Annotated in this window: 49 protein-coding genes and 1 pseudogene (1 of these 50 running past the window's edge); 26 read left to right on the forward strand and 24 right to left on the reverse strand. The window is 68.7% G+C overall.

Annotation, left to right across the window (positions count from 1 at the left end; all coding sequences use genetic code 11):
- Window positions 1-144: 144 nt before the first annotated feature.
- Window positions 145-2172, reverse strand: a complete 2028-nt coding sequence (locus tag ACFVYA_RS20925) for an alpha-L-fucosidase (RefSeq protein ID WP_387047101.1) — start codon at window positions 2170-2172, stop codon at window positions 145-147.
- A gap of 267 nt (window positions 2173-2439) precedes the next feature.
- Here ACFVYA_RS20925 and ACFVYA_RS20930 point away from each other — a divergent pair, with 267 nt between their 5' ends.
- From ACFVYA_RS20930 to ACFVYA_RS20945, 4 genes and pseudogenes are all read left to right on the forward strand, one after another.
- Window positions 2440-2775: a FadR/GntR family transcriptional regulator gene (locus ACFVYA_RS20930; RefSeq protein ID WP_387047103.1), complete on the forward strand. Its 336-nt coding sequence runs from the start codon at window positions 2440-2442 to the stop codon at window positions 2773-2775.
- Window positions 2691-3203 (forward strand): FadR/GntR family transcriptional regulator, encoded by a 513-nt coding sequence (locus ACFVYA_RS20935; RefSeq protein WP_387047105.1) that lies wholly within the window; start codon window positions 2691-2693, stop codon window positions 3201-3203. The genes ACFVYA_RS20930 and ACFVYA_RS20935 overlap by 85 nt, the downstream gene beginning before the upstream one ends.
- Window positions 3200-4198, forward strand: a complete 999-nt coding sequence (locus ACFVYA_RS20940) for a family 43 glycosylhydrolase (RefSeq protein ID WP_387047107.1) — start codon at window positions 3200-3202, stop codon at window positions 4196-4198. Before ACFVYA_RS20935 ends, ACFVYA_RS20940 begins: the two co-directional genes overlap by 4 nt.
- A 189-nt stretch (window positions 4199-4387) precedes the next feature.
- Window positions 4388-4791 (forward strand): annotated as a pseudogene (locus tag ACFVYA_RS20945) (winged helix-turn-helix transcriptional regulator).
- Window positions 4792-4863: 72 nt separating this feature from the next.
- Here ACFVYA_RS20945 and ACFVYA_RS20950 read toward each other — a convergent pair.
- The 3 genes from ACFVYA_RS20950 to ACFVYA_RS20960 all read right to left on the reverse strand — a co-directional run bounded on the left by ACFVYA_RS20950 (window position 4864) and on the right by ACFVYA_RS20960 (window position 9173).
- Window positions 4864-5010, reverse strand: a complete 147-nt coding sequence (locus ACFVYA_RS20950) for a hypothetical protein (protein ID WP_387047109.1) — start codon at window positions 5008-5010, stop codon at window positions 4864-4866.
- Complete coding sequence (locus tag ACFVYA_RS20955; RefSeq protein WP_387047112.1) at window positions 5007-7484, reverse strand: right-handed parallel beta-helix repeat-containing protein; 2478 nt, start codon at window positions 7482-7484, stop codon at window positions 5007-5009. The genes ACFVYA_RS20950 and ACFVYA_RS20955 overlap by 4 nt, the downstream gene beginning before the upstream one ends.
- A gap of 726 nt (window positions 7485-8210) precedes the next feature.
- The gene (locus ACFVYA_RS20960; protein WP_387047114.1) at window positions 8211-9173 is read right to left on the reverse strand and encodes a GlxA family transcriptional regulator; all 963 of its coding nucleotides are present in this window, start codon (window positions 9171-9173) and stop codon (window positions 8211-8213) included.
- A gap of 109 nt (window positions 9174-9282) precedes the next feature.
- Between ACFVYA_RS20960 and ACFVYA_RS20965 the strand changes: the two genes are divergently transcribed.
- A complete protein-coding gene (locus tag ACFVYA_RS20965) occupies window positions 9283-9918 on the forward strand; it encodes an isochorismatase family protein (protein WP_387047116.1) in 636 nt (211 codons plus the stop codon).
- A gap of 53 nt (window positions 9919-9971) precedes the next feature.
- Here the strand turns inward: ACFVYA_RS20965 and ACFVYA_RS20970 are convergent, their stop codons facing one another.
- From ACFVYA_RS20970 to ACFVYA_RS21000, 7 genes are read right to left on the reverse strand one after another with little or no spacing between them, the layout of a single operon-like run.
- Complete coding sequence (locus ACFVYA_RS20970; protein WP_387047117.1) at window positions 9972-10817, reverse strand: amidohydrolase family protein; 846 nt, start codon at window positions 10815-10817, stop codon at window positions 9972-9974.
- Window positions 10814-11758: an aldo/keto reductase gene (locus ACFVYA_RS20975; RefSeq protein ID WP_387047119.1), complete on the reverse strand. Its 945-nt coding sequence runs from the start codon at window positions 11756-11758 to the stop codon at window positions 10814-10816. Before ACFVYA_RS20975 ends, ACFVYA_RS20970 begins: the two co-directional genes overlap by 4 nt.
- Window positions 11755-12552 carry a ribonuclease activity regulator RraA gene (locus tag ACFVYA_RS20980; protein WP_387047121.1) on the reverse strand — a complete coding sequence of 266 codons (798 nt, stop codon included), beginning with the start codon at window positions 12550-12552 and terminating at the stop codon, window positions 11755-11757. The genes ACFVYA_RS20975 and ACFVYA_RS20980 overlap by 4 nt, the downstream gene beginning before the upstream one ends.
- Window positions 12549-14477: a hypothetical protein gene (locus tag ACFVYA_RS20985; protein WP_387047123.1), complete on the reverse strand. Its 1929-nt coding sequence runs from the start codon at window positions 14475-14477 to the stop codon at window positions 12549-12551. The genes ACFVYA_RS20980 and ACFVYA_RS20985 overlap by 4 nt, the downstream gene beginning before the upstream one ends.
- Window positions 14474-15295 (reverse strand): carbohydrate ABC transporter permease, encoded by an 822-nt coding sequence (locus tag ACFVYA_RS20990; RefSeq protein WP_387047126.1) that lies wholly within the window; start codon window positions 15293-15295, stop codon window positions 14474-14476. The genes ACFVYA_RS20985 and ACFVYA_RS20990 overlap by 4 nt, the downstream gene beginning before the upstream one ends.
- On the reverse strand, window positions 15292-16245 hold the full coding sequence (locus ACFVYA_RS20995) for a carbohydrate ABC transporter permease (protein WP_387047129.1): 954 nt from the start codon (window positions 16243-16245) through the stop codon (window positions 15292-15294). Before ACFVYA_RS20995 ends, ACFVYA_RS20990 begins: the two co-directional genes overlap by 4 nt.
- A gap of 20 nt (window positions 16246-16265) precedes the next feature.
- Entirely contained in the window at window positions 16266-17540 is a 1275-nt protein-coding gene (locus ACFVYA_RS21000) for an ABC transporter substrate-binding protein (protein ID WP_387047131.1), read from the reverse strand.
- Window positions 17541-17741: 201 nt separating this feature from the next.
- On the opposite strand from ACFVYA_RS21000, the gene ACFVYA_RS21005 reads away from it, so the two are divergent.
- The 5 genes from ACFVYA_RS21005 to ACFVYA_RS21025 all read left to right on the forward strand — a co-directional run bounded on the left by ACFVYA_RS21005 (window position 17742) and on the right by ACFVYA_RS21025 (window position 24179).
- Window positions 17742-18821 carry an FCD domain-containing protein gene (locus tag ACFVYA_RS21005; RefSeq protein WP_387047133.1) on the forward strand — a complete coding sequence of 360 codons (1080 nt, stop codon included), beginning with the start codon at window positions 17742-17744 and terminating at the stop codon, window positions 18819-18821.
- A gap of 165 nt (window positions 18822-18986) precedes the next feature.
- Window positions 18987-21872, forward strand: a complete 2886-nt coding sequence (locus tag ACFVYA_RS21010) for a right-handed parallel beta-helix repeat-containing protein (protein ID WP_387047134.1) — start codon at window positions 18987-18989, stop codon at window positions 21870-21872.
- Window positions 21873-21936: 64 nt separating this feature from the next.
- A complete protein-coding gene (locus tag ACFVYA_RS21015) occupies window positions 21937-22113 on the forward strand; it encodes a hypothetical protein (protein WP_387047136.1) in 177 nt (58 codons plus the stop codon).
- A gap of 143 nt (window positions 22114-22256) precedes the next feature.
- Complete coding sequence (locus tag ACFVYA_RS21020; RefSeq protein WP_387047138.1) at window positions 22257-23795, forward strand: carboxylesterase/lipase family protein; 1539 nt, start codon at window positions 22257-22259, stop codon at window positions 23793-23795.
- 171 nt (window positions 23796-23966) lie between these two features.
- On the forward strand, window positions 23967-24179 hold the full coding sequence (locus ACFVYA_RS21025; RefSeq protein ID WP_387047139.1) for a hypothetical protein: 213 nt from the start codon (window positions 23967-23969) through the stop codon (window positions 24177-24179).
- 102 nt (window positions 24180-24281) lie between these two features.
- Here ACFVYA_RS21025 and ACFVYA_RS21030 read toward each other — a convergent pair whose 3' ends face one another.
- The 4 genes from ACFVYA_RS21030 to ACFVYA_RS21045 are packed head-to-tail and all read right to left on the reverse strand — an operon-like array spanning window position 24282 to window position 28527.
- Window positions 24282-25187: a carbohydrate ABC transporter permease gene (locus ACFVYA_RS21030; protein ID WP_387047140.1), complete on the reverse strand. Its 906-nt coding sequence runs from the start codon at window positions 25185-25187 to the stop codon at window positions 24282-24284.
- A 3-nt stretch (window positions 25188-25190) separates the two neighbouring features.
- Complete coding sequence (locus tag ACFVYA_RS21035; RefSeq protein ID WP_387047142.1) at window positions 25191-26066, reverse strand: carbohydrate ABC transporter permease; 876 nt, start codon at window positions 26064-26066, stop codon at window positions 25191-25193.
- 1 nt (window position 26067) lies between these two features.
- Window positions 26068-27399: an ABC transporter substrate-binding protein gene (locus tag ACFVYA_RS21040; RefSeq protein ID WP_387047144.1), complete on the reverse strand. Its 1332-nt coding sequence runs from the start codon at window positions 27397-27399 to the stop codon at window positions 26068-26070.
- 48 nt (window positions 27400-27447) lie between these two features.
- Window positions 27448-28527 (reverse strand): enolase C-terminal domain-like protein, encoded by a 1080-nt coding sequence (locus ACFVYA_RS21045; RefSeq protein WP_387047146.1) that lies wholly within the window; start codon window positions 28525-28527, stop codon window positions 27448-27450.
- Between the two features lie 110 nt (window positions 28528-28637).
- Between ACFVYA_RS21045 and ACFVYA_RS21050 the strand changes: the two genes are divergently transcribed.
- A complete protein-coding gene (locus ACFVYA_RS21050) occupies window positions 28638-29444 on the forward strand; it encodes a FadR/GntR family transcriptional regulator (protein ID WP_387047147.1) in 807 nt (268 codons plus the stop codon).
- Between the two features lie 45 nt (window positions 29445-29489).
- Here the strand turns inward: ACFVYA_RS21050 and ACFVYA_RS21055 are convergent, their stop codons facing one another.
- Window positions 29490-32375, reverse strand: coding sequence for a right-handed parallel beta-helix repeat-containing protein (locus tag ACFVYA_RS21055; RefSeq protein WP_387047149.1), 2886 nt, complete (start codon window positions 32373-32375; stop codon window positions 29490-29492).
- Window positions 32376-32951: 576 nt separating this feature from the next.
- Here ACFVYA_RS21055 and ACFVYA_RS21060 point away from each other — a divergent pair.
- From ACFVYA_RS21060 to ACFVYA_RS21100, 9 genes are all read left to right on the forward strand, one after another.
- Window positions 32952-33719 (forward strand): FadR/GntR family transcriptional regulator, encoded by a 768-nt coding sequence (locus ACFVYA_RS21060; RefSeq protein WP_387047151.1) that lies wholly within the window; start codon window positions 32952-32954, stop codon window positions 33717-33719.
- Between the two features lie 306 nt (window positions 33720-34025).
- The gene (locus tag ACFVYA_RS21065) at window positions 34026-35114 is read left to right on the forward strand and encodes an enolase C-terminal domain-like protein (protein WP_387047153.1); all 1089 of its coding nucleotides are present in this window, start codon (window positions 34026-34028) and stop codon (window positions 35112-35114) included.
- Window positions 35115-35220: 106 nt separating this feature from the next.
- Window positions 35221-36522, forward strand: a complete 1302-nt coding sequence (locus ACFVYA_RS21070; protein WP_387047155.1) for an ABC transporter substrate-binding protein — start codon at window positions 35221-35223, stop codon at window positions 36520-36522.
- A 3-nt stretch (window positions 36523-36525) separates the two neighbouring features.
- A complete protein-coding gene (locus ACFVYA_RS21075; RefSeq protein WP_387047157.1) occupies window positions 36526-37467 on the forward strand; it encodes a carbohydrate ABC transporter permease in 942 nt (313 codons plus the stop codon).
- The gene (locus ACFVYA_RS21080; RefSeq protein WP_387047159.1) at window positions 37464-38384 is read left to right on the forward strand and encodes a carbohydrate ABC transporter permease; all 921 of its coding nucleotides are present in this window, start codon (window positions 37464-37466) and stop codon (window positions 38382-38384) included. The genes ACFVYA_RS21075 and ACFVYA_RS21080 overlap by 4 nt, the downstream gene beginning before the upstream one ends.
- A gap of 35 nt (window positions 38385-38419) precedes the next feature.
- Window positions 38420-40765, forward strand: coding sequence for a right-handed parallel beta-helix repeat-containing protein (locus ACFVYA_RS21085; protein ID WP_387047161.1), 2346 nt, complete (start codon window positions 38420-38422; stop codon window positions 40763-40765).
- Between the two features lie 416 nt (window positions 40766-41181).
- A complete protein-coding gene (locus tag ACFVYA_RS21090) occupies window positions 41182-41673 on the forward strand; it encodes a hypothetical protein (RefSeq protein ID WP_387047163.1) in 492 nt (163 codons plus the stop codon).
- Window positions 41670-41984, forward strand: coding sequence for a hypothetical protein (locus tag ACFVYA_RS21095; RefSeq protein ID WP_387047166.1), 315 nt, complete (start codon window positions 41670-41672; stop codon window positions 41982-41984). The genes ACFVYA_RS21090 and ACFVYA_RS21095 overlap by 4 nt, the downstream gene beginning before the upstream one ends.
- Before the next feature lie 92 nt (window positions 41985-42076).
- Window positions 42077-42325, forward strand: a complete 249-nt coding sequence (locus ACFVYA_RS21100; RefSeq protein ID WP_387047168.1) for a helix-turn-helix transcriptional regulator — start codon at window positions 42077-42079, stop codon at window positions 42323-42325.
- Here the strand turns inward: ACFVYA_RS21100 and ACFVYA_RS21105 are convergent.
- Entirely contained in the window at window positions 42290-42697 is a 408-nt protein-coding gene (locus ACFVYA_RS21105) for a hypothetical protein (RefSeq protein ID WP_387047169.1), read from the reverse strand. The two genes, ACFVYA_RS21100 and ACFVYA_RS21105, sit on opposite strands and share 36 nt — an antisense overlap.
- A gap of 175 nt (window positions 42698-42872) precedes the next feature.
- On the opposite strand from ACFVYA_RS21105, the gene ACFVYA_RS21110 reads away from it, so the two are divergent.
- Together ACFVYA_RS21110 and ACFVYA_RS21115 are read left to right on the forward strand one after the other, a co-directional pair.
- A complete protein-coding gene (locus ACFVYA_RS21110; RefSeq protein ID WP_387047171.1) occupies window positions 42873-43904 on the forward strand; it encodes a S1C family serine protease in 1032 nt (343 codons plus the stop codon).
- 20 nt (window positions 43905-43924) lie between these two features.
- Window positions 43925-45391, forward strand: coding sequence for an MFS transporter (locus ACFVYA_RS21115; RefSeq protein WP_387047174.1), 1467 nt, complete (start codon window positions 43925-43927; stop codon window positions 45389-45391).
- A gap of 302 nt (window positions 45392-45693) precedes the next feature.
- On the opposite strand, the gene ACFVYA_RS21120 is transcribed toward ACFVYA_RS21115, so the two are convergent.
- From ACFVYA_RS21120 to ACFVYA_RS21130, 3 genes are all read right to left on the reverse strand, one after another.
- Complete coding sequence (locus tag ACFVYA_RS21120) at window positions 45694-45957, reverse strand: DUF2180 family protein (RefSeq protein WP_387047176.1); 264 nt, start codon at window positions 45955-45957, stop codon at window positions 45694-45696.
- A 250-nt stretch (window positions 45958-46207) separates the two neighbouring features.
- Window positions 46208-47362, reverse strand: coding sequence for a YbhN family protein (locus tag ACFVYA_RS21125; RefSeq protein WP_387047179.1), 1155 nt, complete (start codon window positions 47360-47362; stop codon window positions 46208-46210).
- A gap of 717 nt (window positions 47363-48079) precedes the next feature.
- The gene (locus tag ACFVYA_RS21130; protein WP_387047181.1) at window positions 48080-49300 is read right to left on the reverse strand and encodes a permease; all 1221 of its coding nucleotides are present in this window, start codon (window positions 49298-49300) and stop codon (window positions 48080-48082) included.
- Between the two features lie 274 nt (window positions 49301-49574).
- On the opposite strand from ACFVYA_RS21130, the gene ACFVYA_RS21135 reads away from it, so the two are divergent.
- The gene (locus ACFVYA_RS21135; RefSeq protein ID WP_387047183.1) at window positions 49575-50069 is read left to right on the forward strand and encodes a hypothetical protein; all 495 of its coding nucleotides are present in this window, start codon (window positions 49575-49577) and stop codon (window positions 50067-50069) included.
- A 254-nt stretch (window positions 50070-50323) separates the two neighbouring features.
- Here the strand turns inward: ACFVYA_RS21135 and ACFVYA_RS21140 are convergent, their stop codons facing one another.
- From ACFVYA_RS21140 to ACFVYA_RS21150, 3 genes are read right to left on the reverse strand one after another with little or no spacing between them, the layout of a single operon-like run.
- On the reverse strand, window positions 50324-50575 hold the full coding sequence (locus tag ACFVYA_RS21140) for a hypothetical protein (RefSeq protein ID WP_387047186.1): 252 nt from the start codon (window positions 50573-50575) through the stop codon (window positions 50324-50326).
- Between the two features lie 47 nt (window positions 50576-50622).
- Window positions 50623-52545 carry a potassium transporter Kup gene (locus ACFVYA_RS21145; RefSeq protein ID WP_387047187.1) on the reverse strand — a complete coding sequence of 641 codons (1923 nt, stop codon included), beginning with the start codon at window positions 52543-52545 and terminating at the stop codon, window positions 50623-50625.
- Window positions 52542-52982 carry a DUF6069 family protein gene (locus ACFVYA_RS21150; protein WP_387047188.1) on the reverse strand — a complete coding sequence of 147 codons (441 nt, stop codon included), beginning with the start codon at window positions 52980-52982 and terminating at the stop codon, window positions 52542-52544. Before ACFVYA_RS21150 ends, ACFVYA_RS21145 begins: the two co-directional genes overlap by 4 nt.
- 169 nt (window positions 52983-53151) lie before the next feature.
- Between ACFVYA_RS21150 and ACFVYA_RS21155 the strand changes: the two genes are divergently transcribed.
- From ACFVYA_RS21155 to ACFVYA_RS21165, 3 genes are all read left to right on the forward strand, one after another.
- Window positions 53152-54000 carry an NAD(P)-dependent oxidoreductase gene (locus tag ACFVYA_RS21155; protein WP_387047189.1) on the forward strand — a complete coding sequence of 283 codons (849 nt, stop codon included), beginning with the start codon at window positions 53152-53154 and terminating at the stop codon, window positions 53998-54000.
- A 138-nt stretch (window positions 54001-54138) separates the two neighbouring features.
- A complete protein-coding gene (locus ACFVYA_RS21160; RefSeq protein WP_387047192.1) occupies window positions 54139-54777 on the forward strand; it encodes an MEDS domain-containing protein in 639 nt (212 codons plus the stop codon).
- Entirely contained in the window at window positions 54778-55959 is a 1182-nt protein-coding gene (locus tag ACFVYA_RS21165; protein ID WP_387047194.1) for a sensor histidine kinase, read from the forward strand.
- Between the two features lie 6 nt (window positions 55960-55965).
- Here ACFVYA_RS21165 and ACFVYA_RS21170 read toward each other — a convergent pair whose 3' ends face one another.
- Window positions 55966-57671: the 3' portion of an FdhF/YdeP family oxidoreductase gene (locus tag ACFVYA_RS21170; protein ID WP_387047196.1), read on the reverse strand. Its footprint extends 640 nt past the window's final position; 1706 of the gene's 2346 nt are visible here — the last part of the coding sequence; its start codon lies beyond the right edge, outside the window — the gene reads right to left on this strand; the stop codon is at window positions 55966-55968.

The raw sequence follows: 57671 nt of genomic DNA on the forward strand, positions 1-57671 counted from the left end.
CCAGCCCGGGTACGCCTTTCACCAAGACCTTATGTGGGTGGAGCGCACGGCGGGGAATGCCAAAATCTGGCCCCGGGGTCGGCCGAGGGAGGTGCGGCATTCGATGGATTCGCCGAGCAGGCATCGATGGGCAGTGGTCGGAGTTCAGGCTGCGGTGATGGTCCATTGGAGGTTGGTGCTGGACTGTGGCGCCCAGAGCTTGACCTGAGAGTCGGCGGTGGTGTCGCCGCCGCTGTCCAGGCAGGTGCCGGTGCCGCGGTTGATGATCTGGTAGTTTCCGTTGCCCATGCTGTTGAGCCGCCATTGCTGGTTGTTGGCGCCGTTCCAGGGTGCCTGCTTGGCGATTGCCCCGTTGGCGGTGTCGCCCCCGCTGTCGGCGACCATGCCGTTGGTGCGGTTGACCAGGCGGTAGTAGCCGCTGCCGACGTCGACCAGTTGCCACTGGAGGTTGTAGCTGCTGCCGGAGTTCCACTGTTTGAGCGGTGAGCCGGACGCGACGTTGCCGCCGCTGTCGAGGACCAGCCCGGTGGCGACGTTCGTGATCCGGGCCCACCCGGTGGGGATGGTCCCACCGGTGCCGCCGCCCAGGGTGGGGATGGCGCCGGAGAAGGTCAGCTTCACCACGTACGCGGGTGCGCTGTACGGCGCGTTCGGCGGCGTGGTGATGCGCAGGCCCGAGCCGTCGTGGGTTCGGCTGGGCAGGTTGACGTAGGTACCGGCGGTCGAGCCGAGCAGCTGGACCGAGGTGAGGGTGCCCAGGTTGATCCGGTTCGAGTTCAGGGTGGTGATGTTCAGGGTGCCGGTGGGCCAGCCGAGGACGGTGGCGTACAGGACGCGGTTGTCCTTGCTCCGCGTGAACCGGATGTCGGTGTTCGTGCCGACCTTCGGCGTGACGAACGAGCCGCCGCCCATCTTGGTCGGACCCTCGCCGTAGACCGCCCACGCCCGGGTGGAGTAGATCGACTCGCCGTTGCGGTTCAGGTAAGCCCCGAAGTCGTTCAGCACGTTGCGCTGTGCTTGCGGGATCTCCCCTTCGGCGGTTGGGGCGACGTTGAGCATCATGTTGCCGTTCTTGCTGACCCGGTCGATGAGTTGGTGGATCATCTGCTGGGAGGTGTAGTAGCTGATCCCCTTGGTGTAGCTCCAAGTGCCGGAGGAGATCGACTCGTCGGTCTGCCAGTACGGGTACACCAGATCCGCCGGGCCGCCGCGCTCGTAATCCTCGACCGCACTGGCGTTGTGGAAGCCTCGGTCGAAGTGCTTGTAAGTGGTGACGACGTCCTTGCCCCACTCCAGGCCCTTGTTGAAGTAGTAGGCCAGAAAGTTCAGGCGCTGTTGCTCGACGACCGCGCACGGGCCTGGGTCGCCATGGCAGTAGCCGGGGCTGTCGAGGGCGAAATCGTGGTAGATGACGTCCGGCTGGGCCTGGTCGATGACTTCCTTGAGCTTGTCGAACCAGAGTTGGTCCTCTTGGGCTCGGGAAAGCTGGCCGTAGAGCTTCTTCAGGCTCGGGTCGGACTGTTGGGGAACGAACCGGAAGAACCCGTTGTAGTTGAACGAGTGGTGCATGGCGACGAACAGCTTCATGTTCTGCCCGCGCACCGCGTCCGCGAAGAGCTTCAGCAGGTTCAGTCGTGGGCCGCGATCGACCGAGTTCCACTCGTTGACCTGGCTGTCCCACATCGAGTAGCCGTCGTGGTGCTCGGCGACGGGCCCACTGATCCGCGCGCCCGCGTTCTTGAACAGCTGGACCCACTCGTTCGGGTCGAACTTGCCGCCTTGCGACTTGAGCACCGGCCGGAACTGCACACGGTTGCCGGCCTTGTCGACGCCGCCGTCGATGAACTTGTCGTATCCCCACTGCGTGCGGGGATCACCGTAGGTCGCCTTGTGGTGGTTGTTGATGCCGGTACCGTCGTTGTACATCTCGCGGCCGTACCACTCGTACCCGTACTCGGGGGTGGTGAACGCCCCCCAGTGCCAGTAGATGCCGAACTTGGCGTCCTGGAACCACTCCGGGGCTGCCGGGTGTTGGTCGACCGACCCCCACGTCGGCGTGTAGCCGGACGGGCCGTCCGTGGCCCAGACGGCACCGGCGGGCAATAGACCGGCAGCCGCGGCACCGCTCACGCCGAGCAGACCCAACATCTTCCGACGGTCGAAAGTGGACATGGCGGGGAGACCTCCTTTGGTCCGAAGGTCCGCGTCCGACTCAAGGTGCTCCGCGTCCCGTCCGCATCCACGTCGGGACCGGTTCTGTGGCAGCGGTCCACCTTGACCAACCGAACACAGACATCAGATATATGTGTAGAGGAAGTCTGTTGTTAAGTCCAGAGTTCAGTCCGATGGGCCGCCTGCACGGGGCAAACGTCGGTATACATACGATGTCTTCGCGCCGAGGGTTGGCTAAGGTCCGATGTCTCGCGATACAGTCGACGTATGCCGCTGACCGCCGAGGCGATCGCGCGTATCCGGACGCTGACCCAGTCCGGGAAGCTTCCGCCCGGCTCGAAGCTGCCACCCGAGCCGCGACTCGCCGCCGAGCTGGGCATCTCCCGCAGCCCGATGCGTGAAGCGGTCAAAGCCCTGGCCGTGACCTGGGTGCTCGACGTGCGCCACGGGGACGGACCTACGTCACCAGCCTCGCCCCGGCCGAGCTGCTCGAAGGGCTCGGACTGGCCGTCGAACTCATGCAGGACAACACGCTGTTGGAGCTCACCGAGGCAAGCAGGCTGTTCGAGCCGGTCGCCACCGGCCTCGCCGCCGCCCAGATGACACCCGACCAACTCGCCGAGATCAATGGCCACCTCGACGCCATGCACACCGCCGCCGAGGATGTCGAACTACTCAACAAACACGACGCCGCGTTCCACCGCGCGGTCGTCGCGGCCACCGGCAACGAGGCACTGACCACGCTCGTCGACAACATCTCCAGCAGCACACTGCGCGCCCGGGTGTGGCGCGGCATGGTCGAGGCCAACGCCGCCGACCGCACCCTCGCCGAAGACGAGGCGATCTACAACGCCCTCGCCAACCGCGACGCCAACCACGCCCAGGCCGCAGCCCTCCTGCACGTCAGCACCACCGACCAGTGGCTGCGCCGAGTGCACGACGCGGACCGCCGTGGGCGAACAACATCGAATCAAGTCGAATCCAGAATGCGCCTTCCGCCTCGTACAGCAAGCGGTACGGTTCATTCATGAGCCGTATCGCCGCCGCATCGGCGCTCGCGGCAGCCATGATCCTCATGGCCGGAACCGCCGATGCCACAGCCACCGGGAAGATCACGTCGGGTGTGCCCTGGCAGGACACCAACGGCAACGTGGTGAATGCCCACGGCGGCGGGATGATCAAGGTCGACAACACCTATTACTGGATCGGTGAGTCCAAGGGCGTCGACGGCGCGTTCCGGGCCAACGCCTGCTATTCGTCCACCGACCTGCAGCACTGGACGTTCGTGCGTAACACGCTGGTGCGACAGGCGAGCGGTGACCTGGGGCCGCACCGCGTGGTCGAACGCCCCAAGATCCTCTACAACCGCACGACCAAGCAGTACGTGCAGACGATGCACGTGGACAACCTGACGTACAAGGACCAGGCGATCGGTGTCGCGACCAGCTCGACCGTCTGCGGAGACTACACCTACCGCGGCCGCATGAAGATGAATGGCTCGACGCTCAAGTACTGGGACAGCGGGTCCTTCCAAGACTCGGACGGCACGGGCTACGTCATCGCCCACAACGGCAACATCTTCAAGCTCGCGCCCGACTACCTGAGCGCGGTGTCGCAGCCGTTGTCGAAGATGTGCGGCAACTGCGAGTCGCCCGCACTGTTCAAGGCGAACGGTACCTACTTCTTCCTGTTCTCGGGCCGAACGGGATGGGCCACCAATGACAACCGCTACTACACGGCCACGTCGCTCGCGGGTCCGTGGACGTTGCAGGGCAACCTGGCACCTGCTGGCACGAAAACCTGGAACTCCCAGACCACCTACGTCCTGCCCGTCCAGGGCAGCAGTGCGACGACCTACATGTTCATGGGCGACCGGTGGAACGCCGGCGACCTGAGCGCGTCGACATATGTGTGGCAACCACTCGTGGTCAACGGGACGTCGCTTTCGATGCCCGTCTTTCGTCCCACGTGGACGATCAACACCGGAACCGGCCAAACAACCTGGGGCGTGTCCCCCAGGTCATGATCGGATTCGTCTGGTGTAGCGCGGAACCAGTCGATGGTCTCATCGATGTCGTTGCCGGCCCGCCAGTCGCTACCGAGCTTGATGCGGGACTGTTTCAGGATCGGTGTTTCCGGCCCGACACCAGCGTAAGACGGATTTTGTCAAGTGGGTCGGGGGCCTCGTCGCCTCCTCGGCTCTACGTAGCTGACAATGGGGTTGTTGGCCCGACAGCGTGCAATCGAGTTCGTTGAGGAGGCGACGAACACCCAGCGGGAGCTGCACCGTGTGACGAACTCCTGCCTGCCGGACTGCGGCGTCGCCCGGTTTCTCACCCTGCTCAACGGGCCGTGGGCGACCCTCGTCGTGCGCGAGCTCCTGACCGGTCCCCGCCGCTTCACCGAACTGCGCGAGGCCCTGCCGGGCATCAGCCCGCACACCCTGACCAGCCGGCTACGCCAGTTCGAGACCTACGGCATCGTCATCCGCACCGCCTACCCCGAGATCCGCCACGCGTCGAATACCGGCTCACCGCCCTCGGCGAAGGACTCCGCGACGTCCTCGACGCGATGGGTACCTCGGCCATGTCGATCCCGGAACCCGTCGCTGCCGAGTGAGGTGAGCGGTTCCACCGGCTCCATGGATGGCCCGAGTCAGCGTTGTGCACGAACCACGATGAAGACCGGCGGTCAGCCGAGACGGTCTTGACCGTCTCGGCTCGGTGCGCCGCCGCGCGGGGTGACCCGGACGGTCTCGCTCTGGTGGAGCGAGGTGCCGGACAGGGTGATCACCTGTGTACCGCCGCCGGCCGCCGTGGCCGGGACGACCGAGGTCATGCTGGACTCCTTGTCCCGCAGGGCATGCCGCGGACGAGGAAGCCGTCGAGGGTGGCGTATTGGCCGCTGCGCTTGACCACCCGGATGGTGTGCGGGGTGGCGGGGTCCAGGTCGTCGGTGGTGTACAGCGTCTGCTGGACTTGCCTGCTGGTCGCCGATGTGCTGATCACACCCTTGGACACGTCGTCGACGAAGATCTCGATGTCGCCCTGGTCGGAGTTCTTCTCTCCGATCACACCGACGCCGGCGCCGGTGAACGTCATGGTGGCCGAGTCGCCGTTGTTGTGCGCGGCGTGCACGGTCTCGTGGAAGTCGCCGAGGCCGCGGAACCCCGGGGCGATCCACGACCCGCGGTATTCTATGGACAGGTCGAAGTCGTCGAGGCGGCTCCGGTTCGCTCGCAGTTCGCGGGGCAGGCCGGCGGCCTTGATGATCTCTCGGGCCGCGGGCGGCCAGTCGCCGTTCTTGACTTCCGTGTTGTTGGTCAGGACGACGTTGGTGCCGTTGTTGTAGCTACCCGCCGGTGCGTGGAAGTTGTCGTGCATGCGGATGTCGTGGATGGTGGGGGTCCACATGCCGGTCCACGAGCCGTTGGCGAAGTGGATGACGTTGTGGTGGGTGTTCCAGTTCGAGCTGCCTTCGTCCTGGTAGATCATGTTGTTGGTGTGGGTGCCGCCGCTCAGGACGTTGCCGCGGAATTCCGAGGTCAGCGTGTCGTCGTGACCGCCCTGACCGCCGTTGGTGTAGATGTGCCCGCCGTCGTGCAGCACGCCCATGACGTCGTAGACGTAGTTCTCCACGATCTTGTTGACACCGGCGTAATCGGTGCCGCGCCGGCAGGAGCCGACCGGGAAGTTGTTCTGCTTCGCCTGGAGTTCGCAGCTCGCGGCCCAGCCCCAGCCCCAGCCCATCGAGATGCCGGAGTACGGGGTGTGCGCGATCTCGTTGTTCGCCAGGGTGGCGCCGCGCGTGTAGCCGGCCCAGATGCCCACCGCGTCCTGGTAGTCCTGACCGACGTACTCGATGACGTTTTGCGAGACGGTGTCGTTGCTGGTCATCCGGGCCGGGTCGGTGACGTAGTAGTCGTCGACCTCACCGAGGGACACACCGCCACCGGACGTGTCGTGGATCCGGCTCTTGGTGATCGTCGACTCACGGGTGCCGTCGGCCAGGTCGATGCCCGTGCCGCCGGTGTGGGCGATTTCGACGTCGGTGAAGAGGATGTCGCGCCCGCGATGCACCTGCACTGCCGCGGGGATGCGGATGGGGCGGCGCGTGGCGGCGTCCCACAGCACACCGGCCTGGTTGTCGAGGTAGCCGGCGGTGGATGGCAGGTTCCAAGTGGTGTGCGCGAAGGTGACCCCGCGGAAGGTGATGTCGTGCACCGGGGCGATCCGGTCCGGGATCACCACGAATCCGTCCACCACCAGGTAGTCGCCGCCGGCCTTGACCAGTTTGACGGTGTGCCTGCCAGGGGGCAGACCGGTCACCGACACCACGGGCTGCTGCGCCAGCCGGACCGGCCCGTTCGCCGACACCGTCTTGACCTTGGTGCCGTCGACGTACACGTCGATGGCGCCGGCGTCGGTGTTGACCTCGGTGAGCACGTCCAGGCCCGTACCGGTGAAGGTGAAAGTCATCGAGTCACCGTTGACCGTGGTGTAGTGCACGTCGTTGTCGAAGTCGCCGTACGGGCGGCCGCCGGAGGTTCGCCACGACGGCGAGTACGTCGCGCGCGGGTCCGTGTCGTTGACGGGTGCCAGGTGCCCCGGCGTTCCGCTGAGGTCGACGACCTTGTCCAGGACCGGCAGCTCGACCTGGGCGGTGGCGAGGTTCTCGCCGGGACGCGGCCTGTAGTACAGGTAGTTCGCGGTGGTGTCGAGGTAGAACTCACCAGGCTCGGTGAGCAGCTGGTACGCGTTCTCCACCCAGCTGACGCCTTCGAGCTTCGGAAGCCCGGCGCCGTTGAACGGGAAGCCCAGGTTCGGCACCGAGGTGTTGTTGTTCGCGAAACAGTCCGGTGCCACGTCGAGGCTGGAACCGCCGCCTGCGGCTTCGGTGATGCCTGCCAGCGGGCACCGCATGTGCTTCCAGTCGCGGTTGTAGACCACCTCGACCGCGGAGGCGTTGGTGAAGGATCGATACGCAGTGTCCCCGGTGATGAAACTGGAGTTCTTGAGCGTGAACCCGCCTGGGTCGAGCGGCCCACGGGCGCGCTGGGCCCGCAGTCCGTTGACGAATAGCTGGCGGCTTTTCGTGCCGGGCGGCACGGCAGCCCGGTAAATGTTGCGAGAGCCGTCGTAGAGGCGGAAGCCACTCACCTGACGTGCGCCGCTGAACACGGGCCGCTCTGTCCGGTAGGCCGAGTACACGACCTGGTGGCCGTTGGCACCCGAGTCCCCCGGGCCAAGGGTAAACGGCTCCGCCAGCCGGTAGGTGCCACCGCGCAGGCGCACGTTGATGTCGGCGGTCATCGAGCCGACCAGCCCGCGCACCTTGTTCCGGACACCGGCCAGACTGCAGGGAGCCGTTTGCGTACACGCCTGCCCGGAACCTGCTGGGGCGGCATACAGCTCCGTCGCCGGAGCCGCGGTGGCTGGCAAGGGCACCGCAAGCCCCACGGCGGCCGTCAGGGCGGCGACCATCAGACGCTTTGCGTGCGGCCATGAACGCGTGCGCATCAATGCTCCTCAAAGCGAACGGGTGTGCCTTGCGAACGCACACACGGCGGCGGCGACCGAGCACGTGCGCCGGTGTGCGTCAGAAAACGCGCCGCGGCGGCTGTCGACAACTGGGATAGTTCGACTACGGAAGTGACGGAGAGTGGTGGTCGAAGCGGGCTAGCTCCTTCGAGATCGTGCACATTAGAGAGCATCGCGACGCTCCGCGCAACCCATACATCGGCTGAATTTGCCCCGTTCGGTTGGACCACACGATGACAAGCGCTGAAGGCGCTCGCCACCGAACGCTTTCATCGGATGTCTTCGACACTTTCGATCGGGAAGTCTGCACGGATTCATCGCAGCGAGCCGAACGAACCGACTATCCGGAGTCACTGCCGGTAGCGTGGCGGACCGGGTTTTTCCCACACCACCCGGCCCCAGCATCGCCATGAAACGTCCCATCCGGACGAAGCCGGGAGGCTGCGTCGCGGACAGCCGGACCCACGTCACCTCGCTGCCGGGCGAAACGGGCAGCCTTCACGAAAGGCCATCCGGCACCAGGGCAAAACGCTGCCGATACGACGTCGGAGTCGTCGAGTACGCGCTGACGAAGTTCTGCCGGAACGTGACGACGCTGGCGAACCCGCACGCTGCGGCGATCCGGGCGATGGGCGTGTCCGTGGTCTCGAGCAAGTGCCGGGCCTCGTCGAGACGACGAGCGAGGACCCAGCGCGCGGGCGTGGAGCCGGTGACTTCGGCGAACCGGCGGGTGAAGTTGCGCCGGCTCATGCCCGCGTGGGCGGCGAGGTCGTCGACGGAGAGCCGCCGGTTCAGGCGGCCGAGCGCCCAGTCGATCGTGGGCCCCAGGTGCGCGACACCCCCTGGCTCGGGCATCGGGCGCTCGACGTACTGCGCCTGGCCACCCTCGCGGTGCGGCGCGACGACGAGGTGACGGGCAACGGAAGCGGCGGCGGCCGAGCCCAGGTGAGTGCGGACGATGTGCAGGCAGGCGTCGATCGCGGAGGCGGTACCGGCGGAAGTGAGCACGTCCCCGTGGTCGAGGTACAGGGCCGCGGCGTTGATCGTCACCTCGGGGCGCCGCTTCCCGAGCAGGGCGACCGCGGCCCAGTGGGTGACGACCTCCCGGCCGTCGAGCAGTCCGGTGTCGGCCACGGGAAAGGCACCGAGACACAGGCCGGCGACGCGGCTCCCGCGGGCGTGGGCCGCGCGGATCCGTGCTTTGAAGCTTTCTCCGGCCGGCGGGAGGTCGTCCGGCCAGGACGGAAGGACGACGAGGTCGGCTTGCTCGACCACTTCCGGCCCGGCCACGTCGTCCACGCGCAACCCCTCCGCGGTCCGGATGCCGTGCCCGTCGTCAGTCCACACCGTGGTGGTCCATGCGGGCGCCAGTTCTTGCCTGCTGACTTCGCCGAAGATCAGCAGCGGGGCGGCGAGGTGGAACATCGTCACGCCGTCGAAGGCGTGAACGGCAACCCGCATTTTCTGGCCCAATCTCATCGAGAGATGTCTTTTGCGCCACTCACGCTACCCGAACTCGCCGCGCGAAGCTGGGTGCTGACAACTTGTCACCACACTGAGGAGAGAACGGATGGCCGCGCCGCGCCGCGCACTGATCGTCGTCGATGTCCAGGGTGAGTACTTCGACGGAACGCTCCGGATCCAAGCCCCACCGCGGGAAGCGACGCTCGCCAACGTGGTGCGCGCGCTCGAGGTCGCCGAACGCGAGAACCTGCCGGTCGTCATCGTGCAGCACCAGCTCCCCGAGGGGGCGCCCGTCTTCGGCGAGGGAAGCCCGAGCTGGTCGCTGCACCCGGAGATCGAGCAGCGGGTACAGCCGGGCTGGAAGCGCGTCGTCAAGGAGAAGAGCAGCGTCTTCGCCGGCACCGACGTCGCGGCGTGGCTGGCCGGCCACGACGTCGACACCGTGACCGTCGTCGGCTACATGACGAACAACTGCGACATCGCGACGGCCGTCGGCGCCGAGGAACTGGGGCTGGCCGCCGAGGTGCTGTCCGACGCGTCGGGCGCCATCCACCTCGCCAACGAAGCCGGGAAGGTGCCGGCCGCGAAGCTCCACGAGGTCCTGATGGTGCTCCTGCAGTCGAACTTCGCCGCGGTCGCCACCACCGAGGCGTGGGCCACCGCGGTGGGAGCGGGCGAGCCGCTCCCCAAGAGCGACCTCGCCACCTCGGCAGCGCAAGGACGAGCAGCGTTCGCCGGTTAGACCGGATGGAGGGTGGCCCCTAATCGAACGGGACGTCGTTGTTGCGCCGGTCCTCAACGGGGCCGGCCCGCCGAGGACAGGTAGAAAGCGGACGCCGTACCCGCGAAGACAGCGGCGCGTTCGGCGGCGGCCAGTCCCACGGTCGCCGCCTCGTGGATGTGCCAGACGGCCTCGGCCGGGGTGGACAGCTCGCACACCGGCCAGTCGGAGCCGGCCATTACCCGCCACGGGGTGAACGCCGAGAGCAGGTGGTCGACCACTGGGAGCACCTCGTCGACCGGGCCGAGCCCGAGCAGGCCGGAGAGTTTGACGTACACATTGGGCAGTTCCGCGAGCGCCGTCAGCCACCGGGTCCACGGCCTGAGGTCGCCGGCGACCGGCGGGTTGCCCGCGTGGTCGACGACCAGGTCAACCTCGGGCAGGTCGCGGGCCAGCCGCAACGCCGCGTCCCACTGCGGCGGCTTGACGAGCAGGTCGTAGGTCAGCCCGGAGCGGCCGATCTCGGCGATGCCGCGCCGCACGTCGGTCCGGTCCAGCCAGTTCGGATCCGGTTCGGCCTGAACGGCGTGCCGCACCCCGCACAACTGCGCCCCGCCGCGTGCCCGGCGGAGGGCGGCGAGCCTGTCGGGTACGTCCGGCCCGGTGAGGTCGACCCACCCCACGACGCCGGCCACCAGGCCCGCGCTGTCCGCGGCCAGCTCGAGGAAGTCGAGGGTCTCCGCCTCGTCCGGGATCGTCTGGACCAGGATCGTCGCGTCGATGTCGCAGCGCTCGGCGACGTCACGCAATTCGGGTAGCCCGTAGGGCCCGCGGATGGCGGCGAGCCCCGGGCTGTCCAGGAACGGGCGCCGCCGGGTGGGGTTCCACAGGTGGTGGTGGGCGTCCAGGCGCACGGTCACACCACCCCGGCGTAGCGCGGCGACAGCAGGCCGCGGGCGACCAGGTCGGCCCACAATTCGTCCGGCGGGCACGGCAGCGCGAGGTTCTGCCGCACCTCCTCGGGCGAACTCATCCCGAGCACGACGCCCAGCACCGCGGGGTGTGTGCGGGGGAACCGCGCGGCCGCGGCGGGCAGGGTTGTGCCGTGCTCGCGGCAGACGTCGGCCAGTGCCCGGGCCTTGGCGAGCACCTCGGCCGGGGCCTGGACGTAGTCGTACCGGGCGTCCCGAGGCGGCTCGGCCCGCGCGAGTACACCGGAGTTGAAGACGCCGGCGGCGATGACGCCGACCTGCCGCCCGGCGGCGGTGGGCAGCAGGTCGGCCAGCGCGGGCTGCTCCAGCAGTGTGAAGCGGCCCGCACACATGACGAGATCGACATCGGTCTCGGCGACGAACCTGGCGAGCATCGCCGACTGGTTCATCCCCACCCCGACCGCGCCGATCACCCCCTGGTCGCGCAGGGCGCAGAGCGCGGGCACGGCCTCGGCGCTCGCCTGCTCCCAGTGGTCGTCGGGGTCGTGCACGTAGACGATGTCGATCCGGTCCACGCCCAGCCTGCGCAGGCTGGCTTCCAGCGACCGCGATACCCCGTCGCGGCTGTAGTCCCGCACCTGCCGCAGCGCGCCGGCATCGTCGAGTGCCAGCAGCCTTCCGACCTTGGTCGACAGCGTCCGGCCGGACCGGCCCGCCAGCGCGGCCCCCACCCGGCGTTCGGACAGGCCGAGTCCGTAGTGGGGTGCCGTGTCGTAGTAGCGGATGCCGCCGTCCCACGCCGCGTCGACGGTGGCCCGCGCCCGGTCGTCGCCGATCGGTTCGTAGAGGTCCCCGATCGGTGCAGCGCCGAAGCCGACGCCGCTGAGCACCACGCCCGGACGCCGGGGGACGCGCACCGTGGTGATCATCGAGCCTCGGTGCCCGCGCCGTTGGCCCGCCAGAGCTCGTACTCGCGCCGGGTCTCCTCGGTGAGCGGGTAGTAGTCGCGCAGCGGGGCGCCCTGGTCGATGCGCATGCGGCTGAACACCTCCCACTCCTCGTGGGCGGCGGCGTCGGCGAGCAGGCGCTCCGCGCGGCCGCGGGGCACGACGACCGCGCCGTCGTCATCGGCGACGACGTAGTCGCCGGGCAGCGTGAGCACCCCGCCCACGGCTACGGGCACGTTGTAGGCCCACGGGAACATCTCGGTCTGCGAGGCGTAGTGCGGAGTCGCCCCGGTGCACCAGACCGGCACGTCGAGCCGGCTCACCCTGGGGACGTCCCGGATGCGGCCGTCCACGATGAGCGCGGCGCCGCCGCGGTTTTTGAAGTAGCGCACGAGCATGTCGCCGAAGCAGCCGGTGGTGTTGCTGCCCTTGGCTTCCACGACGAGGACGTCGCCGGGCTGGATCTCGTCGAGGACGGCCCACAGCGCGGTGGTGCGCTCGATGTACTCCTGGGTGACCCCGTCGGCGATGTCCTCACGCTGCGGCATGAACTGCAGCGTCACGGCGCGGCCGACGGCTTTCTGGCCCCGGTTGAGCGCGACGGGGCCGTCGATCCAGGTCCGGCGCACGCCCTGGGAGTTCATCCGCGCGCACGCGGTCGCCGCGCTGACCCCGTGGAGCCGGCGGACCAGCTCCGCGTCCGCCGGCGGCGGCGCGTCCCCGCGCACCGGGATGTCCCACACCCGGTTCGGCAGGTTGTCTTGGCCGGTGCTCATGAGGCCCCCTTGGTCGTTGCCGTGCTGTGCCGCGCCCGGTTGGCGCGCACCGTGATGCGAAGGTCGAGCCGGATGCGGTGCCCAGGGGGAAGCTCGATCTCCACCTCGGTCGCGCCGACGGCGGCCGTCCCGAAGACGGGCTGCGCCACCGGCGCGGTGTAGGCCGTCGGGGCTCCCGGGTACTCGGTCTCGGCCCCGCTGTAGTGGATCTCGTCGATCCGGTCGGCGCCGAAGCCGCCGGCCCGGACGACGACCCGCCGGGTGGCGGTCCCGGCGAGGTTCACCAGCTCCAGGCAGGTACGCCCGGCCTCGACGGTGTCGACCAGGGCGGCCACGTCCGCCGGCAGTCCGGGGCGGCCGGTCTCGGCGTCGGCGTAGGACACCCGGAAGGGCAGCAGCCCGCCGTTGAACAGCACCTGCGGAGTGCCCGTGGTGAGCTGCAGCAGGGCCTCGGTGGTGACGGGGTTGTGCCGCTGCCAGTGGTGAATGTTGCGGTCCCGGACCTCCCCGGTGTCGCGGGCGATCAGGGCCAGCCTGCGCCGGACCTGCGAGAGCGCGACGCCGAGGATTCGCTCCGGGTAGTCCGGGTTGTCGCCCTGGAGGTAGGCGATCCAGGGCGCCTCGTGGCCCGCGTCCTCCTTGTTGCGGAAGTCGTGCACGGTCCGCCAGTCGTAGCCGGCGCGTTCGCGCAGGTCGGTGATCCGCTTCCAGTCGGCGTCGGACAGGCTCGCCTGCCACAGCCACACCGGCATGGTCAGCTGCGGCGGCTGGAAGTCGAACCACCCGCCGAGACCGTGCCGGTTGGGCACCAGGAAGGTCGGCGTCGCGGTCTCCTCCCCCAGTTCCGCGGCCCACCGGGCGCGCAGCGGGGTGTCCGAGTCGTCGACCGGCCGGTCGACACCGTGCCGGTACACCAGGTCAAGCAGGGACCGGGCGAGGTCGAGCCGGCCGGGATCGCCGGTGAGCAGCGCCGCGTTGAGGACGGCGACGCACACCGCCATCCCGATGCTGTAAAGCCCGTGCGGCCAAGTCCAGCCGTAGTTGCCGCCGTACCAGCGGCCACCGTGCAGTTCGCCGACCACTCCGGACGGCCCGACGTTGTCGGGCACGATCCCGCCGTTGGCCGCCGCACGGGCCGCCCAGGCGTCGAGGTACTCCAACGCCCACTCGCGGAACCGCTCGTCGTGCCCGTACAGCCAGGCGTTGGCGGCGAGGCTGGTCGCGGTGAGGTTGACCGCGACGTCACCCTGGCCGAGCCGGTCCCACATCGCCTTGCCCATGGCGTCCGCGTTGGCGGGATCGGCCAGATCTTCCCAGCTGTCCACGCCGGGGACGTCCTCCAGCGGCAGGCCGTAGGGCTGCATGTTGGTCAGCTCCGCGCCGTAGCTGCGCCAGTTCTCGCAGACGCCGTGGCGCGGTCCTCCCCCGCCGTTGTGGGGTGCCCGGATCATCCGGTCGGCCTGGTCGTAGTTCCCCGTCGGCGAGTCCGGCAGGTACAGCTCGGCGAACCGGACGGCGCGGCCGCGGAACGACTCGTCGGCCGGGTCGGCCGCGCACAGCGACAAGAACACGGTTAGCTGCTCGCCGATGTGGAACCAGTCGTAGCCGAGCTCGAATTCGCCGGCGAGGTAACCGCGCCGGTCCAGCTGCTCGGTGACCGCCTCCCAGTGCCGCTTCGTCGCCGCCAGCAGTTCGGCCGATCCGCCCAGCTGGTAGAGCACGCCCCAGCCGGTGAACGCCTCGTAGAAGTCGTCCGCGCCGTCGCGCGGCTGCATCGAGCCGGTGTAGTGCAGTGACCCGTCCGGCTCGCAGTAGCGCGCTTCGTACACCCGCCAGGCCTCGTCCAGCGCATCGAACAACACCCGCTGGAGCACCGCCCAGGTGGGTGCTGCCCCGAGGGGCTCGGTCGCCACGATCCTCGTCATCCCTTGACAGCTCCCGTCGACAGGCCGCCGATGATGTAGCGCTGCAGCAGCACGAAGGCGATCAGCGGCGGCGCCGCCGCCAGCAGCAGCGTCGGGAAGACCACGGTGTAGTCGGTGCTGTACTCGCCCACCGCGGCGTAGATGCCGGTCGTGATCGTGTACAGGCCGCTGCTCGGGCCCAGGATGATCTGCGGGTTGGCGAAGTCGTTCCACACCGAGAACGTGTTGAGGATGACCATGGTGGCCACTACGGGCCGCATCAGCGGGAAGATCACCGACCAGAACGTGCGGTGTGCGCCCGCTCCGTCGATCGTCGCGGCCTCGTCGAGGCTGCGGGGGATCGTGCTGATGTAGCCGGTGTAGAGGAACACCGAGAACGGCAGCGTCAGGGCCGTCTCGAACAGGACGAACCCGGGGATGGAGTTCATCAGCCCGAGGAACTTCAGCGTGTAGACGACCGGGATCAGCAGGACCTGGCTGGGGATGAACGTGCCGGCCACGAAGAGCAGCAGAAGCATCCGGTACGGCCGCCGGGTCCGGCGGGAGATGACGTAGGACACCGGGCCCGCGAGGAGGACCGACAGCACGTTGACCAGGACGACGAACAGGATCGTCACGGCGTAGCCCTTGACGATGTCGAAGTCCGGATTGGACAGTGCCTTGCCCAGGTACTCGGTGGTCAGCAGGTCCGGCGACAGCGAGAAGGGATCGGTGACGATGTCCTGTTGCGCCTTGAACGCGTTCACCACCAACAGGTACATCGGTACCAGCATCAGCACCGTCACCACGCCCATGAAGCCGAGCTTGAGTGCCTTCACTTCGCCACCGCCTTGTCTGCGCCCGACCGCAGGCGGGACACCGTCAGGGCCAGCAGGCCCGTCACCACCATGAGCACGACGGACTGGGCCGAGCCGAACCCGAGCGCGCTGTTGGCGAACGAGTCGGACAGGATCAGGTACGCCGCGGTCTGCGTGGAGCCCGCGGGACCGCCGCCGGTGAGCGACACGACGATGTCGTAGGTCTTGAGCAGAGTCACCAGCGAAAGCACGATGTTGACCGTCACCACCGGGGCCAGGCTGGGCAGCGTCACGTGCCAGAAGGTCTGCCACCGGGACGCGCCGTCGATTTCCGCGGCCTCCAGCAGCTCCTGGGGCACTGTCTGCAGCCCGGCGATGTAGAGCACGAGGTTCACGCCGAAGCCGAACCACACGATCACGCCGGTGAGCGTCGCCCTGGCCCACGTCGGATCGGACAGGAACGGCAGGACTTCACCGCCCGCCTCGGTGACGAAGGTGTTCACCACGCCGGTGGTGCCCAGCAGCGCGCTCCACAGGAAGCCGACGACCAGGGCACTGAGGACGTGGGGGTAGAACAGGACCGCCCGGAAGGCGGAGTTGAGCCGGGACTTCCGGTGCACCAGCATCGCGAAGCCGAGTCCGAGGGCGTTGAGCAGGACCGTGCCGGCCCCCGCGATGATCAGCGTCGTCACCGCCGCGGTGAGCACCTCGCCCACGCGGAAGAGGCGCAGGTAATTGCCCAGTCCGACGAAGCCGGGGTTCGCGCTGTAGCCGTCCCAGTCGGTCAGGCTCAGGTAGACCGACAGCCCGGCCGGGATCACGATCATGACCACGAACAGCGTGAGGGCGGGCAGGACCATGGACGCGGTGGCGAGCCGGGCCCGGGCGGCGACTGCACGCCTGCTCGGGAGCGTCCGTCCGGGCCGGCGGACCGGACCCGCGCCTGCGCCCGCAGCGGGTCCGGTCCTCACCGACAGAAGGTTCCGCGTCATCAGTGCGACGCCATCCAGCTGTCGATGCCTGCGGCCACGTCGGCGGGCGACTTGCCGGTGTACAGCCCCTGGGCCTGCTTGTTCCATTCGGTGTTGAAGCCCGCGGGCAGGCGGACCGATCCCAGGCCCTCGGCGTGCGGGAACTGCTTCGGCGCGGCGTCCAGCAGGCGCTGCACCTCGGTGCCGAGCGGGCTCAGCCCGGCCGCGAAACCCTTGCGGAGGTTGCCGTCCTGACGCAGCTGCTTCTGGATCGCGGCCTTGTCGGTCGTCAGGTACTTGACCAGCTCGACGGCCAGCTCACGCTTCTTGGTGCCCTTGGTGATCATGTACGGCATCGCGACGCTCACGCCCATCGGCGCGCTCGCGGCGTCACCGGTCGCCGGCGGCGCGGCGAAGACACCGACCGGGAACGACGGCTTGCTGCTGTCGGCCGTTGCGACGAACCAGCTCCCCAGGATGTACATCGCGGACTTGCCTTGGAAGAAGTTGGCGGGCGCGGTCTTCTCGTCGAGGCCCAGCGCGTTCTTGTCGAGGTAGCCCTTGTCGATCCAGCTCTTGTAGCGTTCGAGGATGGGCAGGTAGGTCTGGCCCGGGGTGGTCTTCTTCGCCAGCACGTCGGCGTACCAGGTGGGGTTCCGGCCGAACACGGTCGGGTCGGCGAACTCGGTGAGCTGGGTGCCGGTCACCCAGCTGCCCGCGGTGCGCAGCGGCAGGTAGCCCGCGTCCTTCAGCTTGCCCAGGGCGGCCTCGAACTCGTCGAGCGTGGCCGGCGCCTTCGCGATGCCCGCCTTGGCGAAGGCGTCCTTGTTGTAGAACACCAGGGACTGGGCCTGGACGCCCACGCCGACGGAGTAGGTCTTGCCGTCCACCTTGGCCTCGTCGACCAGCGGGGTGTCCTTGACCCACGGCTGGTCGGTCAGGTCGAGCATCTGCGGGGCCAGCGTCTTGTCGGCGCTCAGCGTCTCGACGACGTCCGGCGCGTCGCCCGCGGCCAGCAGGCGCGGCAGCGCCTCCTTGACCGACGGGGCACCCGGCTCGATCTTCACGGTCACCCCTGGGTGCGCGTCCTCGAAAGGCTTGACCACCTCGCGCCAGAAGTCCTTGGTCAGGTTCGAGGTGACGTTGACGAGCACGCGCACCTCGCCGGTCTGGCCGCCCGCCTGGGGCGAACCGGAGTCGGACGAGTCCTTGAACCCGGAGCCACAGGCCGACAGGGCGAGCAGCCCTGCCGCGGTGACGGCGGCGACGAGCCGTCTGCTGACAGAACGTGACATTAAGGGGTCCTCCGCTTACTTCCGGTCTCGGGCCCGAAACCGCTCCGTCCCGTGGCGGTAACACTCGCGTTCGGTGAAGGGAGACGATGCAGCGGGATCGCCGAAGTTGTCAACGAATAGGTGGTGATGAGGGTCGATCGAGTCATAAGTCCGTCGAGCAACTCTGGACATCCGGCTGTGCGGGCTGGACCATCGCCAACTATGCCGGTCCCCGGACGTCCCCCCGTACCGCTGGTGCTCTCCGCGACAGAGCGTCGCCAGCTCGCAGAGCTCGCCGACTCCGTCGACAGCCCCAACCTTGCCCTACGCGCGAAAATCGTCCTGTTGTGCGCCGACGGCCGGGCCAACAAGGACGTCGCCACCGCCCTCGACATCACCCCCGCGACGGTCGGCAAGTGGCGGCAGCGGTTCGTTCGCCTGGGATCCAGCGGCCTGCGCGACGGCGTGCGCGGCGGACGGCCGCGCCTGCTCGACGGGACCCGGTTGAACGGTGACGGCCGCCCTGCCAGCACCCGGGAGCTGGCCGCCCGGTTCGGGGTGTCGCAGTCGACGATTTCCCGGCGCACCCGCGACACGACCGTGCACCGCCACCCGCGGCTGCCGGATCCCGTCCCGGTGGTCGCGCGCGAAGCCACGCTGCTGTCGGACCACGCGTACGAGGCTGTGCGCGGTTGGATCATCACCGGGCAGTTGCCGCCCGGCTCCCGGATCGTGGAGTCCGATGTGGCCGGAGCGCTGGGGACCAGCCAGACCCCGGCCCGCGAGGCCATCCGCAGGCTCGCCCTCGAGGGGCTGATCACTCACCGTCCTCGGCTCGGAAATTTCGTCACCGAGATCTCCCAGGTCGAAGCCCGTGAGGCCCGGGAGGCCCGTGTGCTGCTGGAGACCGCCGCCGCCCGCCGGGCCACCGGCAGGCTGACCCCGACCGAGGTCAGCAGGCTCCGGCTCGAGGTCACACACATGAGCAATGCCGCGAGGAGCAACGACATCGTCGCGTTCCGCGAGGCCGACCTGCGTTTCCATCGGCTGGTGTGCGCGCTCGGGGGGAACTCGATGCTGCTGCGCCTGTGGACGACCATCGAGCCCGCGCTGTGGCAGCTGCAGGTGGTGTCCAGCGCGATGTTCACCGGCGACTGGAACCTGATGGCGGCTCGGCACGGCGAACTCGTCGATGCGTTGGTGGGCCACGATCCCAACGAGGCGGTACGCCTGTTCACCGCCCACGGCATGGGGCAGTCCTCGACCACTCGCCCGCGCCGCTCCGGCCCGGCGACGCCATGAGGCCGGCGGAAGCCGCCCACTGGACACGAAAACTCCGGTGCCGGCCGCGAGCACGACCGCCACCCGCGACCGCATTCCCGCTATTACCCGCTCGTCCGGCGTTTCGCGCCCGCCCGCACCCCTGTTTTCCCTTGCCAGAAAGCCGAATTACAAGGATGTGACTTGGTGACACGCGAAGTGAAACCGTTGAGAAAGATCATCACCATGTTGGCGGGTGCCGCGGTGGCGACGGCCGCGGCCATCACCTTCGCGCCCGGCGCGGCGGCGGCGGCGACCGATTTCTCCGTGGCGACGACCGGGAGCGACACCACCGGTGACGGAACGGCCGCGAACCCGTGGAAGACAGTGCAGAAGGCCCGTGACTCGATCCGCAGCATGCTGCCCGCCATGACAGCGGACATCAGGGTGAATCTCGAGCCGGGCAGTTACCACCAGACCAGCACGATCGAGTTCACCGACGCGGACTCCGGCCGCAACGGCCACGACGTGGTCTACCGGTCCAGCGGCGGCACCGGCAGCGCCCAGCTGGTCGGCGGGACACCGGCCACCGGGTGGTCGCCGTACCAGAACGGCATCTACCGGACGAACATCGGCGCGAACAAGTCGGTCAACACCCTCTACGTGGACGGCGACCGGGCGACCCTGGCGCGATTCCCGAACCGGCAGAATGACATCGACTTCCCGATGGCCCAGGCGCCGTACCTGAACTCGCCCGGTGTGGCCGGGTCCTACACCCAGCTGAGCTACAACGCGGGCGACCTCGCCGGTGTCGACTTTTCCGATCTGTCGACCATGACCGTCGGTTTGTGGCCGGGCGGCGGACTGGACTGGGCCTGGTACACCGAACGCACCCCCATCGCGAGCGTCGACACGACCGCACGAGTGATCACCCTTGCCCGCAGCGCCCGCTACACCTTGCAGAAGTCGCGGTTCTTCGTCCAAGGCGCACTGAGCCTGCTCGACGCGCCGGACGAGTACTTCTACGACAAGGTCTCCGGCTACCTGTACTACAAGCCGAAGTCCGGCACCATAGCCGGCAAGAACGTCATCGTGCCCGCCGTACAGAAGCTGGTCTCCGTGCGCGGCAGCTCGGCATCGGCACCCGCGCACAACATCACCTTCGACGGCCTGACCATCCGCGACACCGACTTCACCGCCGACTTCCGGCACGGATGGGTCCAAGCCGGCGACTCCGGAGAGGGCCACAAGTACCCTCGCTACGACCGGCAGATCAACCTGCCGCAGCACCGGACCGGCATGGTGTTCCTGGAGAACACCGACAACGTCACCGTCACCGACTCACACCTCACCAACGCCGGGTACTCCGCGATCTACCTTCTGAAAACCAACCACGACAACATCTTCAGCAACAACTGGATCGACAGGATCGGCCACTCCGGCGTCTTCCTCGAAGGCCAGTACCCCGGCGAAGGCGACACCCAGTACGGGAACACGGTGTCCAACTCGGTCATCTCGCAGGTCGGCGAGCTGGTCGGCTCCGCATCCGGCGTGGTCCTCGCCGACTCCAGCCGCAACACGGTGTCCCACCTGGACATCTTCGACACGCCACGGTACGCGACAGCGATCTACGCGGACCGCGACGTCGACCCCGACAGTGACGACTACGCCAGGAACAACCTGATCGAATACGTCAGGGTGCACGACGCCGGCCAGGACAGCGGCGACACCGCTCCGGTGTACATGTTCGGCATCTCCGACACCCAGCCCTACGCCACGAACACGGTCAACCAGGTCACGATCACCGGCGTCCGAGCACACCCGTCCATGAAAGACTACAAGCCGATGGGGGTGTACACCGACAACGACTCGTTCGGGCAGACGTTCTCGAACGTCCAGGTCTACGACACCCAGGACGACCCCTTCCACTCGAACGACTCGGGCTCGCACCTCCTGAACAACGTCAGCTGGGCGCCGGGCTTCAACGCCTCAGCGATGCAGTACGCCCGCATCGGCGTCGACTCGTCCTTCCCCTACCCCGGCGCCGCGAACTTCACCGGCGCGTTCACCAACGGGCTGGCGAACTGGTCCACCGGCAAGGGCACGCCGGGCACCAGCACCACGGTGACCCACGGCGGTGGGTCGAGCTTCGCCCAGTCCGGTGACACCAGCGTCATCCATACCGGCTTCGTCCAAGCCCAGCGCAAGCGGGTGTCGGTGTGGTTCCACGACGACACGAGCCAGACCTCGCTCGACGCGATGGCCCGGGCCGACAAGGACGGCTGGGACGGTCCCGAGTGGCGCGCGCTCGGCGTCCGGACCGCCACCTCCGCGGACAAGTACGTCTACCGGTCCGGCGCCACCACGACGGCGACCTCGGTTCCGCGCACGACAGGGTGGCACGAGTTCACCTTCGACTACACCTCCGGCACCGGCGTGGACCTCTTCATCGACGGCCGGCTCGTCGCGTCCCCGACCGGGGTCACCGAGTTCGACGGCATCGCGCTCGGCGACTGGTGGACCGACTCGGCCGCGGGCACCGCCTACTGGGACGACATCAGCGTCGCCTCCTTCGCCCAAGATTTCGAGCACGGCCTGGGCACCTTCACCGCGGCCAAGGGCACCGCCACCCTGACGGCCGTCGGCCAGAGCGGCGCCGCGTCCTACGGCACCGACGAGGACACCGACGTCATCACCACCAAGCTGCGCGGAAAGAACTACCAGCTCGCCTCGGTGTGGTTCTACGACGACGCCGCCGACACCAGCGTCCAGTCCATGGCGCGGGTGGACGAGGGTCCGTCCGACGACGCGAGCTGGCGTGGCCTGGGCGTCAACACCTCGGTGTCGGCCACCAAGTACGTCTACCGGGTCAACGGCACCAGCACGGCGAGCACCGTGACCCGGACGACCGGATGGCACCAGGCCACCTGGGACTACCGGTCCGGCGCGGGAGTCACCATGTCGATCGACGGCCAGGCGCTCACGACCGCGGCGGGCATCCGCCAGTTCGACACGATCTCCCTGGGCGACTGGTGGGGCGACGGCAACGTAGGCCCGCTCCGCTTCGACAACGTGGTGGTCTCCCACAGCTGACGAACCCGGCTCGCGGTGGGCGTTCCGGCGCCCACCGCGGGCTTTTCCCCGCCACACAACAGGAGTGCTGCATGGCGACCGTCATCTCCGCACCCGGCTCAAGCCCGGCCGGGAACTCGACTACGAAGCCGCACACCGGCTTCTGCCCGACGACATCCGCGACGACCTCGTGCACCGCTGCGTCATCGCCGGCGGGGCGGCACCTTCCTCTGCGCGTACCGGTAGTTTGTCAACGATCTGAGCCGACAGCGGTTGTCTAGACTCATTTACCTGAGTATCAGGAATCCTGTCCTTGATCGGCCAATTACCCGCCAGTAGATTGCGGGCATGCCCCCAGGTCAGCGCCATCCACGCGGACGAGCCGCAGTTGTTCTTGTCATGTCGGTGTTTCTGCTCATCGTCGTCCCGGCGTCCGCCGGCATGGCGTCGCCGGCGTTCGGAGATCAGGTGACCGTCACGCAAGGCCAGTTGCAGGGCAAGACCGATTTCGACAGTCGTCAGTTCCTCAACATTCCCTACGCGGCACCGCCGACGGGGGCGTTGCGGTTCCGACCGCCGCAGCCGCCCTCGTCGTGGCCAGGTGTTCGCGATGCCACCCGTCAAGGCAACATCTGCCCGCAAAGCCTGCCATTCGGCAATGTGAGCGAAGACTGCTTGGTGCTCAACGTGATCACGCCGCCGGCGGCGAAGTCCACGAACCTCCCGGTGATGGTGTGGCTGCACGGCGGCGCATACACCCTCGGCTCCGGCGCGGGGTACGACCCAAAACCGCTGGTCACCAAAGGTGACGTCATCGTCGTCACGGTGAACTACCGCCTCGGCTCCTTCGGCTACCTTGCCCTGCCCGGCCTGGCCACGGAGTCCGGCACCACGGGCAACTACGGTGTCCTCGACCAGCAGGCCGGCCTTCGCTGGATACGTGACAACATCGCCGCCTTCGGCGGTAACCCGCGCAACGTCACGATCTTCGGAGAGTCGGCGGGCGGGCACAGCGTCTGTATGCAGCTGATCTCCCCGACCGCGGCGGACCTGTTCCACAAGGCCATTTCCGAAAGCGGTGGCTGCGTCGGCACAGCCCTCGGCCCGGCACCGTTGAACACCGCGTACTCCGTCGGTGATTCCTTCGCGAAGAAAGTCGGTTGCCCGGACGCCGCCGCACAGGTCGCTTGCCTACGCGGCAAGCCGATGAACGAGCTGATCAAGGCGCAGGGCGAGGCACTTCCGCTGCAGGCCGAGCTGAGCTGGACGCCAACGATCGACGGAAAAGTCATCAAAGAGCCCACACGGGACGCGGTGGCCGCCGGCCGATACAACAGGGTCCCCATGATCAGCGGAACCAACAAGAACGAGGGAAACCTGTTCGTCGCGCTCGGCTGGCACCTCGGCAAGCTACGGCGGCCCACCGCGACCGAACTGGAGACGGAGATCCGCGCCAGAGCGGGTTCGGTCACTCCCGAATTGCTGGCGGCCTACCGGCCTGAGGCGCCGGACAACGCGGACGCGGCCATGTCCGGCGTGATCACCGATGGCGCCTTCGCCTGCCCGAACGAATCGCTGGTGCGGACCATGACCTCACAACCCGGACAAGCCGTCTACCAATACGAGTTCGCCGACCCACACCCGCCCTACTCGTTCCTGGACCCGCTCATGCCCCTGGAAGATTTCCATTCCGCCGAACTGTTCTACCTGTTCGGCACCGTGCAAGGACTCCCGTCCCTGCTGGACCTCCGGCAGAACCGGCTGTCACAGCAAATGATCGGATACTGGACAGAGTTCGCCACCACCGGCAACCCGAACGGTCCCGGACACCCCGCCTGGCCGGCAGCCACCACGGCCACACCGTCCCCTGTCCAGCACCTGACCTCGGAAGGCACCAGTCCCCGCACGACGTTCCCCGCCGACCACCACTGCAATCTCTGGTAAAGGTCAACTGCAGGCTTCCGCAGAGGAAACACGAGCAACATCAGGCCGAGCCAAACGTGGAGAGCACTGCCCCCGGCCTCTGTGGGCAATATACCCAGGTTCGGCGGTCGAGACCGGTCAGCTCAACCCGCGACGGCTTCGACGAGCCCGGGCGTCCTGCATCCGCTGGACGTGCGGACCCTGCTCGAGGTCCTGGGGCGCCTGACCGGCAACGGCGCCACCGTCGTCGTCATCGAACACGACCTCGACATGATCGCGAACGCCGACCACGTCATCGACATGGGACCCGGCGGCGGCGAATTCGTCGCGACGGCCACGCCCGCCGAGATCGCCGACACCGCCGGCCGTTGCCTCCGGGAACATCTCACCCGGGCCGCACGCTGAAGGTTCACCACGGCGGCGGTCCGCTGCTGCCGCCGTCGACGGCGAGTGCCGTCCCAGCGGTCACCGCCCTCGACCCGGCCACGCTCAGCCGAGTTCCGGACATCATTCCTTGGTCCCGCCCGCGAGCATGCCGGACACGAGAGCCCGCTGGGAGAACAGGAACACCAGCAGCACCGGCAAGATCGTCACCAACGCGGCCAGCGCCAGCTCCGGGCGGAGAATCTGGTTCGCCGTTCCGGCCGAGGTGTTGAACACCGCCGAGGCACTCAGCAGCGTGCTGAGTCCCACCTGCGCCGGGTACTGCTGGCTGTCGGGCAGCATGACGAACGGCAGGAAGAAGTTGTTCCAGTTGCCGACGAAGCTGAAGAAGCTGACGAGAGCGATCACCGGACGCGCCAGAGGCAGCGCGATCCGGGTGAACACCTGCAGTTCGGTGCAGCCGTCCATCCGGGCGGCCGCGAGCAAGTCGGCGGGCACGGTCGACGAATAGTAGATGTAGGTGAGGTAGACCCCGAACGGGAAGAACGACATCGGGAGGATCACCGACCAGATGGTGCCGGTCAGGCCGACGGCGTCGACCTCCAGGTACAGCGGCAGCACGATCGCCGCGTCGGGCATGATCATCACGACCAGCGTGAGGGTCAGCAGCAGCCGGCGGCCGGCGAACTTCGTCAGCGCCAGTGCGTACCCCGCCGGGACCGCGGTGAGCAGGGTCAGTGCCAGCGCCACGAAGGCGTAGACCGCGGAGTTCTTCATCCACAGCAGGATCGCTCCGTCCTGGAAGTTCACCAGGTTGTGCCAGGCCTGCGTGAGGCCGGTCCAGGTGCCGATCGAGAACGGGTGCGCCCGGATGATCTGCGCGTCGCTCTTGGTGGTCGCGAGGACCAGCCAGAGCACGGGCAAGGCGAAGAACAGCAGGAAGGCGCCGGTGACCAGGAGCCAGCCGAGCCGACCGAACCACTGCCCCGCCGGGCGATGGGCCGGGGCGCCCTTGACGAGCGTGATCACGGTTCACTCCCTTTCGAACAGCCCGCTGCGGAAGACCACCAGCGCGGCGCAGACGAGGCCCAGCGCGAGCAGGTCCACGGCCAGCGCCGCGGCGCCGTTGAAGTCACCGGCCTGGAAGGCGTACAGGTAGGACAGCTGGTTCGGCGACCACCCCTCGGGGATCACCCCGAAACTGGCCGTGGACACCAGCTGCGGCTCGACGAAGAGCTGGCTTCCCGTCGCGAAGGCCAGGATCAGCATGTAGGCGATCCACTTGCGCAGCATCGGCAACTGGATGCTGACGGCGGTCCGGAAGACACCCGCCCCGTCGATCCGCGCCGCCTCCAGCAGCTCGCCCGGAATGTTGTTGAGGGCGCCGTACATCACGATGATCCAGCCACCCGCGCCTGTCCAGAACGCGATCACGGTGAACAGCACGGGCAGGTGGCCGGGCTGGACGACCGTCGCCAGCGACGTCCAGCCGAACGTCCGCAACAGGAACCCGACCGGGCTGGCGGCCGGGTCCAGCAGGATGAGCCACAGCACCACGCTCGCGGCACCCGCCAGCGCCCCGGGCAGGTAGTAGGCGAACCGCAGGACCGCGCCGGTCCGCCGCATCCGGCCGTGCAGGAGCAGGGCCAGGCCGACGACGAGGATCATCAACGAGGCCAGCCAGATCACGACGTACACCAGGATGTTCGCGAACGCCGCGGCGAACCGGTAGTCGGCGAAGGTGCGCGTGAAGTTGCCGAACCCGACCAGCTGCGAACGCGAGTTGGAGAACGACAACCAGAGCGCGTACAACGTCGGCAGGACCCCGAACGCGAGCAGCAAAACCACATAGCCGGCGACGAAGACGTACCCTGCCTTGCCCGAGCGCCGGTCCCGCACGACGGTCACCTCAATTCACCTTGTAGCCCAGTGAAGCCGCCTTGTTCTCGATCGCCGTCTGCCATTCTCCGACGACCGAGGCGATCGTGCGCCCGCTGTTGATCGCGGGCACCACCGTGGCGGCGTAAATCGCTTCCTGGCTGTATTGGGTCGCCGACCAGCCCGGCCAGATCCGGCCGGCGGCCTGGGCGAGCGGGCCTGATACGTCGTCGGCGAAGTACCCGGTGGCCTGCTGCTTGGCCAGCCATGCGGTGGCCGCCGTGCGGTACGCCGGGTAGGTGGACGCTCCGCTCTGCGCTTCGTCCGAACTGGTCACCCAGGTCACCAGATCGCCTGCGGTCTTGAGGTTCTTGCTGTGCGAGGAGACGTACCACACGCCGCCGCCGACGTTGCCGGTGTAGGTCTCGCTGTCGCTCGCGTACTTCAGCGGTGCCGCCGCGGCGATCTGCCCGGCCGGGATCTTGAAGGTGGAGTTGAACAACACCTGTCCGTACCAGGACGGCCCGGGAGTCATCAGCAGCTTGGTGGACTGGTCCTTGATGAATCCGGCGTCGAAGACACTCGCCTTGGCCAGTGAACCGGCCCCGATCAACGTGTCCAGGATGGACACCGCGCGGCCGCACTTGGGACTCTTCAGGTCTACCGTGACGTTCTTGCCCCCGCTGATCGTCGAAGCCGGGCACTGGCCGGCCCACAGGTAGATCTCCGGGGTCCACGGGTCACCCGCCGTGCCGACCAGGTAGCCCGGGTGTTCCTTCGCCACCCGCTGCCCGAGCTGCTGGTAGTCCTCCCAGGTTTGCGGAACCTGGTAACCGAACTCGTCGAGGAGTCTTTTGTTGTACCACAGCACGACCTGGGCGATGTCGTTGCGGACGCAGTAGACGTGGTCGCCGACCTTGCAGGGGTCGAGCGCACCGGGCGAAAACCCGTCGAGCACCTTCCGGTCGACGATCCCCTGGTTGACCGGCGCGGCGTAAGGGGTCTTGCCGTAGGCGGCCCAAGCGGTGTCGCTGAGCGTCGCGCTGAAGGCCACGTCCGGCCAGCCGTTGCCGGTGCGGTCGAACAACTGGACCTTGGTCTGCAGGTCGGTGGCGCCGTTGGCGTTCCCGCTGTAGGTGACGATCTTGAGCTTGGCCTGCGGGTGGGTCCGCTGGTAGGCCTCGACGACCGGTACCCGGGTGGCGTCCACCCAGACCGTGAGCTCGCTGCCTTCTTCCTGGGTGGCCGGGGCGAACCCGCCCGAGGACGACGTGGCCGGTTGCGGATCGGCGCTCCCGCAGGCGGTGAGCAGGAGCGCGGCAGCGGAGACCGCGACGGCGCCCACCCAGTTTCTGGTATTCATCGTCGAATTCCTTCCTCGGGTTCCGATGGCCGGGTCGCCGGCCTGAGCTCACACGTGGGCAGCCAGTGCGGCGGGATAGTCCAAATGGGACGGCAGGCCGACACCGGGTGCCTGGGGCGCGCGCACCAGCCCGTCGGCGCCGACGCAGTCTTCCCGGCGGACCTGGGTGGCCGTGATCAACGATTCGTAGTAGGTGTTGTTCGGTACGGCCATGCACAGGTGCTGGTGCGGGATGATGGGCCCGTGCACCTCGGCGCGCAGCCGGTAGGCGTCCGCGAGATGGGCGATCCGCATCGCCCCCGTGAACCCGCCGCGCAGCTCCGTACTCGTGCGCACGCCCGCGGTGGCGGCGCCACTGGCCACGAAGTCCGCCGTGTTCATGTGCGCGCCGTCGGAGGTTTCCCCGACCAGCAACGGAACCGCGACCTTCTCGCCGAGCCACTTGTAGGCCGTCACGCTGAACTCGCGCATCGGCTCCTCGTACCAGAGGTAGCCGGCGTCGGAGAGGACGTGGCCCAGGCGGATCGCGTCGGCGAGGTCGAATCCGGCGGAACCGTCGTAGGCCAGCGGAAAGTCGTCGCCGACGTGCTCCCGCAGCGCCGCGCACAGCTTCGCGTCGCGCCGCCAGTCGCCCCAGGCATGCAGCTTGATGGACGTGAACCCGAGTTCCCGCACCTGATCCGCGACGTCCAGGTACTCCTCGACCGTCCCGAAGGTGACGGTCGAGGCCTGCGCCGGGATCTCCGTCCGGTAGCCACCCAGCAGCTGCCACACCGGCTGGGCCACGACCTTGGCCGCCAGGTCCCACAGCGCCACGTCCGCCAAGCCCAGTACGTACAGCGGCATTTCCTCGACTCGGTCCAGCTCCCACATCCGGTGCCAGAGCCATTCACGCTGGTACGGGTCGGCCCCGATCAGTTCGGTCCGGAGCAGCCGGTCGACGATGTCCTGCACGATCACTCCCTTGCGAGGAGCGAAGGCCACACCTTCGGCACCTTCGTCGGTGCAGATCCGCAGGACCGCGCCCATCCCGTCGGGCCACGACCCCGGGAGCCCCTGCCGCCAGGCGAAGGGCGGATTCGGCCCCGGAACCCGCACGAGGTGACACTCGACGTGGGTGATGCGCACAACGGGCTCCTTCGGGCGCCGATGCCGATGCCGATCCGGCATCGGGAGGTGCTCAGCGGGGGCTACTTCATCATATGAATTACGTATGTGCAAGAGGGTATGCTCCGCCCATGGGAGATCTCGCGAGAGGCACGATCCACGGACGGCCGGCAACGGCTCCGCCCACCGGCGAAACCCTCGGCCCGGTCAAACCGAAGCGTGCCGGGCGGCTGGGCGACACCGTGGTGACCCACCTGGTGGACCGCATCGTCTCGGGGACCTATCCCGTGACGTCGGCCCTGCCCGTCGAGTCGGACCTGTGCGAAGAATTCGGCGTATCCCGCACCGTGATCCGGGAATCCGTCAAGCTGCTCGAAGAGAAGGGCCTGGTGAAGGCAACGCCGGGCCGCGGCACGCGGGTCCTGCCCGCCCCCGGCTGGAACCTCCTCGACCCCGTCGTGCTGGAAGCACAGATCCGGCACGACGGCGACCTCGCGATCCTCGACGACCTGGTGAGCGTCCGCGCCGCGCTCGAGGCCGAAATGGCCGCCCGCTGCGCCCGCGTCATCACCGCGGAGGACTCCACCGCCCTCACCGCGCAGGCGGAGGTCCTGGCGCAGTCCGTGCACGACCCGGAGCGCTACGTCGCCGAGGACGTCGTGTTCCACGAGATCATCATGCGGGCTTCGGGCAACCGCCTGGGCCACGCGATCATCCACGGCATCCACGCCAAGGCCCGGCTGTCCGACCGTTACAACGGAGCACCCAGTCCCGAGGACTTCGCCCGTTCCATGGCCGAGCACCGCGCGATCGAGGCGATGATCCTCGGCGGCGACACCGAAGGCGCCGCCGCGGTGATGCGCGGCCACATCCTCGGCTCGTGGGCGCGACGCCGTCCCGCTGTGCACGGCGCACTCGGCCGCGCCGACGCCACCTGACCCGGAGGGTGGCGGGGATCCCGGTCCCCCGCCACCCGGCACGCATCACCTGGTGATGCTCACCGAACCGAACTCGGCGAGCCCCGGCTTGCCCGGATCGTGCGAGGTGTGCAAGAGCCCGGCGTCCAGTACCTGCCCGGCCCCACGCAACGCGGCCGCGGGGCCGATGCGGGTCCACGTGCTGCCGTCGGCGGACGAGAATCCCTCGACCTGGTTGCCGGTCCGGACGAGTTTCAGCCAGACCGGCGCGCGGACGCCCGGGACCTGGGACTGGGCGTCGAGCATGCCGTCACCGTCGCTGTCCACCGCGAACACGACCCCGTTCGCCGGGGTCGCCAAGACGGCCGCATACCCCTGCGCGGACTTCGCCGCAGTCAGATCGTTCCGCACCACGATGCCCGATTTCGTCCACGAATTCGTCGCGTCCTGCCGGTCCACCCTGGCCACGATCCGGCCGTCGCCGTCGATCGCGCCAGGCTGGTAGACGACGCCGTACTCGTCGTCGTGCTGTCCGCCCGCACCCCAGACGTCGGCTCCGGCGGCCGCGATCGCGAACCGCCCGCCGTCCTCGGCGAAGACCGCGGGGACCGAGCCGTACCCACGCCACGGAGCGGCGACCGGCTTCCCGGAAAGCGCGGTCCCGCTCGAGGCGAGGGTCCGCGGCTGCCCTGCCTCCCGGTACGTCGCCGTGACCGCGAAGGGAGTGCTGGAGATCAGGGCTCCGGGCGTCACGGGGGCACTGATCCGCCAGACGGCCTGCACCGTGTCCCCACCGCTGACGGAGCACCGCGCGCCCTGCACCTGCTGCATTGTGCGCCCCTCGGCGGTGGCCGAGAGAACCAAATCCGTGACGGGCCGGGTTCCGACGTTCGTGAACCGGGCCGTGAGCGTGACGGCCCCGCCGGCCGCCGGAGCGGTGACGACGCTCAGATGGCCCGCGGTCGGCCGCGCGCCATTACGCAGTCGGCCGGCCTCGTAGATGACCCGGTAAGCGTCCACCGGCCAGTCGGAGCCCGAGACGAGTACGTTGTCCTTGACCACGTTGCCGCGATCACCGTCGCGGGCATTGCTGTCCGTGGAGTTGGTCCAGTTACCGGTGATCGTGAGGTTGCCGGTCAGGTGCCCGGGGAAGTTCCCGTTGAACCATCGCGAGTTGCCCGGCATGTCGAAGACGTTGGCCCGCCAGGTGCCGTAGCGGGAGCCCTCGTCGGCGTAGACGGCGAAGAACTGGTTGCCGTAGCTGTGGTTGCGCTCCCACACGGTGCCGGGATTGGCCGAGAGGTTGTAGAACGCGGCACCGTCGGTGTGCATCTTCATGACGTCGTGGACCAGGTTCCCGGCGATCCGGTTGTTCTTCGACGTGGTCGGGGTTGCGTACTTCGGCTGGTACTTGTAGAGGCCGCGCCGCTCGTACTCCGGGCTTCCCCCGGCGTCGTTGGCGCCCCACCCGAAACCGGTGTTGATCCCCGAGTACGGGAGGTTCCCGACCTCGTTGTGGACGATCGCGGCGTTTTCGGTGTAGGTGGTCAGGATCGCCACGCCCGACGTGTACACCTTCGCCACATCGGTGACGAGGTTGTCGCTGATGTCGATGTCCTTGACGATCATCCGCGGATCGGACGGGTGGTGTGCGTCCGCCTGGACCCCGCCGACCGTGATGCCGTTCCCGGCGATCTGGGTCAGGACGGAGTCCTGGACCGCGACGCGCTGGGCCCCCAGCCCGACACCGGACGCGTGCGCGTTCGCGTCGTTCCCGATCCCGATCCCGACCGCGCCGAGGTCGGTGTAGGTGTTCCCGATGAGTTCGATGTCGTGTGCCGCCGAAACCTGGACCGCGGCCGGCATCTGGTGCCAGTGCGGGCGGCTCGCTTCGAACTCCGGGTAGCGGACGTCGTCGCCGATGAACGTGCCGGTCTGCTGATCGGCCAGACCGAGGGAGGAGCTCGGCAGCCGCCAGGTGGTGTCGGAGAACTTCAGGCCGCTCACGGAGATGTTCTGGGCAGGCCGGTCGTAGCTGCCGCCGATCTGCAGGAGGGACTCCAGTTTCGGCAGTTCGACGTCGGCCGCCTTGACGTCCTGGCCGGCGAGTGGCTTGTAGTACAGCCGGGCGGCGTTCTCGTCCAGGAACCACTCGCCGGGCTCGTCCAGCAGGGAAAGCGCGTTTTCGACGAAGAAGCCTCCCTCGTGGAAGGGCGCGCCCAGGTGGTCCCAGCCCCAGGTGTTATTCCGCCAGGAGGGCTGCTCCATGCGGATCAACCCGCCGGCGACGCGCTCGACGGGAGCGTAGCGATCGGTGAAGGAGTCGATACCGCGGAATTCGGCCCGGTCGATCCCGGGCAGGCTCAGCAACCAGCGGGCGCGGTCGTCGGCGATCGTGTATCCGTCGGGGGTGATCGTCAGGTCGCTGCGGGACACCGCGGTCCGGGCTCGCTGGGCGGTCACGCCGTCGACGTAGAGCTGGCGCGTCGACGAGCCCGGCCGCACCGGCGCGGACCAGATGCCCTTGGCCGGATCGGAGAGCCGCCAGCCGGTGACGCGCTCGCCTCCGGACACCACCGGGTGGGCCCCCTTCGCGGCCTGCCAGAGCACCCGATGACCGTTCGACCCGGAATCCTCGGCGGTCAGCACGAGCGGCTCGGTCAGCCGGTAAACCCCGTCGCCGACGTTGACGACGACGTCACGCCGCAAGTCGTGGTTCAACCGGCGGACGAGGTCGCGGGCTTTCTGCAAACTGGCCACCGGTTTGCCGGCCGTCCCGTCGTTGGCGTCGTTCCCGCGGGACGACAACCAGATCGAAGTCACCGGCGCGGCCGACGCACCGGGTGGCGAGGCGATCGACAGGGCGGCGACCGCGGCGACGACCGCGGAGAGCGCTCGCCGCCTCCGCCAGGGATGCTTCGCGCCGGGACGGGGGTCATCGAACGGTCTCATAGCAGTCCTTCCGTCGAGCACGGCTCCGTTACCGGCACTCGGTCCCACCACGGCGACTCTGCCGCCAAGTTTGTGTAACGTAATTCGTAGTATCTTTCTGGTCAACCTTCTTCCGGCGGTGCCCGCGACGCCGCCGCTGGCCGCTTCCGCCGGCGGCTGTTCTTGGTCCGCAGTGACCCGCCGGCCCGAGCAGCTACTTCGGCGGGTTCCCGAAGGACCGGCTCAGTCCGCTCTCCTGCCCGGACAATGTCACCTTCGACGCCTACGACAACTTCTGAATCGCCACCGACGGCAACGCCCTCAAGTCCAACATTGAAGCCGGCGCCGTCCTCCTGCCGGGAAGCCCGGATCGGCGCACACGCCCTGGTCGCCGCCGGCTCGGTCGCATGCCGGTACCGACAACCGGCTCCGCTCTACCTCGATCACGGTTTCCAGCCGACGGCATCCTGATCACGACGACGGCGAGCTACTCGGGCGCGCTGTCCCGGACGAACGGCTTCCAACTGGCGTAGTGCGGCATGGCGCCCACGATGTGGCTCGATGAGGGCGGACCGTGTGATGAGCCATACTCAACTCGTGGGTGAGACGGGTCATGGCAAGGTCGAGACGTTCGTACCGGAGGCGGATGGGGATGCCACCTACCGGCCGGGTTATTCGCGAGCGGCAGAGCGGATCCTGCAGTTCATCACCGAGCAGGGCTTCGTGCCGGGTGACCGGCTACCCACCGAGGCGCGGTTCGCCGAGATCCTCGGCTTCAGCCGCACGATCACCCGGGACGCGCTGAAGACCCTCGCGGCCACCGGCCGGATCAGCACGCAGCGCGGGCGGGGCATCTTCGTCGCCGATCCGGCGGACGCGCCGGTGTCGCCGGTGGCCGGGTTCGTGCCGACTGACATTGCCCATATCATGGATATGTTCGAGTTCCGAGGGGTGCAGGAACAGGCTGCAGCCCGCCTGGCCGCGAAGCGGGCTACGCCGGGCGAGCTGGTTGCCATCGACGACGCCCTCGAGGCGTATGCCCGGTCACTGGAGGCTGCGGATCCGAGGGCGATGGCGGCCGCCGACGAGTCCTTCCACCGTGCCGTCGCCAGGGCTGCCCACAGTGGGTTCTTGCTCGACTCGATCACGAAGATTCAGGGTCTGCAACGGCGCGTGGTGGCAGCGGCGTTCGACGGATTCAGCGGTGGTCCGGTGGCCACCGCTTTGGCGGAGCACCGTCAGATTCTCGAGGCCGTCCGACGCGGAGACGCCGAACAGGCGGGCCTTGCGGCCCTGGCGCACGTCGAACGCACCCGCCTGAGTTACCAGGCGGAGATCGGCCGGCGAGTCTTCCGGTCGTCCTGACCGCAAGCACGGGGCACGACCGACAGGCGATATCTGCCGTTCTCGACTCTCGCCGAGACTTGCTCCATCTGCGCTAAATGAAGCAGGTTAATTAACTCAGGGTCCCACGTCGGCCAAGGGCCGCCGCTTCGCATGGGCGCAAAACGGGATGATAGACGCCTTCCTGGTGCACTTGCTGCCGTGATCGTGTCCAAAATGAGTCCTCCTCATTACGATCAATGACTGGTATGTTGTGCGCGTCACACAGGATGTACCAGCTTCATTGGCCGCGGATGCCGCGTCGCCATGCTCAGGACCGGAGTCGCCGTGCGCATCACCCACGTGGAAACCTTCTCTGCCGACGTCGCCGCTCCGGAGCCGCCCTTCCGATGGCGTGACGGGTTGCGCGGCTCGTCCGGCGGACAGGTCGGCATCATCCGCATCGGCACCGACACGGGCGCGACCGGTGTGGCGACCGCGCACAAGCCGGGCTCCGCCGTCGTTCTGCGGGAGCTCGTCGACCGCGTGCTGCGCCCGGAACTGGTCGGGGCCGACCCGTTGCAGCGCGAGTGGCTGTGGGAGCGCCTCTGGAACATCGACCGCACCGAGTATCTGCCTATTCACCTGCTCGGAGTCATCGACACAGCGCTGTGGGACCTGGCCGGGCGGGTGCACGGCGCCCCGTGCTGGCAACTGCTCGGCGGCTACCGCACGCGCATCCCTGCGTACGCGTCAACTGTGACCTTCGATTCGATCGAGGAGTACCTCGACGTCGCGGACCAGTGTTTGGCGCTCGGCTATCCGGCCATCAAGCTGCACGCCTGGGGCGATCGCGACCGCGACACCAGGCTGATCCAGGCGCTGCGCGCGCACGTCGGTCCGGACGTCCCGCTGATGTACGACGGCTCCGCGGCGTTCGACCTCGCCGACGCTGTGCAGGTCGGTCACGCCCTGACCGAGTGTGGCTACTTCTGGTACGAGGAACCGATCCGGGAGTACAGCATCACGGCTTATCGGTGGCTCGCCGAACGGGTCGGCGTGCCACTCAACGTGGCCGAGACGATCCCCGGCGGCCACCTGAGCACGGCCGACTTCCTCGCTGCCGGTTGCGCGACCTACGTACGGACGAGTGCGGCCCTGCGCGGCGGAATGACCGGTGCGATGCGGATCGCCCACCTGGCGGACGCCTACCGGCTGCGCGCCGAGGTGCACGGCAACACGCAGTCGGCCCGGCACCTGTGTATGGCGATCCCCAACACCACTTACTACGAGGTCCTCGTGACCGCCAACCCCGTACGCAAGGAATCGGGCGTCGAACCGGACGGCTCGGTCCTTGCGCCCCGCGACGACGGGATCGGCCTCGCACCCGGGCCGGCCTATCCCGCCGCGCTCGCGGAGTACGTGTGCGCCCCATGACCGGCTGCCGCATCACCACGACGACATGACCATTCCTGGGAGGAAATACATGCTTACCCCGTCGACCAGGCCCGGCCCGCGTCGAGCCCGTGCGCTGGCGGCCGTGATGACGGCCGCATTGCTGATCACCGCCTGCGCGAACGCCGACCCCAACCGGGACGGCACCCCGCGGGCCGCCGCCGGCTCGTTCAGCCCGGCGCCGCAGGATCCGTCGAGCGAGATCACCGTGTGGGTGGACGCGACCCGGACCGCCGCGGTCGACGCCTACCGCAAGGCTCACCCGGAGGTGAAGATCAAGGCGGTCACCTACAGCGGCGGCGCGAACGGAAGCACCGAGCTGAGGACCAAGATCGAGCTGTTCGACCGTACCGGTCAAGGGTGGCCCGACGTCGTCTGGCCGAACGTCCAGGACCTCGCCTGGGCGACCACAGGGGCGACCCCGTTCGCCGCTCCACTCGACACGCTGGTCGACAGGTCCGTGCTCGACGGGTACGTCAAGGGCGCGCTCGACCAATGCACAGCGGGCGGCAAGGTCTACTGCCTGCGCAACGATCTGGCTCAGAACGTGCTCTGGTACAACAAGAAGCTCATGGACCAGTTCGGCTACCAGGTCCCCACGACCTGGGAGCAGTGGCAGCAACTGGGCCTGCGGGTGGCCAAAGAGCACCCGGGATACCTGGTCGGTGAGGTGGGTAGCCCGACTTCGCCGCACGTCTACTTCTGGGGCAGCCAGTGCCCGATCAGCGTGCTCACCGGGGACAAGACGGTGACCGTCGACCTCCGGGACCCGACGTGCACGAGAATGGCGCAGCTCCTCGATCCGTTGCTGAGTGCCGGTGCGCTGGGCACCCGTAACAAGTGGGACACCGGCTTCATCAAGGAGCAGGCCGCCAAGATCCTCATGATGCCGGGGCCCGCCTGGTACGGCCAGGCGCTGTTCAACGCCGGCTACCACACCCCCCGGGGAGAGATCGCGGCCGCTGCCCCGCTGAAGTTCGCGGCGGAGGCCGAGACCTGGACCGGCGCCGTCGGTGGGGGGATGTGGTTCATCTCCTCGCACAGTCGCAACCTCAAGGCCGCCGCCGACTTCGCCACCTGGGTCACCACCGACCCCGGATACACGACGACCGCCGCGACCTACCCCGCCTACGGCCCTGCGGCGACCGGCTGGCTGGCGGCCCAGCAGGCGTCCGGCTACTACGCCAACGACATCGGCCCGGTCCTGCAACAGGCCGCGCCGCGGATCTGGACCAAGTGGGCGGTCAGCACGCTGTACAGCCAGGAGGCGATCTACGCCGCGACCATGGTGCCGGCGCTCTCCTCAGGCAAGTCCGTCTCGTCGCAGCTGGACTTGTGGCAGCAGGCGATCGTCAACAAGGCCACCGCACTCGGCTACAAGGTCAACTGATCGATGGTGGCGACCGAGACTCCCCAGGCCCGGGTCGGCGCGAGCCGGCCCGGCAGCCGGGTGGCGACGCCCCGCAGGCGTGTCCGCGGCGGCCGGGTCGGCTACCCCTTCGTGGCCGGCTACACGATTCTCCTGGTGCTGTTCGGCGTGGTGCCGGTGGCCTACGCCCTGTGGCTGTCGATGACCAACTCCAGCGGCCAGTTCGTGGGCCTGGGCAACTTCACCCGGGTGTTCGCCGACTACCGGTTCGGCTCGGCCTTCGCCCACATCGGGCTCTACCTGGCCCTGTGGCTCATCATGCTGATGGTGCTGGTGGTGTCGCTGGCCCTGATGCTGCACGGCCGGCTGAAGCGGACGAGCGCGGCGGTCCGGTTCGTCTGCTACCTGCCGGGCGCTTTCGCCGGAGCGTCGAGCGTGCTGATCTGGCTGATCCTGCTCGACCCGGTCGCGAGTCCGGTCGGTCCGGTGCTGCGGGCAGTCGGCTGGCACAGCGCGGCACAGGTCGTGGCGCCGGAGAACCTGCCGGTGATCTTCACGATCATCGCCTTCTGGACGGGCGCCGGCAGCTGGATCGTCATCATGCATGGCGCGCTCAACGGTATTCCGGACGAGGTCATCGAGGCAGCCCGGATCGACGGGGCCAGCGCACTGCAGATCGCACTTCGGATCCAGCTCCCGATGTTGCGCAAGTGGATCGCGTACATGTTGATCCTCGCCTTCGCCGGCGGGGCCCAGCTGTTCGTGGAACCGCAACTCGTGGGTACGGCAAGCTTCGGGCAGGTGCCCGACGACTGGTCGCCCAACCAGCTCAGCTACCAGTACGCGTTCGTCTCGGGCGACTTCAACGGCGCGGCGGCCATCGCGGTCGTCCTGCTCGTGCTGAGCCTCGCCTGCGCCGCGGCCGCCGTGTTCAAGGCCGGGCTGTTCGAGAGGGGCCGTTCGTGACCAATCCGTCGTCGATCGCGAGCCGGGTTCCCGCCGGCCGGAACCGGGCAGGCGCGACGTCCATGGCCGCCCGGGTCGCCTGGGTGATGGTAGTCGGCGTCTTTCTGTGCTTCTTCGCCCTGCCGATCGCCTGGATGCTGCTCGCCCCGACCCGGAGCGACGCGGGAATCGTGCACGGTGCTCCGTTCACCTTCGGCTCGCTGGACGACCTCGCGGCCGGCTGGCGGCACCTGTACGACTTCCAGTCGCACGCGATCGTCACCTGGATAGGCAATTCGGCGCTGTATTCGTTCTCGGCGCTCGCCATCACGCTGGTCACTGCCGTGCCCGCCGGCTACGCCCTGGCCACAACCCGCTTTCGCGGGAAGGTCGCGCTGTTGACGACCACCCTGATGGTGATGCTGATGCCCAACGCCACCCTGGTGCTGCCGCTCTACCTCGAGATGAACGCGCTCGGCCTGGACGGCGCCCGGTTGAGCGTCATCCTGCCGCTCTCGTTCTTCCCGTTCGGCGTGTACCTGACCTACATCTACTACGCCACCACCGTCTCCGGCGACCTGCTGGACGCGGCCCGGATAGACGGCGCGAGCGAGTGGATGGTCTTCCGGCGGATCGCGCTGCCCTTGGCCCGGCCGGTGGTCGCTCTGGTCGCCTTCTTCAGCTTCGTGCACAGCTGGAACAACTTCTTCCTGCCGTTCGTGATGCTGCCCGACAGCCAGCAGTATCCCGCCCAGGTAGGGCTGAACAATTTGTTGACCGCCTCGCCGATGTTCAACTCCTCGAGCGGCATCTCGCAGATCCTCCGGCCCGAGCTGGCGCTGGCTGCTCTGCTCACCAGCATCCCGGTCCTGATCGTCTTCCTCTTCTCCCAACGCGCACTGGTCGCCGGCATGACCGCCGGGGCGACGAAGGAGTAGCGCTTCCCCAACCACCGAGCAAAGAGTGGAACGCCATGACCATTCGTAAGCGAGCAGCCGTGGCGACCGTCGCCGCGGTCGTACTGGCCGCGGGCCTGGTGCCCGCCGGACCGGCGCACGCGGCAGTGCCCTGCACCTTCTACGTCTCCGCGTCGGGCAGCGACGGTAACGCCGGAACCTCACCGGATCGCCCCTGGGCGACCTTGGAACGGGCGCAGGACCACATCCGCCAGCACGGGCTCAACAAGGACATGCAGGCCGACCTCCGCGTCTGCCTGCGCGGGGGCCGGTACACCAGGACCGCCACCTTCAACCTCAGCGAGGCGGACTCGGGTTCCCACGGGTTCAAAGTCGTCTACCAGGCGTATCCGGGTGAGACACCCATCGTTGACGGCGGGAAGGCCGTCAAGGGTTGGAACCGGGTACCCGACCGGCCTTACTTCGTGGCCGACGTGCCGGAGTCGGCGGGCTACGCCGACTACTTCCGGCAGCTCTACGTCGGCGGCCGGCGGGCTCAGCAGGCGATGGGCAAGGGCATCGTGGGCAACGCCTTCTTCGATGACCCATCGATCCCCAACCCGCCAGCCAACCCGGACCGGCCGACCCGTTCCTACGACGGCGTGCAGTTCCCGGCGGCCAGCATTCCGGCCTACAGCAACGTCCGCGACATTCGGCTGCTGCACATCGCGATCGGCTTCAAGATCGACTACTTCCCCGTCGCGGACATCAGCACGAACGGCGCCGATAAACGGGTGCGCCTGGCACAGCCGCACTTCCAGGTGCGCCTGAACCGTGACGACGGCGTCTCGCTGAACTACAACGACACGTTCTACGTGCTCAACGCGTTCGAGGAGCTGGACTCCCCGGGCGAGTGGTACCTGAACCGGGCGACGAACAAGGTGTACTACTACCCGCGGGCGGGAGAGGACGTCAACCAGGCCGGGGCGTACGTGCCGGTGGTGGAGACGCTGGTGAACGTGGCCGGGTCCAGCCCGTCGGCGAAGGCGAGCGCGATCGCGTTCGACGGCATCACGTTCGAGCACGGCAACTGGCTGCTGCCTCGCGACCGGTTCATCGGCGGCTCGCAAGCGGAGGCGCAGTACGCGGACGACCCCTTCAAGGATCCGAACTACGACGGCTACGGCGGCGAGGTGCCCGGTCAGATCAAGCTGACCAACGCCCGCGGCATCACCTTCACCAACAACACCGTGCGCATGATGGGCAGCGGCGGCCTGCAGTTGCTGACCGGAGCCGAGGACGTCACCGTCACCGGCAACCTCTTCCACAACCTGACCGCCGCCGGGATCATCGCCGGCCGGTGGATGGACGTGCACGTCGACGGCGCCCGGCGCACCAGGAACGTGACGATCAGCAACAACGTCGTGACCGACATCGGCGACGACTTCTTCCAGGCGACCGGGATCAGCCTGATGAACACCTACAACGTGGCGGTCACCCACAACCTCGTCTACGACACCGCATTCATGGGCTTCCATGAGCGCAAGGCGGAGGAGTCCAGCCTCCTCGACGGGGTGGACGGGATCGGCAAGACGACGTTCAGCTACAACGAGGTGTACAACACCACGTCCAAGGTGTCCTGGGGGGTGCACGACTCGGGGGCCGTCTACTCGTTCGGGTCGTGGCCGGGCACCGTGGTCAGCCACAACTACGTGCACCACTCGACGTCGACCTCGAACTACTACAGCGACAACAAGAGTTACCAGACCCGCTGGGACTACAACGTCGGGCAGGGCGGGCGGTTCGACTTCTCCCCGCGTTACCGCCGGCCCCTGGCGGTGTACGCGTCGCACAACTACACCGACTTCGCCGACAACTGGCTCGCCGGAGCCATCTACGACGGCGACGGGCGACCGCACGTGGTGACAGATGGTGCGTGGCCGGCCGAGGCGCGGACCATCATGAACCAGGCGGGCCTGGAACCGGCGTACGCCGGGCTGCGGTGGAAGGTTCCCAAGGAGAACCTGGCCGACTACTCCACCGTGTCGCAGCGCAGTGCCTGGGACAGCGGCCTCGGCAAGCTTTGGGACGGCGTCACCGAGACCGGCGAGGCCAGCTCCACCGTGAACGAGTCCTGGGTGCAGTTCGATCTCGGCGCCGACTACGAGCGGTTCGCCTTCACCATCCAGCAGGACAACTGCTGCACCTGGATGACCACCCACTGGAAGGTGCAGCGGTGGAGCGCCGGCCAGAACGCCTGGATCGACATCATGCCCTACCAGGCGATCAACACGGTGGCGCCGGTCGTCTACCGGCCGCCGGCCGACGTCGCCACCACCAACATCCGGCTCTACGTGCGCAACAGCAACCAGAACGGAAGCGTCGGCGTACAGGAGTTCAGCGCGACCGGCGTGCGCAAGTAGCGACCTCACCATCACGCGGCGGGCATGGCGGAGCGGGCGGGTGCACCGAGTCGTGCGCCTGCCCGACCACCGCGCAGCGCTGTACGCCCAGGCGCCCACCTTCGAGCAGACCGACTGGCCGCAGCGCGAGCTGCGGTTGGAACGGCCACGGCCTGCCCCGAATCCGGATCAGCCCTCACCTCCAGCCCACGCCCGCCCGTAGCGCCATGGGGAATCTTCGGCCTCTATGGGTGCGACAGACCCTTCGGCTCGTCGCGACTGACGGGGCCTTGTTCCTCCGGCCGTGGTTCTCGGCGTAACGGATGGTGGTCTTCGAGCCGAGGCCGAAGGCGGCGGCGAGGCGAAGTGGGTCGGGTCCGTGAACGAGGACTCGTTCGATGGCTCTGCCCGGCCGCTGACTGTGAGATATTCCGTCCGTGGAGATACCGAAGCGGCTGACGCCGTTGGGCGACGTAACCCGGCGGCTCTATCTTGCTTCGGGCAACCGCTGCGCGTACCTGGGGTGTGAGCAAGCCTTGATGAGTACAGAGGAGGTACTCGTCGGCGAGATCGCCCACATCGAAGGCGCCCTACCGAACTCGGCGCGTTTCAACCTCAAGATGTCGAACGAGACACGCCGCGGCTACGACAACCTGCTGCTGCTTTGCGGGACGCACCACACCACAATCGACCGCGACGTAGAGCGATGGACGGTCGCCACTCTCGAGGAGCTCAAGCGCTACACCGGCCGCCAGGCCTGGAACCGCCGCGCCACCGGCACCAGCGGCCAGCGTCAACGCCGGCGCTGTCCGCGAACGTTGCGCATCCGGCTCTCGTCACGGAGCAGGACTTCGTCGCCGCGCAGCAGATTCGAGCGGCGCGGCCAGCCAGCGACGGCCGGACTCGTCTGTTCGCTCTGGCCGGCTTGATCCACTGCGGTGTATGCGACCGGCGCCTGGACTCGCACTGGAACCACGGGCGACCGACCTACCGCTGCCGCCACGGCCACACCAGCACCCAACGCGCCGACCACGAACGGCCGAAGACGCTCTACATCCGCGAAGACGACCTCGTCGACCAGATCAGCATCCGGCTCGGAGATGAAGGCATTGCCGGCCACGCCAAAACAGAGCTTGACCGACCACGACAGAGACGGGTGGCAGCAGTCCTGCGCGAATCAGGGAAGATCATCGTCTACGACGGCGCCGGGTGGCGCTTGAAGGAGATCGGTCCGAGCTAGGCTACGATCGGCCCAGCTTCAAGATCGCGTTTCGCGATCCGTGGGGTAATACTGTGTCCGAGACTTGAACCCCCACACGTGGGATATCTCCCGTGTTCGGGGAGATCATGCACATGACCGTAGCACAGAGTCACAGCGTCGGCGCCCTCACCCATGCCGAACGCCGAGTCGCCCTGCACGGCCACAGCAACCGGCAGATCGCCCAGACCCTGTTCATCACCACCAAAACCGTCGAGACGCACCTGGCCCGCGCCTACCGCAAACTGGCGATCACCAGCCGCCGGCAACTCGGCGACGCCCTGGCCTCACCATCCGCTCAACTGAGCACGGAGGATGCATGACAGCGGAGACGTGCACGGCTGGGACCACCGCTGCCTGCTGGCCCGCACGCCCCGCGCCACCCACCACGGTTGCGATTCTTGCTGGCCGCGCGGCGGCAATCCGAGCGTCGCCTGCTCCCAGTCTCCGACCCTGTCGGCGATGAACGCCGTCATCATCGTCTTGATGACCCGCGGGAACAAGTCGTCGACGAACCGGAAGGCGCTCACGCCCGCGCGGCGAAGCTGGTCAATCTCGTCGAGGATGCAGTGCGGCTCCTGCGTGCGGATGGTAGCCGCGGTCGACAAACGCAAGCCGTTGATGTCCGGTGCGAGGTGGTGCCCGTTCTTGGTCGCCCGGATCGCCGAGCGGCTCGACCGCGACATCATGGTCATGCTCGGCGGTCACCAGAGCACCACACCTTCTGCCTCAGCCCGACGTTCCGTCGTAGGCAGCGGGGCCACGAGATCCCGGGTAGCCGGTAGCGCGATTTCCCGCTGGCCGCGCAGACGTCGGGCGGTCCGGCCGCGACGCTGGCAACAGACGTCACCCGACTGAAAGGCCAGGGACATGACCACCTTGAGCGGACACCATCGACTCAGGACACTCGTCGTCGGAGGAATCGCCGCGACCGCGCTGGTGTTCCTCGCCGGTTGCGATTCTTCCGCCCCGGGTGCCACGGGGTCGACCGAGGGGACCACGCCTGTCGCGCAGGCGGTGCAGGGCCAGTTCGTCCGCGTCGTCAAGGACATCGGTCCGTCGGTCGTGCAGATCACCACCGGCCAGGGGCTGGGTTCGGGAATCGTCTTCGACACCCGGGGTGACGTCGTGACCAACGACCACGTGGTCGTCGGCGCCAGCACCTTGCAGGTCACCCTGGCCGACGGCAAGCAGTACGCCGCGCAGTTCGTCGGCAGCTTCAAGCCGGACGACCTGGCCGTCCTCCACATCAACGCCCCTGGCCTGCAGGCCGCCACGTTCGCCGATTCCAAGAACCTGTCCGTCGGCGACGTCGTCATGGCGGTCGGCAACCCGCTCGGGCTCAAGAGCAGTGTCACCGAGGGGATCGTCAGCGCGCTCGGCCGGACCGTGAGTGAGGACAACGGGGTCGTGCTGCCCAACGTGATCCAGACCAGCGCCGCGATCAACCCGGGCAACTCGGGTGGCGCGCTGGTGAACCTCGACGGCCAGGTGGTCGGCATCCCGACCCTCGCGGCCACGGACCCGCAGCTGGGCGGCGGGGCCGCCCCGGGCATCGGCTTCGCCATCCCGGGCAACATGGTGCACAACATCGCCACCCAGCTCGTCAACACAGGCACCGTGGCCGACACCAACCGGGCGTACCTCGGTGTTCAGGTCGGCGCGACGACCAGCGGCGGGGTGCTGGTGACCCAGGTGGACTCGGGCGGCGTGGCCGCGCGCGCGGGCATCACGACCAGGGACGTGATCACCGCGGTGGACGGAACCCCCACGCCGGACCCGACCACGCTCGCCGAGACCGTCGCCGACCTGAAGCCCGGCCAGACCGTGCCGGTGGCGGTCACCACGCCGGACGGGACGACGCGGACCGTTCAGGTCACCCTCGGCCAGTACCCCGGCTGACCGCCGGAAAGGGGATCACCATGATGGACATGGGCCTCGACCAGGTCACGCGAAGCGAGGCCCCGGATCGCCTCCGCTGGCACGCCCTCGCCGTGACTCAGCTGGCCGCGTTCATGGTGCTGCTCGACGTGAACATCGTGAACGTGGCGCTGCCCTCGATCGAACGAGCCCTTTCCGTGCCGGCGGCCACCGTGCAGTGGGTGGTGTCCGGCTACGCGCTGACGCTGGGACTGACCCTGGTGCCGGCCGGCCGGCTGGGCGACGTCCTCGGACGGCGGCGCATGTTCCTGATCGCGCTGACCGCGTTCACGGTGGCCAGTGCGATGACCGGTGCGGCGCCCACCGCCGGGTTGCTGATCGCCGCCCGGCTCGTCCAGGGCATCGCCGGCGGCCTGCTCATCCCGCAGAACTCCGGGCTCGTGCAGGAGCTCTTCTCCGGCGCCGAACGCGGTCGCGCGTTCGGGTTCCTCGGCGCGACCGTCGGGCTCGCCACCGCGGCCGGTCCGGTGATCGGCGGGTTGATCCTGGGCGCGGTCGCCGGCCCTGACGCCTGGCGCTGGGTCTTCTACGTCAACGTGCCGATCGGCCTCGTCGCCTTGGTGCTCGCGGCCCGGCTCGTGCCGGCCACGGCGGGCGGCGGGTGGCGTGACGTGCACCTGGACGTGGTCGGCGGGCTGCTGCTCGGCGGCAGCGTGCTCGCGCTGCTGATCCCCCTGGTCGACGCGGAGGACGGCGGCGCGCACCGGCTGTGGCCGCTGTGGCCGGTGGCGGCCCTGCTGCTGGTCCTCTTCTCGTGGTGGGAGGCGCGGACCAGCCGGCGCGGGCACCAGCCGCTGCTGAACCCGCGGCTGGTCCGCACGCGCGGCTATCCTGCCGGGACGGGCATCGCCCTGGTCTACTTCGTCGGGTTCACCGGCATCTGGCTGGTGCTCGCCCTCTTCTTCCAGGACGGCCTGGGCTACACGCCGCTGCGGTCGGGGCTGGCAGTGACCCCGTTCGCGCTGGGGGTGACCATCTCCTCGGTGATCGCCGGCCGGCTCGTGTCCCGGCTGGGGCGGTGGGTGACCGTGTGCGGGCTGACCGCCGGGATCACCGGGCTGACCGTCACCGCGCTGCTGTTGCGGCACGCCTCGCCCGGCTCGTCGTACTGGGTGACCGTCGCGCCGCTGTTCCTGGCCGGCCTCGGCGGCGGGATGGTGACCTCACCGAACATGACCCTCACCCTGCAGAACGTGCCAGTGAGCATGGCGGGCGCGGCCGGCGGGGCGCTGCAGACCGCGCAGCGCATCGGCGCGGCGATCGGCACGGCCACGCTCACCATGATCTTCTACCACGTCCTCCTCACCAGCGGCCGCGACTACCCGACGGCGGTCTCCGACGCCGTGCTGGCCGCCGCCGGGTTCATGGCGCTGGCGCTGCTGCTGGCCGTCGCCGAACTCATCCGACGGCGCACCGCCGAGCCGGTGCCCAGCGCGCCGAGATCATGAACCACCGGAAAGGGGCGACCGGCGCCGCCACCCGCCACGCCCAGAGTGCTTCCCGCCGTGCGGCCACGGGCCTTCACACCCCGCTTCTCGGCGTGCACGTGACATGAGTCAGGGGTCGTGAGCCGGCACCGCTGTACCCGGGCAGGGAGCGCACGGCGACCCACCGGCCACGGCGGCTGGTGCCCGCCTGCCGGCGGCGCGTGCGGCCAGACTCCGGTTGTGCGCGCGTGCTCCTTTCCCCATGCGTGCGGCCCCCGGCGCCGAAAGCCGGCTCCGGGGGCTCGAAGGTGTGGCACGTTTGCTTACCGGTTCCCCGGCCCGTGTCCGGCCGGCGCCGCCAAGTGGTAGCGGCCGGCGTGATGGGCGCCCAGCGCCGTCGCACAGGGCAGGCACGCGAGTTTGCGGGTCTCGATGATGGAGCCGTCCATCGGCGCGAGACCCGCGAAGTCCCTGATGGACTGGTGTCCGATGCGGACACACGATTCGCAGACGCCGGCGCCGCAGGTCGTGCACACCCCGATCGCGGGCCGGTCGTCGCTGTTGCTTGCACAGTCGAGGCAGCGCATCGGCTTTCTCCTTGTTCGTGTGGGTTTGGCGGACTCCTCCAGTCTCGCGACGTCACCGGCTCCGGTCTGCACGGTCAGCGGCCGTTCTCCTTTCCAGGTAGCCGGTACGGTCGGCGGTCCTGGTGCAAGGGGACCGGACCGACCGATTGGGGCGAGACATAGCGGGCGCCGCTCCGGCGCGGCCGCGCCGGCGACCGGGTCGAGGACGGCGGGTGGCCGGTCCGCCGCCTGGCGGAACGCACCAGCCTGCTCAAGTGCCCGCGCCACCAACTCGATCCCGCTCGTGTTCGACTCCTCCGGTACCCGCCGGCACCTCACCGGGCGCGGGATCCACGGATACGTCGGAGGCGGCACCCTGTCCTCGGCGAAACGGGCGGCGTGCCGACCGGCCAGGTCTCGGCGATCGGCGGATCGCGGCGATCGTCGCGCCGACCGCCGTGTTCAGGCCCGGGCTGAGGAGCCGGAACAGCAGCACGGCGGCCAGCGCGGGATGGGTCGGGCTGCCGTGTGCCACGAGCACCGTGGTGATGGCGGCCTCCGTCGTCCCCACGCCGGCCGGTGTCACGGCCAGCGCGGTGGTCACCACACCGGCGACGTAGGCGAGCACGAGCGCGCCGGGCGACGGCAGCGCGGCGCCGGCGGCGAGCAGGCACAGCGCCAGGCATGCGGCGTCGGCACCCCAGTTGATCGCCGACCAGGTCACCGCGCCCAGCCAGTGCCGCCAGGCCGGCCGGATGCCGTTCAGTGCCGACGCGGCGGCGACAACCCGCTCGCGTCCAGTGTGGACAGGCCGGCGCAGCAGCACGTTGAGCCGGCCCAGCACCGCGGACGCGCACCCGATCACCGGGCGCGGATGTCGCGCCGCCCACCGGACCAGCGCGATCAGCCCGGGCACCGCCGTGACCTCGGCCGCGCCGAGGAGCACCGTCACGGCATCGAGGTGGCCCGCGAGCGTGAGCACCGTGCTGCCGACCAACGCGATCGTCGCGGTCGACACGGCACCGGAGACGACCAGCGCCCACGCAGCCGAAGCCTCCGCCACACCGCGAGCACGCAGCTGCCGGTAGACGTAGGCGATCGCGAGCGCCGGTCCGCCGGGCAGGCTGCTGCTGACCGCACCGCCGACGTAGGTCACCGCCAGGTAGTCCCCGGTCCGGGGCCTCGTCGCACCCGCCGCGCCGAGCAGGACCCTGTGCAGCTGCGCGACGGCGAGCACCGACACCACCTCGACGAGCACCGCGGCCGCCAGCCAGCCCGGACGCACCGCGACCAGCAACCGCAGCGTCGCGGTCACCACCGACGGATGGGTCACCGCGGCAACGACGAGCACACCCGACACCACCGTACCCGCGACCGGACGAACCCAGCGCCGCCCGCTCCGGCGCACACCGTCCACTGTGTCCACTACAGCGTTCCCGCCTCGCGGACGGCGTCGCCGTCCGGGCGTCGCGCCGGGAGGTTGACCGCCTTCACCGCCGGCGGCCGGCGCGGGGTCAGCATGCCAACCTTCCCGGCAGAGCGATCGCCACCGCGAGGCGCCGGGCCCCTGCCCAGCGCCGGCTCCCCCGGTGTCGCGCCGAGCATCCGCCGCTCTGGGCCGTCCGCCTGGGACATGGGCTTCCTCTCTGCCGGTACGCACCGAACACGTTTCCACCCCGCGGCCGCGCTGCCTTCCCGACCAGCGGCCAATCTCGCTACCGGCTGGCGGTAAGGCACCGGTTCGGGTTGGTGGGTGATCGGTTCGACCGGTAGTACCGATGCGCGACCGTGCCCGCCGGGTGGAGGCTGAGGTGGACGGTGCGCCGCTCCCGCCGCTGCTCGCCCTCGCCCTCGGCGTCGCGTTCACGGGCGCCAGCACGGCCCGGCATAGGTGCAGCAGGTCGTGGCCGGGGCCGGAGGGATTCATCGCCTGATCGTGGTCCGGGCAGCACGCCGCGTCCGAGTCGGTCGTCGCCTGGTCGAGCAGGGCGCCCGCGACGGGTTCAGTGGGGCTGAACACAGCCTCCGCGGTTGTGCCGGCCATCCATGGGGCGTGTCTGCCGTGTGGGCGGTGACCAGGTTGTGCATCCCGATCCGGGTTCGTTGCCGTCGGCTGCCTATGCGGCGGCAGCCTCAACGCCTTTCACTCCGCGTGGTCCTCGTGCTCGGCATCGCCGGCCTGGCCGTGGGATCCGTGGCGCTCGCGCCCGCCATGGTCGTGGCCGGCCATGGCGTCGGGTGATCCGCCCATCATGCGCAGCATGTCCCGGCCGCCGCTGCGAAAGAACCGGACGAGCAGGACGGCGGCGAGGACCAGGAAGGCGATGTCGAGCCAGGTGGTGTAGTTCCACGAGATCCCCTCGGCCGTCACCGTCGCGGAGCGCTGCTCCGGGATCAGGCTGGTCACGCCGAACAGCAGCTCGACCAGGTAGCCGGCGCCCACCATCGCGGCGTAGAAGGTGCCCAGCAGGACCAGGGTCATGCGGGTGCCGTAGTACTTCCGGTAGATGTTCAGGATCGGCAGGATCAACAGGTCGGCGAAGATGAACGCGACCACGCCGCCGAAGCTGATGCCGGCGTTCCACAGCACCGCGGCCAGCGGGACATTGCCGATGGAGCAAACGAACGACAGGATTGCCACGATCGGGCCGACGATCGGCCCCCACAGCGCGGAGATCACCGGGTGGTCGGTGAAGAAGAACGCCCGCCAGAACGACTCCGGCACCCACGCGCCGATCGCCCCGGCGATGAGCAGGCCGACCACCAGGTCCCGCAGGATCGCTGCCCACTCCATCACGAACACGTGCGCCACCGAGGTGAACCCGCGCGGCGAGCAAAGGCGCCGCCAGAACGAGCCCTCGCCGGTGACCGACATGTCCATTGCGGCGTGGCCCTCCATCGACCCCGCCAGGCCGCGCTCGGCCTGCTCGCATGCCTTTTCGATCAAGCGCTTACGGACGAAGATCCGGAACAGCAGGGCAAGCAGCACGATCATGATCGGGCCGCCGACGAACTCGGCGGCGGTGAACTGCCAGCCCATCAGCAGCGCCATGATGATGCCCAGCTCGACCACGAGGTTGGTGGAGCCGATCTCGAAGGCCATCGCCGCGGTGAAGTTCGCACCCTTGCGGAACAGCGACCGGGCCAGCGCGACCGCGGCGTACGAGCACGACGACGACGCGGCGCCCAGCAGCGACGCCACCGCGAGCGTGCGCGGCCGGTCGTCGCCCATCAACCGGACGATCGTGGCCTTGCGCACCACCGCCTGCACCACCGCGGACAACAGGAACCCGAGGATCAGGGCCCACAGGATCTCCCAGGTCATCGACCCGGCCAACGCGAGCGCGTGCCCTATCGCGTTCATGTTCATCGCCCTTCTCGTACCCGGACGTTCCTGGACCCCGGACCCGGCGTGGCCGGTGCACGTACGCAGCGTCCTCTCCAAGAAGGTCGCGCCGCGTCCGGGAACGCCGCGCTGTCGTCGACGATGGTGCGGCTCAACACGAGATCAGCATCTCAAGTGCGCGGGCTCCTTGCATTGCGGCTACCCGGAATCCGGAGTTCTCCGTTAGCGGTGACGACGTGCGCCGCCTGGAGCCGCACGATGGAAGGAGACCAGAAAAGACGACGGAGGCGTGATGACGGCCCTCATTCCGGCACCGACCCGCTCGGTGTTGCTCCAGCGGGTCCAGCCCGCGATGACCGGACTCATCGACGGCTCGCTGTCGACGCTGGCGCCGATCTTCGCCGTGGTGCTGGCCACGCACAGCCCGCACTACGCGTTCTTCGCGGGCCTTGCGACCGCGCTCGGCGCGGGCGTCAGTATGGCGTTCTCGGAAGGCCTGTCCGACACCGGCGACCTCACCGGCCGGGGCAACCCCTACGTGCGCGGCGCGCTCACGGGCGCGGGCACGTTGCTAGGCGGGATCCTGCACACGCTGCCGTTCCTGATCCCCCACTACCAGGCCGCGTTGATCGTCGCGGTTTGCGTGATCGCGTTCGAACTGCTCGCCCTGGCCTGGATCCGCTGGCGCTTCTTCAACACCCGTTTCCTGTCCTCGGTCGCCTCGATCACCCTCGCCGGTGCGATCATCGCCGGTCTCAGTGCGGCACTGGGCGGACTGGCCGGATGACCCACGAAAGCGGAACGAGAGGGTGCCGTTGCCGGGTAATGAAACCCGCGGCCGCTTGCCGGAACGCCCGGGGTGGGCGGTCGTAGCAGGCTGGCATGGCGTTGGCAGCTCCGAGCGCGAACACGTGGTCATGATCCGGACGAGTTCGGCGTCATCCTCCGCAACAGCACAGGGAGCCCGGCCCGATTCCTCGATGCCCGCCGCACGGGTGCCCTGTGTGCGGGCATCTGCACACAGGGCACCCGGCGAGACGGTCAAGCGACCACGTTCTCGGCTCGCAACCAGGCGATGGTGTCCGCGTCGTAGCCGAGGTTCGCGAGGACCTCGTCGGTGTGCGCGCCGAGCAGCGGTGCGCCGGTGATCTGCGGAATGAAGCCGGAGAAACTTGACCGGGCTGCCGACAGTGAGGTAGGTGCCCCGCTCGTTCTGCTCGACCGCTGACCGCGCCGCCGGCAGTGACGCCGCACCTCCGCCACCATCGCCGCCGCCGGTCGCGCTGTCTGCACCGCTGGCACCAATTCGCCTACCCGCTGACCGGAATCGCGAGCGCCGGCTAAATTTCGACGCGTGAGCTCATGACGACGGTGCGGTCGCGGGGCAGGGCGAAGTGCTCGGTGTCGTCGGCGGCGATGGCGGACGTGGCGATGAACAGCCGCTTGCGCCAGGACGCCATGGTCGGCGCGTCGCCGCGTTCGAGCTCGATCTTCGACAGGAAGTACGTCGCCTCGTCGAGCTGTGCCCCGCCCTCGGTCGCGGAAGGGGCGAGTGCGCTCAGCGCGGCGGGTAAGTCCGGGGGCTCCCGATAGCCGAACCGGACACAGACGTGGGTGATCCCGTCGTTGTGCCCGAGATCGTCGACGATGAGCCGTTGGTCCGCCGGCACGCGTGGCACCGGCTCGGTCTGAACCGTCACGATCACGACGTGTTCGTGACGCACGTGGTTGTACTCGACGTTGGTCCGCATGGCCAGGGGCACGGTTTGCTTGCCACGGTTGAGGAAGACGGCCGTGCCGGGGACGCGCAGGGGCGACGACCCGTCTCTGCGCATCCGGTCCACGAACTCGCGCAGCGACCCTTCACGCCGCGTGCGCTCCGCGGTGACGATCTCGTGACCTCGCTGCCACGTGCTCATCACGCCGAACACGGTGCCGCCGATCAGCAGGGGCAGCCACGCGCCGTCGAGCAGCTTGGTGAGGTTGGCCGCGAGGAACAGCAGGTCCACCAGCAGCAGCGGGGCCGCACCGAGGGCGACCAGCCACCGCGGGACGCTCCACCGCCCGCGGGCAACGTAGAAGAACAACAGGGTGGTGATGGTGATGGTGCCGGTCACCGCCAGGCCGTACGCGTAGGCCAGAGCTGTCGAGCTGCGGAACGCGAAGACCAGCGTGAGGACGGAAACCATCAGCAGCCAGTTGATCCACGGCACGTAGATCTGGCCCACCCTGGTCGCCGAGGTGTGCGTCACGCGCAGCCGCGGCAGGTAGCCGAGCCGGGCCGCCTGCTCGGCGACCGAGTACGCGCCGGTGATCACCGCCTGGGACGCGATGACGGTCGCGACCGTGGCCAGCAGCACCATCGGCAGCCGTCCCCAGACGGGCACGAGCAGGAAGAAGGGGCTGCTGACGTTGGCCGAGGTGTCGAGGATCAGCGCACCCTGCCCGAGGTAGCTGAGCACCAACGCCGGGAACACCATCAACACCCAGGCGCGGGTGATCGACCGCCGCCCGAAGTGGCCCATGTCGGCGTAAAGGGCCTCGGCGCCGGTGACCGCCAGCACGACGGTCGCGAGGGCGAAGAAGGCCGTGCCGAAATGGCCCACCAGGAACCCGAGTGCGTAGGTCGGCGACAACGCCTCGAGGATCTGCGGGTGTTCCGCGATACCGGCCACCCCACACGCGCCGATCGCCGCGAACCAGACGATCATCACCGGTCCGAACACCCGGCCGACCGCCGCGGTTCCCCTGCGCTGGACCAGGAACAACACCACGATGATCACCGCGGTCACCGGCACGACCAGGTCCGAGAGCGCCGGTTCGACGACCACGAGGCCCTCGACCGCGGACAGCACCGAGATCGCTGGGGTGATCATGCTGTCCCCGAAGAACAGTGAAGCTCCGAAGATGCCCAACCCGGCCAGCATGATGGCTCTCCGTCTGCCACGTCGGCCGGCCCACCGCAGTACCAGGGTGATCAGTGCCATGATGCCGCCCTCGCCGTCGTGGTCGGCCCGCATCGCCAGCAGCACGTAGGTGACCGTGACGACGATCAGCACCGACCAGAACACGAGAGACACCACGCCGAACACGTTCTCCGTGCTCACTCGGACCGGATGCGGACCGCCGGGGGCGAACACGGTCTGGAGGGTGTAGATCGGGCTGGTTCCGATGTCGCCGAACACCACGCCCAGGGCGCCGATCACCAACGCGAGCCGAACCGTGTCGCGCGTGCCCGGCCGACGGGCCACCGTCGTGGTCAACGCGGTCGCACCGCCTGGCCGGCGGTGCGGCTGACCAGAGTGCCGATCGCCACCCCGAGCACCACGTAGAGAACCGCGTTCAGGAAGTGGCCGGCCACACCGGCGCTCACCGTGGAGGGCCAGATCGCGAAGGCCAGGGTGACCAGCCCTACGATCCAGCCGAAGAACGCCATCGGCCGTGGCGCGAGCAGCAGGAGCACGTGCGCGAGCGCGGTGGCCAGCAGGCCGCCCACCGCCGCGAAGACGGCCAGCCCTACAGCGCCCACGTAGTCGGCGTTGCCCGGGGCCATGACCGGAAGGCCGAACACTCCCCGGACGATCAGCACGCCGACGACCGCGACGAGTGCGGCCACCACCGCCGTCGCCACGCCACCGGTCCACAGACTTCTGGCGTCGACAGCCGGGCGAGGACGCTGCTGGAGCTGTGTGTTCGTCACCATTCCTCCTCGATCAGCATCCGTGGCGGACGAAGCCGTCTTCACCAGCTTCTCGCGGTGAGCGCGGCCGGGCATCGCAGCCAGCAGGAACAGCCGGATGGGTGCTGGCTGCGACGACGACCCGGCGTTCGCGGGCCAGCCTTGAGGAGAGATGCCGAAGGAGGCTGGAATGGACGTCGCGGTATTGGGTATGGGGCGGATGGGCCGGGCGATCGCGGGGCGGCTGCTCGAGGGCGGCCACCGGGTGACGGTGTGGAACCGGTCCCGGGGCAGGGCGGCCGAGATCGTGTCGGCGGGCGGCCGGGAAGCGGACAGTGTCGCCGAGGCCGCCGAGGGTGTCGAGGTCGCGATCACGATCCTGGCCGACGATGCCGCCGTCCGGGCTGTCGCCTTCGGGGAACTGCGGGCCTCGGTCGCCGATCGGACCGTCTACGTGGACTGTTCGACGGTCTCGCCCACCCTGAGCGGCGAGCTGGCCGCTGAGTTCTCCCCTCGTTTCCTCGCCCTGCCGGTGCTGGGCAGCCCGGTCGCGGTGCGGGCCGGCCAAGCCACGTATCTCGCGGGCGGTGACGGCAAACTCGTCGACCGCCTCGAGCCGGTGCTCGCGCCGCTGTCGAGCACCGTGCGCCGCTACGACACCGCTCCGATGGCCATCACCGCGAAGCTGACGACCAACCTGTTGCTGCTGTCGGAGGTCGTCGCCCTGGCCGAGTCGTTCGCTGTCGGCCGGGCCGGCGGCCTCGGCGACGACCAGCTTCGTGAGCTACTGGGCGCCAGTCCCATGGTCGCGCCGGGGTTGAAGAACCGCTTCGAGGGTGTGCTGACCGGCTCGCAGGAGGGCTGGTGGACCACCGGGCTCGGCGCCAAGGACGCCGGCCTGGCCATCGGTGTCGCGCACGCGGCCGAGGTGGAACTCCCGTCGGCCGCGGTGGTGCGAAGCCGCTACGAGAAGGCGGCTGACTCGGGGCTGGACCAGGCCGACATCGCCACCGTGACCAGGCTCTACCGGGCGAGGTGACTGCCTTTGCCGACCGAATCTCCGGTACCCGCTAGCAGGTGACCACGCAGATCACCCTATCAGGACAAGGCTCATCGTTGCGGTCCGGCGGTAGACTCCGTGTTTGCAGTCGTCTATTTCCAGACGAAGGCGGGGGCGATGACAGGCAACGAAACCTCACTGCGGATTCCGTTGGACGCGTTGGGGAAGAACCGTCACATCTGCGCGTTGTTCAACAGCATGGACGAGCACTACAGCGTGCTCCGGTCGTTCATCACCGACGGCTTTTCCCAAGGGCAGCGGGCTTTTCACCTCGTCGACCCCGAGCGGCGGGAGGACCACCTCTCCCGCCTGGCCGACGCGGGTGTCGACGTGGCCGGCGCCATCGGCTCCGGGCAGCTCGAAGTACACCCTTGGGAGGACGGTCCGCTGAGCGCGGACCATTTCGATCAGGACGTCTGGTTCGAGGGGTTCGAGGACGTGCTCCGGTCCGGGCCTGCTTCGGGGTACGCCCCGACGAGATTCCTCGCCCAGATGGAGTGGGCGCTCGCGGACCTGCCGGGCATCGAGGACATGATCGAGTTCGAGACGCGGGTCAACTACGTCGTCCCGAAGTACGACGATGTGGTGATCTGCGCCTACGACCTGTCGAAGTTCGGCGCACGGACGATCGTGTATGCCCTGCGGACGCATCCCGTGGTGATCGTCGGCGGTTTGCTGCAGGAGAATCCCTTCTACGTGGAACCCGAGCAGCTTCTCGTCGAGCTGCGGGAGCAGCGATCGCAGGCAGCGCGCTGAATGCCCATCGACGCCGACACCGAGACCCTGAACGCGGTGCTCAGGGATCTTGTGGCGCTCTCGGCCCTTCCGGCCATGTGGGTCGGGCGGGAACCATCGGCCGTCGCGGCGGGGCTTGCCGACACGCTGGTCGAGCTGTTGCAGGTCGACTTCGCGTTCGTGCGCCTGAGGGAGCTCGACGGTGCCGGCGCGGTCGACGTCACGCGGGGAAGTGCGTGGCAGGGCTTTCCGGACTGGCTGGCCCGGCACGCCGCCACGAGTGTCCGGTTTCAGGCCACGCCGATCGTGGTCGATGTCGGCGACGACTCGGCGAAGGGCGTTGTCCTCCGCATCGGCGTCGACGGCGAGGGCGGGCTGGTCGCCGCCGCCAGCGAACGTCCCGGCTTCCCGACCGCGTTCGAGCAGTTGCTGCTGTCACTGGCCGCGAACCACGCCGCGACGGCCTTCGAGAACGCTCGGCTCATCCAGGAACGCCGACGGGCCGAAGAGTCGCTCCGGGACGCCAGGGACCAGCTCGAGATGAAGGTCGCCGAGCGGACGGCCGAGCTCGGCCGGAGCCGGGCGGAGCTCGCAGCCTCCCGCGCCCGCATCGTCACCGCGGCGGACGAGACACGCCGCCGGATCGAACGGGACCTGCACGACGGAGTGCAGCAGCAGCTCGTCACGGCGATCCTGGAACTCCGAGCGATCGAGGCGGCTGTCTCACCCACGGACCGGCTCAAGGACGAGCTCACCGACGCGGCGAACGGCCTGGCGAACGCGCTCGACGAGCTGGTGGAGATCTCCCGCGGCATTCACCCCGCGGTCCTGGCGAAAGGTGGCCTCACGCCCGCCCTCAAGACGCTCGCGCGACGATCTCCCGTCCCGGTCGACCTCGATCTGCGCACCCGGAGGCGGCTGCCCGCACCGCTCGAGGTGGCCGCGTACTACGTCGTCAGCGAAGCACTCACCAACATCGTGAAACACGCGCACGCCTCGACGGCGCAGGTGACTGTCGCGATCCGGGACGACATCCTCGAACTCGCCATCCGTGACAACGGCCGAGGCGGCGCCGACCCGAGCCGCGGCTCCGGGCTCATCGGGCTGACCGACCGCGTCGACGCCCTCGACGGGACGATTGGGATAGCCAGCCCCATCGGCGAGGGGACAACGCTCACCGTCAGCCTTCCCATCAGGGGTTGACCGCCCTCACGAAGTGGTGTGCCGGTTGATCTCGACGATCAGGTGTTTCGTCACCGGCTGCTCGCTTTGCGTGCTGAAGTCGGCGATGCCGCACAGGACGTTCAGTTCCGGCATGTACCCGGCCGTACAGCCCGGCGGGATCTCGTAGCTGACGGCACGGTAACCATGGACGGCCCGCTCGCTGCCGTCCTTGGAAAAGCTCGTGACGTCGATCAGGTCGAACTCGTCGATGCCGCGCGCCCGCATGTCGTCCTCGTTCATGAAGATGACGGTGCGCAGGCCTTTCAGGCCGCGGTAGCGGTCGTCGTTGGAGTAGACGGTCGTGTTGAACTGGTCGTGTGAGCGGATCGTCGTCAGGATGAACCGGCCGTGGCCCGGGTCGAGGTCACCGGGAAGCGCGGCGAGCGAGAACTCGGCGCGCCCCGAGGACGTCTGGAAGACCCGTTCCCGCGCGGGCTGGTGGACGCGGAAGCCGTGCGGTTGCCGGGCGCGGGTGTTGAAATCGTCGAACCCCTCGAGCACCTCGGCCATCGTGTCGCGAATGCGGTCGTAGTCGTCGGCGTACTCCTGCCAGGGCGTGTTGCTGTCCGGCAGCGTGGCCTTGGCCAGTCCGGCGAGGATCGCGCACTCCGAACGCAGCTGTCGCGAAGCGGGTTCCTTCATGCCGAAGGAGATGTGCACCATCGACATCGCGTCCTCGACCGTGATGCCCTGCTCGCCGGCCGCCTGACGGTCTTTCTCGGTGCGGCCGAGACACGGCAGGATGAGGGCGCGTTTTCCGTGCACGAGGTGGCTTCGGTTGAGTTTCGTGCTGACCTGGACGGTCAGTTCGCAGTTGCGCAGCGCCTCGTAGGTGTAGGGCTGGTCGGGCGTGGCGAGGGCGAAGTTGCCGCCGAGGGCGACGAAGACCTTCACGTCACCGCGGTGCATCGCCTCGATCGTCGGGACCGTCCCGAGTCCGTGTGCTCGCGGCGGGTCGATACCGCACACCTCGCCGAGGCGGTCGAGGAATTCCCGCGCCGGACGGTGGTCGATGCCGCAGGTGCGGTTGCCCTGCACGTTGCTGTGGCCGCGGACCGGGCACGGACCGGCACCCTCGCGGCCGATGTTGCCGCGCAGGAGGAGCACGTTGACGATCTCGCCCACCGTGTCGACGCCGTGCTCGTGCTGCGTCACCCCGAGGCACCACGCGATGATCACCCGCTCGGACGCCACATACGAGTCCGCGAGTGCGCGGATGGCGGGCTCGTCGATGCCGGAGCCCTCGACGATATCCGCCCAGGGGGTGGCGGCCACGAGGGCGCGGTACTCGTCGAAGCCGGATGTGTGACGCTCGATGAACTCCTCGTCGAGTACGCCGGGACCGGCTTCCAGCACCGCCTTGGCGACGCCGCGCATGAGCGCCATGTCCCCGCCGATCCGCACCTGCACGTTCCTGGTGCCGGTGCGGGTCGTGTGGAAGGTGGCCATGTCGGCGAACTCGTGCGGGACGATCGTGCGCCGGGACGCCGCTTCGATCAGCGGGTTGATGTGGACGAGCGCCGCGCCGCGCCGGTCGGCCTCGGCCAGCCAGGTGAGCATCCTCGGTGCGTTCGAGGCGGCGTTGTCGCCCATCACCCAGATCGCGTCGGCGGCCCGCCAGTCGTGCAGGTCGACCGTGCCCTTGCCCGAACCCAGCGCCGTCGTCATCGCCCGGCCGCTCGCCTCGTGGC

The organism is Amycolatopsis sp. NPDC058278, assembly GCF_042881395.1.
Taxonomy (GTDB): Bacteria; Actinomycetota; Actinomycetes; order Mycobacteriales; family Pseudonocardiaceae; genus Amycolatopsis.

What these genes read in the sequence shown, in the direction of transcription:
- ACFVYA_RS20985 (WP_387047123.1), bottom strand. Translation starts at nt 14,477, where the DNA reads ATGACGAGGATCGTGGCGACCGAGCCCCTCGGGGCAGCACCCACCTGG.
- ACFVYA_RS20980 (WP_387047121.1), bottom strand. Translation starts at nt 12,552, where the DNA reads ATGAGCACCGGCCAAGACAACCTGCCGAACCGGGTGTGGGACATCCCG.
- ACFVYA_RS20930 (WP_387047103.1), top strand. Translation starts at nt 2,440, where the DNA reads ATGCCGCTGACCGCCGAGGCGATCGCGCGTATCCGGACGCTGACCCAG.
- ACFVYA_RS21005 (WP_387047133.1), top strand. Translation starts at nt 17,742, where the DNA reads ATGCCGGTCCCCGGACGTCCCCCCGTACCGCTGGTGCTCTCCGCGACA.
- ACFVYA_RS20935 (WP_387047105.1), top strand. Translation starts at nt 2,691, where the DNA reads ATGCAGGACAACACGCTGTTGGAGCTCACCGAGGCAAGCAGGCTGTTC.
- ACFVYA_RS20975 (WP_387047119.1), bottom strand. Translation starts at nt 11,758, where the DNA reads ATGATCACCACGGTGCGCGTCCCCCGGCGTCCGGGCGTGGTGCTCAGC.
- ACFVYA_RS21110 (WP_387047171.1), top strand. Translation starts at nt 42,873, where the DNA reads ATGACCACCTTGAGCGGACACCATCGACTCAGGACACTCGTCGTCGGA.
- ACFVYA_RS20955 (WP_387047112.1), bottom strand. Translation starts at nt 7,484, where the DNA reads ATGACCGCCGACATCAACGTGCGCCTGCGCGGTGGCACCTACCGGCTG.
- ACFVYA_RS20965 (WP_387047116.1), top strand. Translation starts at nt 9,283, where the DNA reads ATGGCCGCGCCGCGCCGCGCACTGATCGTCGTCGATGTCCAGGGTGAG.
- ACFVYA_RS21055 (WP_387047149.1), bottom strand. Translation starts at nt 32,375, where the DNA reads ATGAGACCGTTCGATGACCCCCGTCCCGGCGCGAAGCATCCCTGGCGG.
- ACFVYA_RS21115 (WP_387047174.1), top strand. Translation starts at nt 43,925, where the DNA reads ATGATGGACATGGGCCTCGACCAGGTCACGCGAAGCGAGGCCCCGGAT.
- ACFVYA_RS20940 (WP_387047107.1), top strand. Translation starts at nt 3,200, where the DNA reads ATGAGCCGTATCGCCGCCGCATCGGCGCTCGCGGCAGCCATGATCCTC.
- ACFVYA_RS21075 (WP_387047157.1), top strand. Translation starts at nt 36,526, where the DNA reads ATGGTGGCGACCGAGACTCCCCAGGCCCGGGTCGGCGCGAGCCGGCCC.
- ACFVYA_RS21130 (WP_387047181.1), bottom strand. Translation starts at nt 49,300, where the DNA reads ATGAACGCGATAGGGCACGCGCTCGCGTTGGCCGGGTCGATGACCTGG.
- ACFVYA_RS21135 (WP_387047183.1), top strand. Translation starts at nt 49,575, where the DNA reads ATGACGGCCCTCATTCCGGCACCGACCCGCTCGGTGTTGCTCCAGCGG.
- ACFVYA_RS21105 (WP_387047169.1), bottom strand. Translation starts at nt 42,697, where the DNA reads ATGACCATGATGTCGCGGTCGAGCCGCTCGGCGATCCGGGCGACCAAG.
- ACFVYA_RS20925 (WP_387047101.1), bottom strand. Translation starts at nt 2,172, where the DNA reads ATGTCCACTTTCGACCGTCGGAAGATGTTGGGTCTGCTCGGCGTGAGC.
- ACFVYA_RS21040 (WP_387047144.1), bottom strand. Translation starts at nt 27,399, where the DNA reads ATGAATACCAGAAACTGGGTGGGCGCCGTCGCGGTCTCCGCTGCCGCG.
- ACFVYA_RS21165 (WP_387047194.1), top strand. Translation starts at nt 54,778, where the DNA reads ATGCCCATCGACGCCGACACCGAGACCCTGAACGCGGTGCTCAGGGAT.
- ACFVYA_RS20950 (WP_387047109.1), bottom strand. Translation starts at nt 5,010, where the DNA reads ATGACCTCGGTCGTCCCGGCCACGGCGGCCGGCGGCGGTACACAGGTG.
- ACFVYA_RS21070 (WP_387047155.1), top strand. Translation starts at nt 35,221, where the DNA reads ATGACGGCCGCATTGCTGATCACCGCCTGCGCGAACGCCGACCCCAAC.
- ACFVYA_RS21160 (WP_387047192.1), top strand. Translation starts at nt 54,139, where the DNA reads ATGACAGGCAACGAAACCTCACTGCGGATTCCGTTGGACGCGTTGGGG.
- ACFVYA_RS21120 (WP_387047176.1), bottom strand. Translation starts at nt 45,957, where the DNA reads ATGCGCTGCCTCGACTGTGCAAGCAACAGCGACGACCGGCCCGCGATC.
- ACFVYA_RS20960 (WP_387047114.1), bottom strand. Translation starts at nt 9,173, where the DNA reads ATGCGGGTTGCCGTTCACGCCTTCGACGGCGTGACGATGTTCCACCTC.
- ACFVYA_RS21000 (WP_387047131.1), bottom strand. Translation starts at nt 17,540, where the DNA reads ATGTCACGTTCTGTCAGCAGACGGCTCGTCGCCGCCGTCACCGCGGCA.
- ACFVYA_RS21050 (WP_387047147.1), top strand. Translation starts at nt 28,638, where the DNA reads ATGGGAGATCTCGCGAGAGGCACGATCCACGGACGGCCGGCAACGGCT.
- ACFVYA_RS21155 (WP_387047189.1), top strand. Translation starts at nt 53,152, where the DNA reads ATGGACGTCGCGGTATTGGGTATGGGGCGGATGGGCCGGGCGATCGCG.
- ACFVYA_RS21085 (WP_387047161.1), top strand. Translation starts at nt 38,420, where the DNA reads ATGACCATTCGTAAGCGAGCAGCCGTGGCGACCGTCGCCGCGGTCGTA.